The following is a 57,671-nucleotide window of genomic DNA, read 5'->3' as shown; positions in this document are numbered from 1 at the left end:
CTGCGGGATTGATGATGGCGGCAACGTCCGCCTCGGCTCAGGTTCTGGAAATCGGCATGGACCAGAGCCCGACGGGCCTCGACCCGCACCTCATCACCGCCTTCCCGAGCTTCATGGTCGTGAACGGCAACATCTATGAAGGCCTCACCGCCGTCGACAAGGACCTGAAGGTCAACCCCAGCCTCGCGGAATCCTGGACGATTTCGCCGGACGGTAAGACCTATACCTTCAAGCTGCGGCCGAACGTGAAATTCCACGACGGTTCGAGCATGGAAGCCAAGGACGTGGTTTCCACGATCCGCCGCCTGCAGAGCAAGGATATCGCCTCGCCGCTGGCAAGCCGCGTTTCCGCCATCGAGACGGCGACCGCCATCGATCCGCTGACCGTCGAGTTCAAGCTGAAGGAGCCGTCGGCTCCGCTGCTCACCTCGCTCGCGACGCTTGCCATCGTTCCGGCCTCCGTCGAGACGGACAAGGACATTCTCCAGAAGGCCCCGGACGGCACCGGTCCGTTCAAATTCAAGGAATGGCAGCCGAACGGCTTCATCCTTCTCACCAAGCATGAGGGCTACTGGCAGGCAGGCCTGCCGAAGCTTTCCGGCCTCAAGTTCAACCTCGTTCCCGAATCGGCGACCCGCCAGGTCGGCCTCGTGAACGGACAATATTCGCTTCTGCCGAACATCGACGCGGCGACGGCACTGCAGGTCAAGGGCAAGCCGGCCGTCAAGCTCGGTGAGACGCTCGATCTCGCTTACACCCTCATCGGCATCAACGTGTCCAAGCCGCCCTTCGACAATCCGAAGGTGCGCGAGGCGGTGAACTACGCCATCAACCGTCAGGAGATCGTCGACGCCGCGCTCTTCGGCGCGGGCGTGCCCGGCGGTCCGCTCTCGCCGGCTCTGAAGTCCTGGGCTGTCGATGTGAAGGACTACGCTTGCTACAAGCCCGATCCGGCGAAGGCCCAGGCGCTTCTGAAGGAAGCGGGCGTGACGACGCCGCTCGCGGTGACCATGAACGTTCTGCCGCGTCAGGACATCAAGGACATCGCGCAGGTGGTGCAGGAGCAGCTCAACAAGGCTGGCTTCAAGGTCGAGCTGAAGAACCAGGAGCAGGGCCAGTTCATTCAGGATTGGCGCAACAGCAACTTCGAGATGTTCGCCTCGATCAACTCGGGCAGCCCCGATCCGGATGACTATTTCTACCGCACCTTCCGCACCGGCGGTTCGACCAACGTGTTCAAGTATTCGGACGCGAGCGTCGATCAGCTTCTCGACAGCGCGCGCACGACGCAGGATCAGGCCGCTCGCAAGAAGGCCTATGACGAGGTTCAGAAGAAACTCGCCTGCTCGGGCCCGGTTGCGCACCTGACCTACGGCACGCTGTTCTCCGCCATGCGCGACAAGCTGCAGGGCTATGACGTGATGCCGAACCGGTCGCTCTCCACGCTGCGCGGCGCGTCGCTGCAGCCCTGATGACGAAATGCGGCGCCGCCTTTTTGGCGGCGCCGCCTCCTTCAAGAAGCTTTCTCCATGAGCCGCGTTCTCGCCTCGCGTATTCTCGATCTGATCCTTGTTCTCATCGGGGTCTCGATCATCGTCTTCCTCATGATCCGCCTCATCCCTGGCGATGCGGTGGCGATCATGCTCGGGGCGAATACCGAGATCACGCCCGAGCGCATGGCCGAGTTGAAAAGCCGCGTCGGGCTCGACCGCCCGATGATCGAGCAATATCTCGTGTGGGCCTCTGCCGCCTTGCGCGGTGATTTCGGAACCTCGCTCTGGACCGGACGGCCCGTGGCGCAAGAGATCATGGTTCATCTGTGGCCGACGCTCGAACTCACAGTTCTGGCGCTCATCGTCGGCGCGGGGCTGGCGGTGCCTGTCGGCTGCCTGATGGCGCGCACGCGCGGCGGCGCGGCGGATGTCGCCATGCGCGTCGGCGCGATTGCCGGCCTCACCATCCCCTCCTTCTGGCTCGGCATCGTTCTCATTCTGTTTCTCGCGCAATTCGCGCCGAGCTTCGCATCGCTAGGCTACGTGCCGTTCTCGGAAGATCCGCTCGGTAATCTGGAGCGGCTCATCCTGCCCGCCTTCGCGCTGGCCTTGCCGATCCTCGCCAATCTCTCCCGGCTCGTGCGCTCGGCGATGCTCGATGCGCTGGGGCAGGACTATATCCGCACCGCGCGCGCCAAGGGCGTGAGCGAGCGCTCTGTCGTCTACAAGCACGCGCTGCGCAATGCGCTGATCCCGTTCATCACCAGCGTCGGCATCATGACGGGGTACCTTCTCGGCGGCGCCATCGTCGTGGAGCAGGTCTTCGCCATTCCGGGGCTCGGCCGTCTCATCCTCGGGGCCATTGCCGAGCGCAATTATCCGCTCATTCAAGCGACCATTCTCGTCGTCACGACGGGCTTCGTTCTGGTGAACTTCGTTGTCGATTTCCTCTACATCGTCATCGATCCGCGCGTGAGGGCTTAAAATCATGTCGCGGTTTTGGAAGAACAAGCTTCTCGCCTTCGCCACTATCTTCGTGGTGGTGCAAGTTTTTCTCGCGCTCTTCGCGCCGGTCATTGCGCCTTACGATCCGATGGCGCAGAGCGTCGTCGCGCGCCTTAAAGGCCCGAGCATGGCCCATTGGCTCGGCACCGACCAACTGGGGCGCGATGTCTTCACGCGCATTCTCTTTGGCTATCGCACGTCGCTGATGGCCTGCCTCGTCGCGGTGGGCATCGCGCTCGTCATCGGCGGCGCGCTCGGCCTCATGGCGGCTTACTATCGGGGCTGGCTCGACCGCATCATCATGCGCGTGATGGATATTCTCTTCGCCTTCCCGGTCATGCTGCTCGCCATCGGTGTCATCGCCGTTCTCGGGCCACAGACCTATAGCGCGGCCATCGCCATCGCGGTCGTCTATACCCCGATCTTCGCGCGGCTCCTGCGCGGACCGGCGCTGGTGCTCTGCGAGAGCGAATATGTGGCGGGAGCAAAGGCCATCGGCGCATCGGACGCGCGCATCATCTTCCTGCACATCCTGCCAAACCTCGCCTCGGTCATTCTGGTGCAGACAAGCCTTCTGCTCTCGGCGGCCATTCTCGTGGAAGCTTCGCTCTCCTTCCTCGGCCTCGGCACGCAGCCGCCGACGCCCTCGCTCGGCTTGATGCTCTCGGAAGGGCGAAACTTTCTCCTGCTCTCGCCGTGGAACGCGGTCTTTGCAGGCTTTGCGATCCTCTTCCTGTCTTTCGGCTTCAACCTGTTGGGCGATGCCTTGCGCGACACGCTCGATCCGCGCTTGCGGGGGCAATCGTGAGGCTGCGCCCGGCGACTCGCGACGATATCGCCGCGCTAGCTACGATTGCGGAGCGTTCCTATCGCGCGGCTTTCGCGACGATTCTGGAGGAAGAGGCGCTCGCCTCTCGCAATGCGGCCTTCTTCGCCGCCCGGTTCGAGGATAGCTGGCCGCGCCTGATGGTCGCCGAGGACGACAAGCTGCTCGGCTTCCTCCTCATGACCGACGGCCACATCGACATGCTGTTCATGGATCCCGACGCCGCGGGCAAGGGCGCTGGCACCTTGCTGCTGCGGGATGCGGAGAGGGCGGGCGCGAAGAGCCTCGAGTGCTTTCGCGACAATCATGCGGCACGCGGGTTCTATGAGCGTCACGGCTGGACCGTGTCGCGCTCTTACGAGCGCGATTTTGCCGGGAAAACCCGCAGTTTCGTGCTCTACGAGAAGCCTGCGATTTAAAGCGACCCTTCGCCGTTAATCCAGGTGCCGAGAACCTTCAGATCGTCGTCAAGCAGCACGAGATCAGCACGGTAGCCGATGGCGATGCGGCCGAGTTCGTGATCGAGCTTCAGGAATGCCGCCGGGTTGAGCGAAGCCATGCGCAGGGCCTCCGGCAGCGAGAGCCCGAGACGCTGCACGATGTTGCGCACGCCGCTCGCCATGTCGAGATCAGAACCCGCAAGGGTGCCGTCGGCGGTCGTCAGCTTGCCGTTCTCGCGATAGACCGTCTTGCCCAGGAGTTCGAATGTCGTGAGATTGGACCCCACGGAGGACATGGCATCGGTCACCAGCATCATATTGTCGATGCCCTTGGCCGCGATGGCCGCGCGCATTGAGGCGTCGCTGACGTGGAAGCCGTCGACGATGAGGCCGCACCAGGTGCTATCTGAATCGAGCGCCGCGCCAACGGGACCGGGGTCGCGTCCTGCGAGCGGCGGCATCGCATTGAAGAGATGCGTGAACCCGCGCAGGCCGTGGCGGATCGCCTCCGTGATCGTAGCGTAGTCGCCCGCCGTGTGGCCTGCGCTCACCAGAATGCCCGCGCGCGCAAGACGCGCGATGGCGGGCATGTCGTTCTTTTCCGGCGCGACGGTCACCATGTTGCGTCCCGCCTTGAGCGACGTGAGGATCGCGATGTCTTCATCCTCGAGCGGGCGCATATAGGCGGGGTTGTGCACGCCCTTGCGTTCCGGGTTGATGAAAGGACCTTCCACATGGAAGCCGAGCATGCCGGGAACGCGCTTGTCGAGTGCTTCGCCCGCAGCCTTCACAGCCTCAGCCATGCGCTCGCGCGTATCGGTGATGAAGGTCGGCAAAAGCCCGGTGGTGCCATAGCGGCGATGCGCCTCGCAGATGGCGCGGATGCCATCCACGTTGCGCTCGTCGTTGAAGAGAACGCCGCCGCCGCCATTGACCTGCGTATCGATGAAGCCCGGCGCGAGAAGACCCTCGATGCGCTGCGCTTTGACACCCGCGCCGAGATCCTTTTCGTGGGGCAGTCCCGCGATCCGCCCATTTTCGATCACCACGGCCCGGCCTTCGAGCATGTGGTTCCCGTCGAAGATGCGGGCTCCGATAAGTGCCGTTGCCATCAGACCGTCTCCGTCACTTTGCGCAGACGCGGCGGCGCATCGGGGTTACGGCCGCGCGCCAGCGCCACGGCGTTGACCAGTGGATAGAAGCTCTGGATCAGCGCGATGGGAGCGATGAAGGGGTGAACGCCATCCACGAAAGGCAGCATGGCTCGCGCCGGTCCATCCGCCGCGCCCGCGACGATCACGGGAACGTTCTGCTCGTTGAGGCGTGCGACGAGATCATTGACGCCGCCGAGCGTTTCATCACGCTGGCTCATGACGAGGATCGGGAAGTTCTCGCCCGCCAGCGTCCAGGGGCCGTGCATCAATTCCGCGGCGCTCATGGCCTCTGCATGAATGCCGGAGGTCTCCTTCAGCTTCAGCGCAGCCTCCTGCGCCACCGCGAAGCCGAGGCCGCGACCGACGACGAAGAGGTCGTCGGCCTTGGCGATTAGCGGAGCCGCAGATGACCAGTCTTTCTGCGCGGCCTGATGCAGAATCTCCGGAAGCTTGTCGAGCGCGGCAAGGAGGGCTTCGTCCGCCGACCAGTGGGCGACAAGCTGCAAGCCGGCGGCGAGCGCCGCAATGAAGGACTTCGTCGCCGCGACGCTTTTCTCCGGCCCCGCGTGAAGCGGCAGAACCACCTCGCAAGTTGAGGCGAGCGGTGACGTGGTGTCGTTGACGAGTGCCACGGTCAACGCGCCGTCGTCACGGCCCGCTTTCGCGAGATCGAGAATGTCGGGGCTGCGGCCCGATTGCGAGACGGCGAGAAACAGTGCGCCGCGCATGCGCGGGCGAGCGGCGTAGACGGAGGTGACGGACGGGCCGACGGAAGCCGTGACGAGACCGGAATGGATCTCCAGGAGATACTTGGCGAAGGTTGCCGCATTGTCGGAGCTGCCACGCGCGCAGGTCACCGCAAAGGGCGGCGGTGAGGCGCGCAGGCGCGCGCCGAGATCGCGGCAGAGAGAGGCGTTGGCGGACAAGAGACGCGCGACGACCTCCGGCGCTTCCTGCGCTTCCCGCAGCATGGCGGTTGAGGCGGAGATCTGCGGGTCATTCGTCATCGTTCAAGTTCCGTTCGGGTTGGTGGAGGGTCAGTTCGGCGACGAAGTCATAGGCGTCCCCGCGATAATAGGACGAGGTGAATTCGACGACTTCGCCGGCATTGGTGAATGAGCGGCGCTCGATATAGAGCGCAGGACTTTGCGGCGTCACTTTGAGCAAAGCGGCCTGCTCGGCGGAAAGCAGAACCGCGTGCAGGCGTTGCAGCGCACGCACGGGGATGCAACCTTGCTCATGCAGCACCGCGTAAAGCGATTGCTTCACGGCGGAAGGGTCGGGCAGGAAACGGCTCGGGACAACCGCGTGCTCGATGGCGAGCGGAATGCCATCCGCAAGGCGCAGACGATTGACGCGGCTCACGAGATCGCCGGGCGAAAGCCCGAGCGCCATCAGCTCATCCGGCGAAGCTGGACCAATGGAGCGGCTGAGCAGGACGGCGGAGGACGAGAGGCCGCGCGCCGACATGTCGTCGGTAAAGCTCGAAAGACGCGAGAGCGGCTGCTCCAGCCGCATCTGATGCGCGACGAAGGTGCCGGAGCCCCAGCGCTGCACCAGAACGCCCCGCTTCACGAGGCCGGTGATGGCCTTGCGCACGGTGACCCGCGAGATGCCGAGCTGTTTGGCGAGATCGCGCTCTCCCGGCAGTGCGTCATCGGGCTTGAGGTTGCCTTTGCGCACTGCTTCTTCGATGGTCTGCTGAAGCTGCAGATAGAGCGGCGTCGGGTTCGTGTCGTCCAGCGCGCTCAAGGGGAGCTGGGCTGCGGTTTGATCTTGCATCTCTCACATCCGCTCGGCTTTGGGTTCCACCTGGGGTTCCGCCTGCCGCGCCAGAAGAATGGCGCCGTCCAGGGCATCCGACAGGGGCGGCACGATGGTGTCCTGAACGGAAGGCGGCAGCCAGTGCCTGAGCGGCTCCCCAAGGCCGCCGAACAGGCAAAGGGAAGGCGCGCCGAGATCGAGCAAGCGGTCCGCGATGCGGGCGATGCCGCCGGCGGCATGCTCCACGAGCGCGGTTGCGAGCGAATCGCGCTCCGCCGCATGTTTCAGGACGATCGGCGCATAGCGCGCGTAGTCGCTCGGGCGGGACTGTCCGACCCAATCGACCATGACCTGCGGGCTGTTGCCGAAATCGGCAAGGATTTCCGTGGCGAGCGAGCTTGCGGGGGAGAGGCCATCGTGGACCCAAAGGGCGCGCCTCAAGGCCTCGCGCCCCATCACCGCGCCGCTGCCTTCGTCCGAAATCTCGAACCCCCAGCCGCCGATCTGAAAGCGTTTGCCTCGCGCAACGCCGTAGCCGCACGAGCCGGTGCCGACGATGATGATTGCGCCATCCTTGCCGCCGAACGCGCCGAGCCAGGCGGTGTGGGCATCCGTGTCGATGGCGACCGCCGCGAAGGGATGTGGCCGCGACAAAAGCCGGTCGACAGCACTCTTCTGGCCGGCCCCTGCCATGCCGAATCCAACGCGGGTCCGCGTGAAAGCGTCCTCACCAAGACCCGCCGCCGAGAGGGCCGCCCGGCAGGCGGTGAGAATGGAGCTCCAAACAAGATCCGGATCGAGTCGGATGTTGGCGGAGCCGCCGCTTCCCTCACCCAGGAGGTTTCCTTGCCCATCACGCAATCGCGCACGGCAAGACGTGCCGCCGCCGTCGATGCCGATGAACAGGAATTCACTCATGTGCAGGGTCTACAGGTGCTCAATCTGGGATTGCGGCGCAAATGATGCCGCTACCATGCCACTTAATATCCAGTTCGTGAAGGGGCCGCGCATGGGAAAACAGCCTCTCCGGCTCTATCAGGCTGCTGGATAAAGGCGAGAGCGGTCTTGCTTGCCGCAAAGATGCGCCAGTTCGGTTGCTGCGGAGCGTTGCCGATACCAGTATAAGGTCACTTGAGAGCCGCCTCTCTAGACAGCCACCTTCAGGCCGCGAACCAGGAACGGAGCGACCTCGCTTGCGGGCATGGGGTGCGCGTAGAGATTGCCTTGCGCATAGAGGCAGCCGTGCTCACGCAGGAATTCCGCCTGCCCCTCTGTCTCGACGCCCTCCGCGATCACGTCCATTTCGAGGCTCTTGCCGAGTTCGAGCACGGCGTTGACGATGGCGGCGCTCTCCGTGTCGTGCTCCACATCCCTGATGAAACTCTGGTCGATCTTGATGTCGTCGACGGGAAACTGCTTGAGGTGAATGAGCGAGGCGTAGCCGGTGCCGAAATCGTCCAGGGCGATCCTGACGCCGCTGTCGTGGAACTGCTTGAGAACGGTCGCTACATGCAGCGAGCTGCGGCCGAGGAAAACAGTCTCGGTGATTTCGATTTCCATTTGCTTGGGATCGACGCCCGCCCGCTGGACGATTTCGAGGAAGCGCCTTGCAAGGCCAACCCAGTTGAACTGTGCGGTTGAGAGATTGACGGCGATGCGCCCGCACATGATCCCCTGCTCGCGCCATGCGCGAATGTCTTCCGCCACACGGCGGATCATGTGCTCGCCGACGGCAATCGAAAGCTCCGGATCCTCGAAAGCCGCCGCGAAGGAAATCGGAGCCAGAAGCCCCTGTGTGGGATGGTCCCACCGGGCGAGGGCCTCGAAGCCGATGATGTCTCCCGTGAAGAGGTTCACTTTGGGCTGGTAGTAGGGGACGATGAGATTCTGCGTGACGGCGTCCTGAATCTCCCGCACGAGCGTCACCTTCCGCTCGATCGTGTCACGCATTTCGGGGGAATAGATTGCGGCGCGGTTTCGGCCCTTGGCTTTGGCGCTGTAGAGCGCGAGATCAGCGTCCTTCAAGAGCTCCGATGGCCTCGTGTCGTGCTCAGGGTAAATCGCGATGCCGACGCTCGCGCGGCCTGAAATGTTTTCGCTCTTGAAGAGGAACGGTCGGCGCAATTCCTCCAGCATCGTCTTGACGAAAGAGAGCGTGCCCTCAGGCGTTGCATCGGAATGAAGGATCACGACGAACTCGTCGCCGCCAAGGCGCGCGACGGTGTCGTCCTTTGAGACCAGCTTGCGCAGGCGTCGCGCCATTTCCTGCAGGAAGGCATCACCCGCATCGTGCCCCAGAGCATCGTTGATCGACTTGAAGTCGTCGAGGTCGATCAGAAGCAGGGCGAGGCTGTGGCTATTGTGCTGCGCCTCCGCGAGCGCCTGTTCGAAGCGCCCCTGAAAGAGAGCGCGGTTCGGAAGATCGGTGAGCGGATCGTGACTGGCCGCACGCCAGACGCGCTCCTCCGCGGCCTTTCTGTCCGTGATGTCGACGAGCGCCGAGATGATATAGGTCTCGCCGCCGGTTTTGAATTTCGTGCCGGCAATGAGAACATTGCGAAGCGACCCGTCAGCCGTGCGGACTGTCGTTTCGAAATCGACGGTGCGGCCTTCCTTGTGCAGGATGGACAGGAAGTTGTCTCTGTCCTCGGGATTTGCATAGAACTCGCGAACGGACTGGATGCCGAGCATCTGGCTGGTTGCGCCGAAAAAGGCGACCGCCGCGTCATTGAAATTGATGAAGCTGCCATCTTCCCTCACCACGACGAGAGGCAGGGGCACGGTCCGGAACAGGGACTCGAACATCGCCCGGCTTTCGGCCAGCTCGTTCTTGGCTCGGCGCTCCGCCTGCAAGGCGAGCCATTCGAGCCTCCCCAGGCGGTTCGAGCGCGAGACGACGAGGATGAGGGCGAGGTTGAGCATGACCATCGCCAGAATGAGGCCGACCAGATCCGACTTGTCTCCTTCAGGCCAGACATACCCGAAGAGCATGATGGCGCTGCAGCCGATGCCCGAAGCCACTGACCATCGGAACGATGTCGGCACGGCGAGATAGTAGATCGACGGCAGCATCAACACGACGAGAAGCGCAAGATCGCTGTGCGAGCTGACCAGGAAGCCGACGGCGATGGCGTTGATCCACTCCCATGCCAGCATCACCCGTTCGGCCTGGCAAAAGCCGGTGGCCCGCCTTGCGGCGAAGTAGCAGGCCAACGCGATGGCGATGACGGTGAGCCTTGCGGAGAACGCAACCTGGAAATGTGGCTCGCCGTAAAAGCGCCAATCGCTGATGAGGAAGAGGGTATTAAGGAGAGCGGAGAGAATGAAGAGAAGGCGGATATGCCGGAATTTCTCGGGAAGCCGCTCGGCCTGGAAAACGGCCTCGCATCCGGGGTCTTTGAATTCCCCGCCGATGGGTGAAAGGGACTGGGTTACGGTATCGGACATGATCTTGTGAAATAAATTAAATCGCCCCCGGACAAGGTGGCCGGGAGGTGCGTTATGGAAATGCCGGTTCGTAAAGTTTCGCTAAACGATGTTACGGACAAGCTTAAAACAGGCCCCGAGACCTCGGGAGGTGCGCTTTTCCACGCATTTAGCGGCCAAAGGCTTGTTCGGCGAAAAAATTGAGACCTTGCCTGGTTACCGGAGCTTCAACAGCACCTCGTCATGAAGCGCCGGGGTTGCAGCCGCAGCCACGCGCCCGTCGCTGTTGAGGCTCAAACTGTTGCCCGACCAGTCGGTGATGACCCCTCCCGCTCCTTCGATCACCGGCACCAGGGACAGGTAGTCGTAGGGCTGCAACTGCGCCTCGATCACCACATCAATATGGCCGCTTGCCAGAAGCGCATAGGCATAACAATCGCCCCCGAAGCGCCGGAGAGCCGCCGCCCGGCTCGCCGCTTCGAACTTGTCGTTGTCTTCTCCGACGAAGATATCGGGGGTGGTGGCGAAAAGAATGGAATCCGGCAGGCTCTTGCGCCCGCTCGTGCGGCACGGCTGGCCATTGTGGAGCGTCTGCGCGCCCGCTCTGCCGACCCAGCGCTCGCTCAATGCGGGGTGATCGACGACGCCGACCAAAGGCGTACCGCCTTCCAAATAGGCAATGAGCGTGCCGAAGGTCGGCATGCCGGAGATGAAGCTCTTGGTGCCGTCGATAGGGTCGATGACCCAGATCTTGTCCGCCCCGGCATCTTCGAAACCGTGCTCTTCGCCGAAGAGTCCGTGCTCGGGAAAGCGCTCGCGAATCCGATCGCGGATCGCCAGTTCGATTTCGCGATCCGCGATGGTGACGGGCGATGAATCCGCCTTAGTTTCAACGGCGAGCCTTTGTCGGAAGTACTTCAGCGCGATCGGCGTCGCCAGCTCGGCGAGGCTCTCCGCGAAGGCGGAAATGGCGGTGAGATCAGTCCGTTCGGCGGGTCGCATGAAATGATCCTGAAGGGTTATGGACAAGCTGTCATTCATTTGTAATGCTGACACGTAATTACATAAGCATATCAAGTGCAGAGGGAAGTCACTATGAGATTCTGGAATGCTTTCGCATTGAGCTTACTGCTCACGGGAACGGCACATGCTGGCACCGTAACTGCCTATACGGCACTCGAGGAAGATGAGATTGCCGAATACACGGCGGCGGCCAAGAAGGCGCTGCCTGATGTGGAGTTGAAGGTTCTGCGCCTCTCCACCGGTGATCTCGGCGCGCGCATCCTGGCGGAAGCGTCCAATCCGCAGCATGACGTGATCTGGGGTTGGGCCGTCACCAACATGATGGACCCGCGCATCCTCAACCTGCTCGAGCCCTATAAGGCCAAGGGCGTCGACAAGCTGGCGCAACCCTATCATGCGGCGGATGACAAGTGGTTTGCGGCCACCGGCTACATGGCCGCGTTCTGCGTCAACAATGAGCGCGTGAAGGCGAAGGGATTGCCGGTGCCCAAGGATTGGGCGGATCTGCTCGATCCGAAGTTCAAGGGCGAGGTGGTGATGCCGAACCCGGTTTCGTCGGGCACGGGCTATCTTCAGGTCGTTGGCATCCTGCAGCAGATGGGCGAGGAAAAGGGCTGGAAGTTCCTGAAGGATCTCGATGCCAACGTCGCGCAATACATCAAGTCCGGCTCCCGCCCATGCAAGGCGGCCCGCGCGGGCGAGTTCGCCGTCGGCACATCGCTCGCTTTCGCGGGCATCCAGTCGGTAGCGGAAGGCTTCCCCGTCACGATGGTGATCCCAGCGAGCGGCGCGGGCTACGAGCTTGAGGCTTCCGCGCTGATGAAGACGTCGAAGAACCCGGCCGATGCGAAGAAGTTCCTTGACTGGACGCTCTCCAATGACGCCGCCGGCATCTATGGCAAGTACAAGGAGATCGTGACGACCGCCGGCTACAAGCCGGGCGAAGTTTCGATCAAGGCCGGACTGCCGGAGGACGTGACCAAGGTTCTCCTGCCGATCGACTTCGCGAAGTCGGCGAAGGAGCGGGACGCCATTCTGGAACGGTGGCAGAAGGAGATTGGCCGCTGACGGGAAAGCTGCCATGCAGCTTGAGCTTCAAAACATCACGAAGATGTTCGGAAACGTCGTCGCCCTCGACGGCGTTTCCTTCACCGCCGCGGCGCCGGAATTCGTTTGCCTCCTCGGGCCCTCCGGCTGCGGCAAGACAACCCTCTTACGTCTCATCGCCGGTCTCTCGCAGCCGGATAGCGGGCGTCTCCTTCTCGGGGGCGAGGATCTGACGCGTATTCCCGCCCGCAATCGCGGTTTCGGAATCGTCTTTCAGGCCTATTCGCTGTTTCCGAACATGACGGTCGCCGCCAATATCGGCTACGGCCTGAAGATCCGCGGCGCAGCACCGGCAAATATCAAGAAGCGCGTCGGAGAATTGCTGGACCTCATTCGCCTGTCGCATCTGGCGGACCGTTATCCATATCAATTGTCCGGCGGGCAGCAGCAGCGCGTGGCGCTGGCGCGGGCCGTCGCGGTCGATCCGAAATTGCTTTTGCTCGACGAGCCGTTATCGGCGCTCGATGCCAAGGTGCGCACCGAATTACGTGGAGAGATCCGCGAGTTGCAGAAGCGTCTCGGCATTCTCACCATCATGGTCACGCATGATCAGGAGGAGGCGTTGATGCTCGCCGACCGGATCGTGTGCATGCAGCATGGGCGCATCGCTCAGGTCGGCACGCCGGACGAACTCTATACGCGTCCGCAGAACCGCTTCGTGGCCGATTTCATGGGCGTCAGCAATCTGCTCGATCAGGCCCTCGTGCGGGAATGGGCGGCGCACCTGCTCGGCGGAGTGACCCCGCCTGACGATCATGTGGCGTGCATTCGGCCCGAGGATATCGTCATCCGGCCTGACTTGCGCGGAGCTCGGGTGAGGGAGGTGCAGTTCCTCGGCAATCTCTCCCGTCTTCAGATCGAATGGGGTGGCGGCATGCTCGTCGTTCAGGAAACTGGCCGCACGACGCTCACGCCGGGAGCCGAAGTCGGCATCCACATTTCAGCCGAAAACTGCACCTGGGTTTCGCCGCAATGAGCAGCACCGCCGCTCCGGCTCGCCGGGAATTCGACATCGACCGGATCTTTCTCGGGCTCTGCCTCGTGGTGCCGCTGGCGGCGCTTGCGATCTTCTTCGCGTATCCGCTGGCGACGGTCTTCCTTCGCAGCATCACGCAGCAGGATGGCAACATCGGGGTTGCGAATTACATCCAGATCCTCAACGCGCCGAGCTTCTGGCGTGCGACGATCAACAGTCTCGTCATGAGCCTTGCAACCACAATAGCGGCGCTGGCCTGTGGCCTTGTGGTTGCCTACGCCGTCCATCGCTGCCGCGTGCCGGGACGCGCGCTTCTCATCGGCGCTGTGTCGTTGCCGCTTCTCGCGCCTTCGCTCGTGCAGGGCCTGGGCCTGATTTTCCTTCTTGGCCGCAACGGCATTCTCACGAAGGCGACGGGGCTCGAGATCAACATCTACGGCTTCTGGGGATTGTTGATCGCCAATGGGCTTTATGCGCTACCGCAGGCGGTTCTCATCATCGGTGCCGCGCTACGCGCCGCCGATGCGCGTATTTACGAGGCCGCCGAGATTCTCGGGACGTCCGGGTTCCGGCAGTTCATCGATATCACCCTGCCCAACATCAAATTCGGCCTGCTGAGCGCCGGCTTCATCATCTTCACGGTCACCATCACGGATTTCGGCAACGCGGCGACCATCGGCGGGGATTATGCGATCCTTGCGACCGAGATCTACAATCAGGTTGTCGGGCAGATGAATTTCAACCTGGGCGCTGTTGTCGGCATCCTGCTCCTGTTTCCGACCGTCATCGCCTTTTATCTCGAGCGGGTCGCATCCCAGCGGCAATTCGGTTCTGTCAGCGATTCCGCCGTGCCGCTTGTGCCCGTCTTCACGCCCCGGCGTGATGTGGTGATGACTGTCGCCGCGTGGCTTGTCGCGCTCCTGCCCATCGTGACCGTCGTCATCGTCGTGTATGGCAGCTTCGTCTGGCTCTGGCCGTACAGGTTCGATCTGACTTTGCGCCATTATGCGGTGAAGGTGGCGGGCGGGTACGATCCGCTTTGGACCACGGTGCAGATCTCGGTGATCGCCGGTGTCATCGGAACGGCCTTGCTGTTCACACTCGGCATCGCCATGCAGCATCTGCCGCGCGCGGCGGCAAAGCCGATCTATTTCATCTGCCTGTTGCCTGCCGCCGTGCCGGGGCTCGTGCTCGGCCTCGCCTACATCTTCGCCTTCAACAACCCGATCTTGCCAGTTTACGTGCTTTACGGAACGGCGACGTTACTCGCGATCTGCAACGTCACGCATTACTGGACACAAGGCTTCCTGACCACGATGACCGGGTTGCGGCAGGTGCCGCCAACGCTTGAGGAAACGGCGTCCTGCCTCGGCGCAAGCCAGCCCCGCCTGTTGCGGGATGTGATCGTTCCTTACATGGCGCCGACGCTCGTCTCCGTGTTCTTCTTCATGTTCATGCGCTCGATGGTGACGCTTTCTGCCGTGATCTTCCTCGTCACGGCGTCGGTCAGCGTGGTTTCGGTGTCGATCATGCGCCTTGATGAGGCGGGCTTCACCTCGCAGGCGGCGGCTTATGCCACCTGTACGATGGCCATCGTCGTTGCGGCTTCGCTCCTCATGCGTGCGAGCCTTTGGCTTTTGAAGCGCAAAGGCTGAGGAAGCATCAGCCGGAAAAAGCGGCGATGCGCGGATCGGGATGATTGTGCAGCACCTCCTTCGGTGTGCCGGAGGCGATCACCTCGCCGTTGGCGACGAAGGCCATCTGGTCAGCGACATCGACGATTTCTTCCGGCGTGTGAATGGTCATCACCACCGTGACATGCCGTTTGCGGCGTAGCGAATCGACAAGTTCGATCATGTCGCGCCGCAAACCTGGATCGAGATTGCTGAACGGCTCGTCGAGCAGAATGAGCGGGCGGCCCGAAACGAGAGCGCGCGCCAGCGCGACACGCTGGCGCTGGCCGCCGGACATTTCGCCGGGGCGGCGTTTCTTGAAACCCTTCAGACCGACGGCGTCGAGAGCCTCGGCGACCGCAAGCCATTCATCTGCGGAGAGTTTGAGCGAGGGCTTCAGGCCCAGCGCGACATTTTCATCGGCCCGCAGGTGCGGGAAGAGATTGTGGTCCTGAAAAACCAGTGCGACCGGCCGCTCGCTCGGCGCAAGGGGCAGAAGATCGTGGCTATCGAGGGACAGGGTTCCACTCTCCGGCTTCTCGAATCCAGCAATCATGTGCAGCAGGGTGGTCTTGCCCCCGCCTGAGGGGCCGACGACGGCGCAGAGCGCCCCCGTCTCGACGCGAAGCGAATAGTTGGCCTTGAAGTCGGGCCAGGTGAGGCGGCAATGGTCAATCAGCAGCATTGGACAAGCGACCGGACAGGTAAGCGAGGGCAAAGGAGACGATGACGATGAGAAGCCCGATGGCGGCGGCTTCATCGAGCCGGTAAACCCCGAGGCGTTCATAGAGAAGATAGGGCAGGGTGCGCAGCTCAGGCCCGCCGAACAGGGCGATGATGCCGAAGTCACCGAAGGAGAGCGCCATCGCGATGGCGAAGCCCGCACCAAGCGGACGCCGCAGGATCGGCCAGTCCATGATCCTCAGCTTCCAGAAACCGCGCAATCCGAGTGATGCCGAGAGGCGTCCGTAACGCTCGCCCGCCGTCATGAGCTTGGGGCCGAAGAAGCGATAGATGAAAGGCACCGCCGCTAACCCGTTCATGAGCGGAAGCAGGATGAGGCCGGCGGAGGATGGTTCAATGAAGGGGCGCACGATCAGGAAGAGTCCCGCCGTGAGCGCGAAGGGTGGAATGGCGAGTAGAACGTTCGGCAAGAGATCGTAGATCTCCGCCGCTCTCGGCAGTCGCATTTCCAGACGCAAACGACGCGCGGCAGAGGCGAGGGCGAGGGAGAGAATGCAGGCGATGCAGGCCGCAAGACCTGCGATCACGACGCTCGTGACAAGCGCCTTTGCGAAATCCGCATCGAGAACCGAAGCAACGTGGCTCAGGCCTGCGAGCAAACTCAAGAACGGCGGCGCGATGAGGAGAAGACTCGCGCTCAGAATGCCGATGTCGAGAATGTACAGCCTTCGATCGGCCGCGTCGGGCCGCAGGATCGTGGAACGCAAGGTGTGGCTTACGGGAGGGCGCGTCCAGAGGCGGTTCACCGTCAGCGTCAACGCAAGACAGATCGCCACCTGAATCAGCGCCAGCCACGCGGCGCGCCCGAAATCGAGATCGACGTGCAAGGCCTCGTAGATCGCAACCTCGAGCGTCGCCCGCGACGGCCCGCCGCCGAGGGCGAGCACAATGGCGAAGCTCTTGAAGTGAACGAGGAACAGGAGAACGGCCGCACCGGGAAGTTCAGCATGCAGAACAGGCCAGTCGAGATGGCGGAAGATCTGGCGCGGCGAAAAGCCGAGAGACTGCGCGAGCCGCCATTGCTCGGCAGGCACCGTGTCCAAAGCATCGAGCGTGAGCCGCGCGATGAAAGGCGCATTGAGGAAAACATGCGCGATGAGAATACCGGGATAGCCGAAGATCGAAAAATCGCCTGAGAAGCCGAGGGCTTTCAGCAGGCTCGCAAGCCATCCGCTGCGTCCATAAACGGCGAGAACCGCGAAGACTGTCACGATCGTTGGCGTCACCATCACCGCGCCGAGCGCGGACAGGACGAACTCCCGGCCGATGAATCGCCGCCGCGCGAGAGCGAACGCCAAAGGAACGCCGAGCAGGATCGACAGAAGCGTGGAAAGCGCGGCTTGCGTCGTCGAGAAAATTAACACGCGGGTGAGGTAAGGGCCGATGGCGAGAAGGGAGGGCTTCTCGCCATCGATCATGAGAAGGGCGCTGAAGCCGCCGATGACGAGAGCCGCGATGGCGAGCGCCACGAGGCTCCCGGGATGAGGCAGCGTCAGTCGCATCAGGGATCAGCGCGAGGTTGCGTTGAGCCAGCCGTCGATGAAGGCGCGGCGGTTCTGCAGCACTTCCTCCGGCGTAAAGAGAAGCGACTTCGTGGGCTGAATCACGTCCTTGAACACTGCGGGCGGACCCGAAGGCGGGTTCTTCGCAGGCATCATCCAGTTGGTTTCCGGAATGGCCGACTGGAAGGGTTCTGTCAGCACGAAAGCCATGAATTTCTTGGCGAGTTCAGCCTGCTTCGTGGTGTTCGTCATGCCGACAAGCTCGACATGAAGATAATGGCCCTCGCTGAAGCTCGCGGCCTTGTAGTTCGTCTTCTTCTCGACAGTCTCATGATAGGCGGGGGACGTGGTGTAAGACATCACCATGTCCGCCTCACCCTTGAGGAAGAGGCCGTACGCTTCCGACCAGCCCTTGGTGAAGGTGACGATGCGCGGCTTCAACTGCGCCCAGGCGTCATCCGCCTTGTCGCCGTAAACCTTGCGCATCCACAACAGAAGGCCAAGGCCCGGCGCGCTGGTGCGCGGGTCCTGCAGCATCACCTTTGGGCCGTTGGGATTCTCCACCAGTTCCTTCAGGCTCTTCGGCGGGTTGGGTAGCTTGTCGGCATTGTAGACGAAGGCGTAGTAGCCCCAATCATACGGAACGAACGTGTCGTCCTGCCATTGGATCGGCAGGGAAAGGCCGCTCACCTGCGTGTCGTGCGGCGCAAAGAGCTTCAGGCTTTTGGCTTCCGCCGCCTGATTCATGTCGAGACCGAGGACGACGTCCGCCTTCGTGCTCTGGCCTTCGAGGCGAAGCTTGCCGACGAGACTGCCGGCATCCTCTGCCGTGACCCAGTTGACTTCGCAATTACAGATGGCCTCGAACCGCTCCTTGATGGTCTTGGCCGGGCCATATTTCCCGGCAAAAGAGCTGTAGGTGTAGATGGTGAGAACCGGCTTTGTCTGGGCATGGGCAAAGCCCGTGGCCAGAACAAGCGCGGCAAGAGTTGTCAGAAACCGTTTGAACATCAGTGACGCTCCCATGCGTGAGAAGACCGGGACGGCGGCACAAATCGCGTGGGGCGCAGTTTTTCTGCGATATCGCATGCTCATTCCCTCCGCCGGCATAACCCGGATCAGGTTCGACGGGTCGGTGGCGGCGCCACCTCTCAGCCCGGAATGGGCCCCCCGTGAGACGAGGCTCTTCTAGGATAGATTAGGGCCGGAAACAAGAAGGCCTATGCCGAGAGCGGGGAAAAGCACAGGGCGGCTACGCTTGGGCAGCGGCGAAGACGCCGGGGCCTACAGCCCCGACGCTGAAATTGTGTCCTGAGTCTTGCTCGCGCGCTCAGTTCTTGCGCTTGCCGTCCGCCGCCATGCCGGCGCGGCGCAGCGCATCGGCCAAGGCTCCGCCGCCGGGTGCGGGCTTTGCATCGCGGGGGGCGCTCTTCGAGAAATCCCGGTTGCGCGGCGCGGACGCGCCGTCGCGCGCGGGCTTTGCCGCCTGGCGCTCGGGAGAATCGTCCATGCGCATGGTGAGCGCGATGCGCTTGCGTGGCTTGTCGACTTCCAGCACCTTCACGCGCACGATATCGCCCGGCTTCACCACATCACGGGGGTCCTTCACGAAGGTGTTGGCGAGCGCCGAGATGTGGACGAGGCCGTCCTGATGCACACCGATATCCACGAATGCGCCGAAGGCGGCGACGTTCGTCACCACGCCTTCCAGCTGCATGCCGGGGCGCAGATCGTTGATCGTTTCAACACCTTCCATGAAGGTCGCCGTCTTGAATTCGGGGCGCGGGTCGCGGCCGGGTTTTTCCAGCTCGCCGAGGATGTCCTTCACCGTCGGAACGCCGAAGGTTTCGTCGGTGAATTCCTCAGGCCGCAGCTTTTTCAAAACGCCGCCGTTACCGATGAGAACCTTGATGTCGCTCTTGGTCTTTTCAAGAATGCGCCGCACGACAGGATAAGATTCCGGGTGCACGCCGGAAGCATCGAGCGGATCGTCGCCATTCTGGATGCGCAGGAAGCCCGCCGCCTGTTCGAACGTCTTCGGGCCAAGGCCCATGACGCCTTGAAGGTCCTTGCGGGTGCGGAACGAGCCGTTTGCATCCCGATGCGTGACGATGTTCTGCGCGACCCATTCACCGAGACCTGACACGCGCGAGAGCAGCGGCGCGGAGGCGGTGTTCACGTCAACGCCGACAGCGTTCACGCAATCCTCCACCACCGCATCGAGCGAGCGGGAGAGCTTGAACTCGGCAAGGTCGTGCTGGTATTGCCCGACGCCGATGGATTTCGGGTCGATCTTCACGAGTTCCGCCAACGGGTCCTGCAAGCGCCGCGCGATGGAGACGGCTCCGCGCAAGGACACATCCAGTCCCGGCAATTCCTTGCTCGCATAAGCGGATGCTGAATAAACGGATGCGCCGGCTTCCGACACCATAATCTTGGTGAGCTTCAGATCGGGATACTTCGAGACGAGTTCACCCGCGAGCTTGTCCGTCTCGCGGGAGGCGGTGCCGTTGCCGATGGCGATGAGTTCGACATTGTGGACGCGGCACAAACGCCCGAGCACGGCAATCGATTCATCCCACTGCCGCTTCGGCTCGTGCGGGTAGATGGTATCGGTCGCGACGACCTTTCCGGTGGAATCGACCACCGCGACTTTCACGCCGGTGCGGTAACCGGGATCGAGGCCGAGCGTCGCGCGTGTTCCGGCAGGAGCGGCGAGAAGAAGATCACGCAGGTTCGCGGCGAAAACCTTCACCGCCTCTTCTTCCGCCTGCTGCCACAGGCGCATCTTCATGTCGAGTTCGATGGAGAAGCGCAGCTTCGTGCGCCACGCCCAACGCACGGTGTCGAGCAGCCAGCGGTCGCCGGGGCGGCTCTTGTCCGCGATGCCGAAGGTGACGGCGGTGCGACCCTCATAGGGGCTGACATAATGCGCTTCGGCGCTGTCCTTGTCCTCTTCCATCTTGAGATCGAGGATCTCTTCCTTCTCGCCGCGAAACAGCGCGAGGATGCGGTGGGAGGGGAGCTTTGTCAGCGGCTCCGCGAAATCGAAATAGTCGGCGAACTTGGCGCCATCGGTCTGCTTGCCGTCGCGCACGCTGGAACGGAGCGTGCCGCGCTGCCAGTAGATGTCGCGCAAAGCCCCCACGAGTTCGGCGTTCTCCGCAAAGCGTTCCACGAGGATCGCGCGCGCGCCCTCAAGGGCGGCTTCCGCCGTCGCGACCTCCTTCTCGGTGTTGATGTAGGCGACCGCGGCGTCCTTCGGTTCACGGACGGGTTCGCTCAGGAGAAGGTCCGCCAGCGGCTCAAGGCCCGCCTCCTTGGCGATCTGGGCCTTGGTGCGGCGCTTGGGCTTGTAGGGGAGATAGAGATCTTCGAGGCGCGCCTTGGTCTCGGCGGCGTTGATCTGGGCCGCGAGTTCATCGGTCAGCTTGTCTTGCTCGCGGATGCTGTCGAGAATCGCCTTCCGGCGATCGTCGAGCTCGCGCAGATAGCGCAGGCGCTCATCGAGCGTGCGCAATTGCGCATCGTCCAGCGTGCCCGTGACTTCCTTGCGGTAGCGCGCGATGAAGGGCACCGTCGCGCCGCCGTCGAGAAGGTCCACCGCCGCCTTGACCTGCCATTCCTGGACATTCAGTTCGCCCGCGATGCGCTGACCGATGGATAGCATGAAGGAACCTCCCAAACCCGTCGAAGGGGCGGCTTCTACGGTGGCACCGGAGGCGGGTCAACGGGTCGGGACGCGGCTATCCCGGCCAAAGATTTATTTCCCCTTGGATCGAAGAGGCTCAAAAGGGCTTGGCGGGAAGCGTGAAGGCGGGTAGTGGAAGCGCCCCCTTTTTCCCTGTCCGCCCGAGATTGCCATGTCGATTGCCGCCGCCAACGAGATTTCCATCGGAGTCGATTTCGGCACCAGCAACACGGTGGTCGCCATCGCGAACGGGGAGGGCAAGGTCGAGGCCATCACCTTCGATCATCAGGGCTCGGTGCTGAACGTCTATGTCACCGCCCTGTGCTTCTGGGACGAGCGCCACGGCAACGGGGTGCGCACGGAAGTCGAGGGCGGTCCCTGGGCCATCGAGCAGTTTCTCGACGGATTGACGGCGCACCGTTTCATCCAATCCTTCAAGACCTTCGCCGCGAGCGCGACCTTTCAGGAAACGCGGATCTTTCGCGAGCGCTACCGCTTCGAGGATCTGTTGAGCGCCTTCCTGCGCACCCTGCAGCGACATGCGGGCGCTGCCTTCGACCTGAAAACGCGCAACGTGGTGATAGGGCGTCCGGTACAGTTCGCGGGCTCGCGGCCGGACGATGAGCTCGCCATGACGCGCTATCGCTCCGCGTTCGGCAAGCTCGGCGCGGAGCATGCGCGCTACGTCTATGAACCGGTCGGAGCCGCTTTCTTCTATGCGCGCCAGCTCGATCACGATGCCACTGTGCTTGTGGCCGATTTTGGCGGCGGCACCAGCGACTTCTCGGTGATGCGCTTTGCGCGCGGGGGTGGCGCGCTGCGGGCGGAGCCCTTGAGCCATACAGGCATTGGTATCGCGGGCGATGCTTTCGATTACCGCATCGTCGATCATGTGGTGTCGCCCCGCCTCGGTAAGGGCGGCAACTATCGCTCCCTGGGCAAGGTGCTCGCCATTCCCAACCACTACTATGCGAACTTCGCACGCTGGAACCAGCTTGCGATGATGAAGGGCAGTGGGGACCTGAAGGAGCTGCGCGAGCTTGCCAAGGTCGCTGTCGATCCGGGTCCGCTCGAACAGTTCATCGACATTATCGAGTACGATCTCGGCTTTGCCCTTTACCGCGCCGTCTCCAACGCGAAGGTGGCTCTTTCGAAAGAGAGCGAGACGCTGTTCAGCTTCAAGAACGGCGGCGTCGATATCGAAGCGCAGATCACCCGCAACGATTTCGAGAGCTGGATCGCCCCGGATGTCGCGCGCATCGCCGAGACGGTGGACCGCGCCCTTGCCGAGGCCGGGGTGAGCGCGAACGAGGTCGAGCGGGTCTTCCTCACCGGGGGAACCTCCTTCGTTCCGGCCATCCGCCGCCTGTTCCTCGATCGCTTCGGGGAGAAGAAGCTGACCTCCGCTGACCAGTTCGAATCCATCGCCTATGGCCTTGCCCTGATCGGCCAGACGGACGATCCGGGGCGGTGGGCGATACAGTAGGGATGCTGCGCTGCAACATCGGGCTTGCGGAGACGGCGCACAGGAGCTTTATTCGTCCGCCGACATTGTTCTTGAAAGCAAGGCCCGAGCCCCGTGTCCGTGATCCAGACCTCCGAGATCCCCGCCAAGGACCTGCCGCTGCGCGACGATATTCGCCTTTTGGGCCGCATTCTCGGCGATACGATCCGCAACCAGGAAGGCGAGGCCGTCTTCGACATCGTCGAGCGCATCCGGCAGACGTCGATCCGCTTCCATCGCAATGAGGATCAGACTGCCCGGCAGGAGCTGGAGAACACGCTGGACAGCCTCTCGCGGGATCGCAGCAACCAGATCATCCGGGCCTACAGCTATTTCTCCCACCTCGCCAATATCGCGGAGGATCTGCACCATGTGCGCCGCTCGCGCGCCCATGCGATGGCGGCCTCCGCGCCGCGCGAGGGAACGCTGGCACGAGCCCTTGAGCTAGTGCGCGCAGCCAAGGTGCCTCAGGAGGCATTGCAGAAGTTCTTCGAGACCGCGCTCGTGAGCCCGGTTCTCACCGCCCATCCGACGGAGGTGCGCCGCAAAAGCACCATCGACCGCGAAATGGAGGTGGCGCAAATTCTCACCAAGCGCGACCGGCAGCATCTGATTCCGGAAGAGGAGGCCGCGAGCGAAGAGGCGTTGCGGCGCGCGATCCTCACCCTCTGGCAGACGAGCATCCTGCGCCGCACGCGCTTGAAGGTGATCGACGAGGTCATGAACGGCCTCGCTTATTACGACTACACGTTTCTCCATCAGCTTCCGCGCCTTTATGCCTCTCTCGAGGATCGCCTGGCGGGCATGGATTCCGCCTGGGAGCAGGTGGAGCTTCCCTCCTTCCTGCGCATGGGAAGTTGGATCGGCGGCGACAGGGACGGGAACCCCTTCGTGACCGCTGAGACTTTGCGACAGGCCTTGCTGCTGCAGGGCCAGCGCGCCATCGGCTTCTATCTCGAAGAGCTGCATCTCCTTGGCGGCGAACTTTCCCTTGATGGGCGCTATGTCGCCGTCTCCGAGCAAGTGCAGGATCTCGCCAAGGTTTCGCCGGACACCTCGCCGCATCGGCAGGATGAGCCATACCGCCGCGCTATCACCGGCATCTACGCGCGCCTTGCGACGACAGCCGCCGCGCTTGGCTATGACGGCATGGTGCACCATCCGGTCGGTGACGCGCCGGCTTATGTGAACGCGCAGGAATTCGCCGACGATCTCGCTATCATTCACCGTTCGCTTATCGCCAATGGCTCGGCGGCTCTCGCGCGCGGACGTCTGCGCAAATTGCGTCGCGCCCTCGATGTGTTCGGCTTCCATCTCGCCAGCATCGACCTGCGCCAGAATTCCGACGTGCATGAGCGCGTCGTCGCCGAAATGTTCGAGAAGACAAACCCCGGTACGGATTACAAGGCGCTTGGCGAGGATGAACGCGTCGCGTTGCTGCTGGAAGAGCTGCGCACGCCGCGTCTTCTCACATCGCCCTATCTCGAATATTCGGCGGAGACAGCGTCTGAACTCGCCATCGCGCGCGAAGCCGCTGAGGCGCATCGGCGTTATGGCAAGATGGCGGTGCCGAATTACGTGATCTCCAAGGCGAGCGATCCTTCTGATGTTCTGGAAGTGGCGTTGCTCTTGAAGGAAGCGGGTCTCCTGCGCCCGCGCGAGGGCGAGATGGATGTCGACATCATCCCGCTCTTTGAGACGATCTCCGATTTGCAGGACTGCAGCGGCGTCATGGATGCCCTGTTCGGCCTTCCCGACTACATGCGGCTTTTGCAGAGCCGTGGGCAGGTGCAGGAAGTGATGCTCGGCTATTCCGACAGCAACAAGGATGGCGGCTTTCTCACCTCCGGTTGGGAACTCTACAAGGCCGAGATCGAACTCATCGAAACATTCAAGCGTCACGGCGTGGCGCTGCGCTTGTTTCATGGACGCGGCGGCTCCGTGGGCCGCGGCGGCGGGCCGAGCTATCAGGCCATTCTCGCGCAACCGGGTGGGGCCGTGCAGGGCGCGATCCGCATTACCGAACAGGGCGAGGTGATCGCGGGCAAGTATTCGAACCCGGATCTCGGCCGCCGCAACCTCGAAATTCTCGCGGCAGCGACGATGGAGGCGTCCCTCCTTCACACGGGGCAGCCCGCGCCGCGCGCGGAATATCTCGCAGCGATGGAGGAGCTTTCCGCCAGCGCCTACAAGGCCTATCGCGATCTCGTCTACGAAACGGAGGGCTTCGAGCGCTATTTCTGGGAATCGACGGTGATCGGCGAAATCGCCAATCTCAACATCGGTAGCCGCCCGGCCTCGCGCACCAACTCACGCCGCATCGAGGACTTGCGCGCTATCCCGTGGGTGTTCGGCTGGGCGCAGTGCCGCCTGATGCTGCCGGGCTGGCTCGGCTTCGGCTCAGCGGTGAAGGCCTATCTCGCCGCGCATCCCGAAAACGGCATGGCTCTGTTGCAGGAAATGAATCGCGAATGGCCGTTCTTCCAGGCACTCCTGTCCAACATGGACATGGTGCTCGCCAAGAGCAACATCGCCATCGCCTCTCGCTATGCGATGCTCGTCGAGGATGCTGCGCTGCGCGAGGCAATCTTCCCGCGCATCCGCAAAGAGTGGGAAGAAACGATCGGGCATTTGCTCGCCATCACGGAGCAGACTGCCTTGCTCGACCGAAACCCGCTTCTGGCCCGCTCCATCCGCAATCGCTTTCCCTATCTCGACCCGTTGAATCATCTGCAGATCGAGCTTCTGAAGCGCCATCGCGGCGGCGATGCGGATGAGCGTGTGGTGCAGGGTATTCACCTGACGATCAACGGCGTCGCTGCGGGCTTGCGCAACAGCGGCTGACGGGAACCGACCTGTCCCGCGGCGGTTGGGCCATCAATCTTCTCAACAGCGGGAGACAGCACATGCCGCGCGGTGACAAGTCGAGTTATACGGACAAGCAGAAGCGTCAGGCCGAGCATATCGAGGAATCCTACGAAAGCCGTGGTGTTTCGGAGCGGGAAGCCGAGCGCCGGGCCTGGGCGACCGTGAACAAGGAAAGCGGCGGGGGTAAGAAAGGCGGCTCGGGGCGGGCCAAGTAACACCGCGCTTTTTGATTTCTTTCCTGTTCCAGAGGCCGGCGAACGGCTATACCAATGCCGTATTCATAAGAGCGACAACAGGCGCCGGGCTGCCGATCGGGACGGAAACAAAGCGAATGGATCACCTTTCTTCACAAAGGCGGCGCGCCGCCGTTCTGCCGGTGGATGGAACGCAGGGCGCCCTGGCCGGGCGTGTATGGCGTCCGGGAACAGGCCCTTCCGTGGTGGCGATCCGCGCCGAAGGTGTCTTCGACATCTCGGCAACGGTCGCCACGATGAGCGCGCTCGCGGCCCGCGACGACCGGGTGGAACTGATCAAAACCGCTGAAGGAGAACTGCTCGGATCCTTCGAGGATGTACTCGCGAACGCCGATCCCGACCGCCGCAATCCCTCGAAGCCGTGGCTCATTGCGCCGGTGGATCTTCAGGTCATCAAGGCGGCGGGCGTCACCTTCGCGGTTTCCATGCTGGAGCGCGTGATCGAGGAGCGTGCGCGGGGCGACGCCACCGCCGCCGCCGCCATCCGCGCCGAGGTGACGAAGCTCGTCGGCGACGATCTGAGCCGCCTGAAGCCCGGCTCGGCGGAAGCCATGCGCCTCAAGGACGTGCTGATGGCGCAGGGCGCGTGGAGCCAGTACCTCGAAGTCGGCATCGGACCCGATGCGGAGGTCTTTACCAAGGCCCCTACATTATCCGCCGTCGGCGCGTTCATGGATGCGGGGTTCCACCCCAAATCCACTTGGAATAATCCGGAACCGGAAGTCGTGGTGGTGGTTACCGGCTCTGGCGAGATCGTCGGCGCGGCGCTCGGAAACGATGTGAACCTGCGCGATTTCGAAGGGCGCTCCGCGCTGTTGTTGTCGAAGGCCAAGGACAACAACGCATCCTGCGCCATCGGTCCCTTCATTCGCTTCTTCGATGAAACGTTTTCGCTCGACGATGTGCGCCGGATGAACGTGACGCTGACCGTCGAAGGCGAGGATGGCTTTGTCCTCGAAGGATCGTCGTCGATCACCAGGATCAGCCGCGATCCGGAGGATCTTGTCGCGCAGACCGTCAACGCCAACCATCAATATCCGGACGGCCTCGTGCTCTTCCTCGGCACCATGTTCGCACCGACGCAGGATCGCGACGAGCCCGGCATGGGCTTCACGCACAAGGTCGGAGACATCGTCACCATCGCCGCCCCGAAGCTCGGGGCACTGGTGAACAGGATGCGGACGAGCGCCGATTGCGAACGCTGGACCTTCGGGCTCGGGGCGTTCATGGCCAACCTCGCCGAGCGGGGTCTTCTCAAGACGATTGTAAAGGGTGTGAAATGAACAGGAATTACATCGCGGGCGAATGGGTCGCGAGTGCTGCGGGCGCGGCGAACATCAATCCTTCGAACACCAACGACGTGGTGGGCGATTTCGCGCGGGCGAGCGTGGGTGAGGCGGAGGCCGCCATCGCCGCAGCCTATGATGCGTTCCCGGCCTGGTCGCGCTCCGGCATTCAGCAGCGCCACGACATCCTGAAGAAGATCGGCGACGAAATCATCGCCCGCAAGGACGAGCTCGGCCACCTCCTCTCGCGTGAGGAAGGCAAGACTCTGCCGGAGGGTATCGGCGAGGTGACCCGCGCCGGGCAGATCTTCCAGTTCTTCGCCGGCGAAACCTTGCGCCTTGCCGGAGACAAGCTGGCCTCGGTTCGCCCGAACGTGGATGTGGAGATCACCCGCGAGCCCATCGGTGTGGTGGGTTTGATCACGCCCTGGAACTTTCCCATCGCGATTCCGGCGTGGAAGATCGCGCCCGCCTTGGCCTATGGCAATTGCGTGGTGTTCAAACCGGCGGAACTGGTGCCGGGTTCGGCCCACGCGCTGGCCGAGATCATCGCCCGCGCGGGCGTGCCTGCGGGCGTGTTCAACCTCGTCATGGGCAAGGGTTCTGTAGTCGGTGAGGCTTTGCTGAAGAGCCCGAAGATTGCCGCGATCTCGTTCACTGGTTCGGTCGCGACCGGGCGCAAGGTGGCGCAGGCCTGCATCGAATCCAACCCGATGAAGAAGATGCAGCTCGAAATGGGCGGCAAGAACCCGATGGTCGTGCTCGACGATGCCGACATGAAAGTGGCCGTGGAATGCGCCGTCAACGGCGCGTTCTTCTCCACCGGCCAGCGCTGCACGGCATCCTCGCGCCTCATCGTGACGGATGGCATCCATGACCGTTTTGTCGATGCGGTGACCGAGCGCCTGAAGGGGCTTGTGGTCGATGACGCGCTCAAGGCCGGCACCCATATCGGCCCGGTGGTGGATCAGAGCCAGCTCGATCAGGATCTTTCTTATGTACGCCTCGGCCGCGAGGAAGGTGCGAAGCTCGCCTTCGGCGGCGAGCTTTTGAACCGCGCCACCCCGGGCTTCTACCTGTCGCCGGCGCTGTTCACGGACGTGGACAATGGCATGCGCATCGCGCGGGAGGAGATTTTCGGGCCCGTCGCCACGGTCACGCGGGTCAAGTCTTATGATGAGGCGCTCAGCGCCGCTAACGACACGCCGTTCGGCCTCTCGGCGGGCATCTGCACGACGAGCCTGAAATACGCCTCGCATTTCAAACGCAATTCCGAGGCGGGCATGGTGATGGTGAACCTGCCGACGGCGGGCGTCGATTACCACGTGCCGTTCGGCGGCCGCAAAGGCTCGTCCTACGGCCCCCGCGAGCAGGGGCGCTACGCGGAGGAGTTCTACACAACCGTCAAGACGGCCTATTCCTTCGACGGAGCCTAAAGCCGGATCGCGATCCCGGGGAAAAGGGTCCCGGCCATGTTCCAAAGGGAGATGGCCGGGCTCTAGAGTGTCCTCAGGAGGCATCATGGCAAGGCGCATCGCGATCTTTGGGGCAACATCGGGCATCGCGGCGGCTACCGCGCGGCTTTGGGCAAAGCGGGGGGAACGCCTCGTCCTGCTGGCCCGGGACGCCGAAGCCTTGGACCGCCTCGCCCGGGAGCTTGCCGCCAAGGGAGCGCAGGTCGAGACGACCCGGGCCGATTTCGCGGATCTCTCCTCGCTCGAAAGCGCCGTTTCCCAGGCCTGGAACGCCTTTGGCGGGCTCGATACCGCCTTTGTTGCCTATGGCTTTCTCCCCCGGCAGGAAGAAACCGAGAAGGAGCCCGCCGCCCTCGAGGAGGCGATCCTTCTCAATTTCACCAGCCCTGCCGTGCTTGCGAATATGCTTGCCTCCCGCTTCGAGGCTCAAAAGGCCGGGATGATCGCGGTCATCACCTCGGTTGCGGGGGACAGGGGGCGGCGCAGCAATTATGCCTATGGGGCGGCTAAAGGCGGGCTGCAGCGCTTCCTCGAAGGGCTGCGGCACCGGCTTCACCGCTCGAGAGTCCGGGTGCTCGATATCCGGCCCGGCTTCGTTTCCACCCGCATGACGGCCCATTTGCCGCAGGCAGGTGCCCTATGGGCAACTCCCGAGCAGGTGGCCCCTTCCATCGTCTCGGCCATCGATAGAAACCGGGAAACCCTTTACACGCCTAGGTTCTGGCGGGCCATCCTGCTGGTCGCGAGAGCCCTCCCCAACGCCATTTTCCACAGGACTCCGTGGTGAGTTGGCCGCGCTCGGCCTGTATACCATTGCAAGGCGACCGGTTATTAAGGAAAGGTTAATCCTCTGGAAACGAGGGTTCCAAAGAAACGATCGGGAGCAAGCATGAACGTATTGGTCTTCGCTTCGCGCAAGGGTGGCTCGGGCAAGAGTACGCTCACGGCGCATCTCGCGGCTCATGCTGCCAAGTCTAATTCTCCGACGCTCCTGATCGATGCCGATCCGCAAGGGTCCCTGACCCTCTGGCACCAGATCCGCGGCGAAGAGAACCCTTCCATCAAGAAGGGTGTCCGGGGCATCGCCGAGGCGGTCAAGGCCGCCAAGCGCGAGGGCTATGAGTGGGTCTTCATCGACACGCCGCCCACCAAGTCGTCCGCCATCGTCGAAGCTATCGGCAGCGCGACCATGGTCGTCATCCCCAGCCGCCCGAGCGTTTTCGATCTCGCCGCCGTGCAGGACACGATCGCCATCTCCCGCGAGCAGCGCAAACCCTATGCGGTGATCCTCAACGCGGCTCCGGCCAAGCGCAATGACGCGGAATCGGCTGTCGTCGCCGATGCGCGCGGGGCCTTGAGCCAGCTGCGCGTGCCGGTCTGGTCCGGCCAGATCACCAACCGGGCCGAGCTTTCCCTGGCGCTCGCTTATGGCGAGGCTTCGAACGAGTTCGACGCCGAGTCGGCCGCAGCCGAGGAAATCTCCAACCTCTGGAAGGCCATCGAGCGTTCCGTGAAGGCGATCAACGGCGCCTACAAGAATTCCCGTGGAGGCCGCGCGGCAGCTTAAAAGCCGCCCGTCCCGATCACTCTGCCAACGCCTCGGTCCAATAGCGCACGTTGCGCGGATTGACCGGGGCGTTCGCGTTTTCATGGCGCTTCGCGATGAAGGCGTAAAAATCGTTCGCCACCTCTGGCCCGACAAGGAGCTTGAGGCTGCGCAAAATGCGCGTGATGCGAAGGTGGTTGTGATCGTTGAATGTCAGCCACCCGTCAGTGCGCTCATAAAATTCCCGCATGCGTTGGCTTGCCCTTTGCAGGTTGGCGAGCGCCCGTTCGTCAGTCCTGATCTGGGCGATGTCCTGCGGGGTCAGGATCGGCGCACCGGGCTGCGCCATGCTTCGGGTCGGCAGTGGGAAGAGCCACTGAATATAGTCGTGGACGTATTCGAGCGCGTCGTCCGAAAACGCCAGAGCATCATCGAGCGTCCGACTGCTGTCGTCGGTTCCCAACCCGGCGAGATAGGCATGAAGCGGGCTTGGTTTCGTGTCCTGCATGGCGAACCTCCCATCCCGCATTTAGGCGAAGGCCTTTTCTTCAAAAGGGCCTGCTCGTCCTTTGGTAAAACGCAATCGTGACTTTTCTGATCTCCGGGATGGCCTAGAACCTTTACGGGACGGAGAATCGCGTGAATCAAAGCTATCGAGGCCAGTCTGACAACATCGAGCGGAGTTCTGCTATCGCTGTGGCCCGCCTCACATGAGCACATTCCGTCCTGAAACCGCCCGCGAAGCGGAGAGTGCCGTTCGTGCCCGCGAGGCGCGGCTGGCGAGCGGCCTCGTCCTCGGCTTCTTCCTCCTGACGCATTTCTCCAACCATGCGCTCGGCCTGATTTCCGTTGAGGCGATGGAGGGCGGGCGACAGTGGTTCAGCCTTTTGTGGCGCAACCCCATCGGCACCGTGCTGCTTTATGGGGCGCTGACATTACATTTTGCGCTTGCGCTTCAGGCCCTTTACCGGCGGCGCACCCTGAGGATGCCCTTCAAGGAGGCGGCACAGCTTGTGCTCGGCCTCTCGCTTCCATTCCTCCTTGTTGCGCATGTGGTCGGCACGCGCGTTGAGTTTTCGCTCACCGGACGCGAACTCGGCTATCCCGATGTGGTTCGCAACCTGTGGCTCCTCGCGCCGGAGAATGGCGTCAAGCAGGCTGTCGCGCTGGTCGTCGCGTGGGTGCATGGATGTTTTGGAATCTATTTCTGGCTTCGCGCGAGAAGCTGGTTTCCTCAAGCCGCCCCATATCTCTTCACCGTGGCGCTTCTCGTCCCGATGCTTGGGCTTCTGGGCTTTGCGGAGGCCGGTAAGGCGATCGCGGATGATCCGGAGCGGTACAGCTACACGGCGGGAGCGCTATCCAGCGAGGGTCTTCTGTCGGATATCCGGACAATTCTCTACGCCACCTTCGCCGGGTTGATTGGAGCCGTTTTCGCCGCGCGGGGCGTTCGCGCTTATGTCAATCTCTCCAACCGCGTACGCATCACCTATCCGGGCGGACATGTGGTCATGGTGCCGCGCGGGTTCAGCGTTCTGGAGGCGAGCCGCCTCGCGGGCATTCCGCATCTGTCGGCCTGCGGCGGGCGCGGGCGATGTTCGACCTGCCGTGTCCGCGTGATCGAAGGACTCGCGGACCAGCCTGAGCCGACCCAGCAGGAGCGCGCGACGCTTGCAAGGATCAAGGCCGGGGGGGACGTGCGCCTCGCGTGCCAATTGCGGCCCGTTCAGGATCTTTCCGTTGTGCCGGTTCTGTCCGCCAGCCGCATCGGCCTTGTTGCGCCTGCGGGCGGCAACCGCATGGCGGGGCGCGGACGGGAGCGTGAGCTTGCGGTTCTGTTCTGCGACCTGCGCGGGTTCACGCGTTTGTCCGAGCGGCGGCTTCCTTTCGACACGGTGTTCATTCTCAATCGCTATTTCGATGTGGTCGGCCACGCGATCGAGGATGCCGGCGGCTATCTCGACAAGTTCATCGGCGATGGGGCGCTCGCCCTCTTCGGCCTCGAGACCACTTCTGAGGAGGCCGCGCGGCAGGCCTTCACAGCAGCGTTACGGATCATCGATGGCGTCAAAAGCCTGAGCGAAGCCTATGCGAGCGAGCTGGAGCAGCCGCTGCAGGTCGTGGTCAGCCTTCATGCCGGCCCCGCCGTCGTCGGCGAAATGGGATACGGCCACGCCATGGGGCTGACCGCTGTGGGCGACACCATCAACGCGGCGAGCCGGCTCGAGGGCTTGGCCAAGGAGCGCAATGCGCCGCTGGTCATTTCGTCCGTGCTAGCAAAACGGGCCGGTCTCGATCTTTCCGGCTACGAGCAGCAGACCGTGACCGTCAGGGGGCGCGCCGCGCCCATCGATGCCTGGATCGTAGCGGACGGAGAGAGCCTCAAACGTGACAATCCGGTCGTTCCGTCCGGCGATGAGCGCCCTACATCCTGAGGCCGGGAGATCCGCTTCGACATTACGACGGATGAAAGGCGATCTCCATCAGGAGGAGCGCCGTGGGTCCATCTGCAAAACTCATATCCATCGCCACCGCCGTGCCGGAGCATGTGCTGTTGCAGCGCGACGTGGCCGCGGCCGCGAATGAGATCTTTTCTGGCCGCTACGGCGACTTCAATCGGCTCTCGCCTGTGTTCGACACCGCAGGCATCCACAAGCGTCATGCGGTGCGCCCACTCGAATGGTTCTTCGAGGCACATGGCTGGCCCGAGCGAACGGCGGCCTATCTCGAAGGCGCTTTGAAGCTGTTTGTCGATGCCGCGCGAAGTGCCTTGCAGGACGCAGGCCTCGATGCCCACGACATCGATACGATCGTCACCGTTTCCTCGACGGGCATCGCAACGCCGAGCCTTGAGGCGCGTGCTTTCGGCATCATGGGATTTCGCGACGATGTGCATCGCGTGCCGGTTTTCGGGCTCGGCTGCGCCGGCGGCGTCACCGGTCTCGCGATCGCCGCGAGGCTCGCGCAGGCAAGGCCCGGCACGAATGTTCTTTTCGTCGCGGTCGAACTCTGCACGCTGTCCTTCCGGCTCGATGAACTGACGAAGGCAAACATCGTCGCGACGGCATTGTTCGGCGATGGCGCAGCCGCCTGCATCCTGCGAACGAGCGAGGAGGGGATCGCCGAGATCGAAGCGTCGGGCGAACATACATGGCCGGATACGCTCGATATCATGGGATGGAATGTCGACCCGCAAGGGTTCGGCGTCATCTTCGCCCGCGCGATTCCGCCTTTCGCCGAGATGCATATGGGTCCTGCCATCGCAGGCATTCTGGCGCGCGCGGGCCTGACGCCGTCGGACGTGGATCGTTACATCTGTCACCCGGGCGGAAAGAAAGTGATCGTGGCCCTCGAGAGGGCTCTGTCGCTCGATCAGGGCTCGCTCGATCATGAGCGGCAGGTTCTTTCCGAATACGGCAACATGTCCGCGCCGACTGTGCTGTTCGTGCTGGCGCGCGCTATCGCGACGGGATTACCGCGCCGCTCCTTGCTCAGCGCGCTGGGGCCGGGCTTCACGGCGAGCTGTGTCTCCTTGAAGAAAGCGGCGTGATGCTCTCCGTCGCGATTCTCGGTTTTGTCACGTTCGAACGTCTTGGCGAATTGTTGCTTGCGCGCCGCAACACGCAGCGTCTTCTGGCAAACGGTGCGGTCGAGGCCGCGCCGGAGCATTATCCGCTGATCGTTGCTCTCCACGCGGCCTGGCTTGGCGGATTGTGGCTTCTCGCCTGGAACCGGCCCGTGAACCTTGCGTGGCTGATGGTCTTTGCGCTCCTGCAGGCTCTGCGGGCTTGGGTTCTCCTGACCCTGCGCGGGCGCTGGACAACACGGATCATCGTCGTGCCCCATGAGGAGCTGGCGCAAAAGGGGCCTTACCGCTGGATCGCGCACCCGAACTACGTCGTTGTCATTGGTGAGATAGCGGTGCTGCCGCTCGCATTCGGGCTGCCGTGGTTCGCTCTTGTCTTCTCCCTTCTTAATTTCGGTATTCTCACAATCCGCATAAGGGCGGAGAACGAGGCGCTTGCCAGACGAACCATTGAGGGACCAATATCCCCGCCCGAACGCTAACGCCGGTTCGATGGCAAAGGCACCGCAAGACATGCCGGCATCGAACAGGGCTCTGGAGGAATGAAGATGGCCGATGCCCGCCTGCCTTTTCTGGCCGCTCTTGAACGCAAGATTCTCTGGCTGTCGAGCTGGACGATCCATAATGCGAACCATCTGCGCGCCCATGAGGACGGGTTGAAAATCGGCGGGCACCAGGCCTCGTCCGCCTCTCTCTCGACCATCATGACGGCGCTCTACCTTGCCGTTCTGAAGCCGGAGGATCGCGTGGCGGTGAAGCCGCATGCGAGCCCCGTTTTCCACGCGATCCAGTATCTTCTGGGCAACCAGACACGAGAGAAGTTGGAGAACTTCCGCGGTTATAAGGGCGCGCAATCCTATCCCTCCCGCACCAAGGACGTGGACGACGTCGATTTCTCGACGGGCTCCGTGGGCCTCGGTGTGGCGCAGACACTCTTCTCCAGCCTCGTGCAGGACTACGTGAAGGCGCATGACTGGGCGAAAGGCCGACGCGAAGGGCGCATGATCGCGCTCGTCGGCGATGCGGAGATGGACGAGGGCAACATCTTCGAAGCGTTGCTGGAGGGCTGGAAGCAGGGCCTTCGCAACACCTGGTGGATCATCGACTACAACCGCCAGAGCCTCGACGCCGTGGTGCGCGAGGGGCTCTATTCTCGCTTTGAGGCGCTGTTCCGTTCCTTCGGCTGGGACGTGGTGGTGCTCAAGCATGGTTCGCTGATGGAAGAAGCGTTCCGCGAACCCGGCGGCGACAAGCTCCGCGCGTGGATCGACAGTTGTCCGAACCAGCTCTATTCCGCGCTGACGTTCCAGGGCGGCGCGGCCTGGCGCAAGCGCCTGCTCGACGATCTCGGCGATCAGGGCGCGGTGACGCAGCTCATCGAAAAGCGTTCCGATGAAGAGCTGGCGCGGCTCATGGGAAACCTCGGCGGCCATGATCTGCCGACGTTGCTCAAGGCGTTCGAATCCATCGATCATGACAGGCCGACGGTTTTCATCGCCTACACCATCAAAGGTTCTGGTTTGCCGCTCGCGGGCCACAAGGACAATCACGCAGGCCTTTTGACCCCTGCGCAGATGGAAGGGTTCCGCAAGACCTGCAAGGTTCGTGCGGGGCATGAGTGGGACAAGTTCGAAGGTCTCGATGTGCCGGCGCAGGATCTCGAACGCTTCCTCGCCTCGGTGCCGTTCAACGCCAAGGGCGCGCGGCGGCACAGCGCCCCGCGCGTTCCCGTTCCCGAAACGCTGACGACGCCGGCGCAGCCGTCCATGTCCACGCAGCAGGGATTCGGGCTCATTCTCCATGAGCTTGCCCGGTCGGATACGCCGCTTGCGGACCGCATCGTCACGACGGCCCCCGATGTGACGGTCTCCACCAATCTCGGAGCGTGGGTGAACCGGCGCGGCCTGTTCGCGCGCAATGAGATGAAGGACCTCTTCAAGTCGGAGCGCATTCCCTCCACCTTCACCTGGGATTTCGGGCCGAAGGGGCAGCATATCGAACTCGGCATTGCGGAGATGAACCTGTTCATCCTGCTCTCCGCTCTCGGCCTCTCGCATTCTCTGTTCGGGGAGCGAATTTTGCCGATCGGCACGCTCTATGATCCCTTCATCGCGCGCGGCCTCGATGCGTTGAACTATGCCTGCTATCAGGACGCCCGCTTCATCGTCGCGGCAACGCCCTCAGGCGTCACGCTCTCGCCGGAGGGCGGCGCGCACCAATCCATCGGCACGCCTTTGATCGGTCTTGCGCAGGACGGATTGGCGAGTTTCGAGCCTGCCTTCGTCGATGAATTGTCGGTGATCCTGCGCTGGGCGTTCGATTATCTGCAGCGGGATGGCGAAGGGCAGCCGAACGAGCGTTCCTGGCTACGCGATGAGACCGGCGGCTCGGTTTACCTGCGTTTGTCAACGCTTGCGCTGGAGCAGCCGCAACGGACCATGACGCCGGACCTCGCGGAAGAAATCGTGGACGGTGCATATTGGATGCGAAAGCCCGGCCCGAACGCGCAAGTCGTCATCGCCTATACAGGCGTTGTCGCGCCGGAGGCGATCAAGGCCGTTGGCCTGATGGCGGAGGATCGCCGCGATGTCGGGCTTCTCGCCATCACCTCCGCCGACCGGCTCAATGCGGGCTGGACAGCGGCCCAGCGCGCCCGTGAACGCGGGCTCGTGCATGCGCGTTCCCACATCGAACGACTTCTCGCCGACGTGCCGCAACATTGCGGTCTCGTGACCGTGATCGACGGGCACCCGGCAACCCTCGCCTGGCTCGGCTCCGTCATGGGGCATCGTACACGCTCTTTGGGCGTCGAGCATTTCGGCCAGACGGGCACGGTGCAGGATCTCTACCGCCATTTCGGCATCGACGCGCAAGGCATCATCGCCGCCGCCGAGATGATCGCACCGGGACGGCCGATCCGGCATTTGCGGGCGCTTGGCTAGAAGGAAAGATTTGCGGCGCGGGGCCCCTCCCTCTCTAGAGCTTGATGATCTGGCGCGGTAATGTCGCGGGTAGGGAAGGGCGGGCAGCACGATGCACTTCGAAGGAAGCACCTGGGCGCTTTTGTATCTTGTATCGGAATGGATCATCCGGCTGGTGATGCTGGTGGTCGTTCCGGTGCGACGCTCGCCGGATGCTGCAAAGGGATGGCTCCTTCTGGCTTTCTTCCTGCCCTGGCCTGCGCTTGTCCTCTATGTCCTGATCGGGCGACCTTCCTATCCGAGCTGGCGCAATGAACGCGTTCTCAAGTTGCCGGGGCTCTTGCAGGATGCTGTCGCCCGCGCCGCTCCTTTCGCGGAGCCTGCTGGTAACAAGACATCGGTGGGAGCAGAGACGCGAAGCCTTGTCGAGAAACTCGGTCGCTTTCCGCCACTCTCCGGCAACGACATAATGCTCTTGCCGGATTACGACGGATCGATAGACGCGCTCATCGCTGACATCGAGAGAGCGGAAAAGAACGTCCACCTTCTCTATTTCATCTTCGCTGACGACAGGACCGGACAGAAGGTCATGGCGGCGCTTGCTCGCGCGGTGGAACGCGGCGTGACGTGCCGCGTCCTGATCGATGCTGTCGGCTCACGTCCGTGGGCCAAAAAGGTGATCGCGCAGTTGGCGGCGTCCGGCGTTGCCGCGCATGTGGCCTTGCCGATCACGTTGCGATGGCATCCGGCCCGCGCCGATTTGCGCAATCATCGCAAGATCGCGGTTATCGATGGACGCATCGGCTACACGGGTTCGCAGAACATTGCCGATGCCGATTTCAAGCCCGGCGTCGTCAATCAGGAACTCGTGGTCCGCACTTGGGGGCCGATCGTCACGCAGCTACAGGCCGTCTTTGCAGCAGACTGGTTTCTTGAAACGCAGGAGAGGCTTTCCATCGAGGAGATCATGCCCGAGCCCGCGGCGGTGGGAACCGTTCAAGCTCAGGTCTTGCCGAGCGGTCCTGATGTTCCGGGCTCAGGGATCGAGGGTCTCATCGTCACGCTGGTCTATGGCGCGCGAAAGCGCGTCGTCATGACGACGCCGTATTTCATCCCTGACGCTTCACTGCTGAAGGCGCTTGAAACGGCGGCCTTACGCGGCGTCGATGTTCATATCGTCGTCTCGCAGATACCCGACCACCGCCTCGTCAATCTGGCACAGCGCTCCTACTACGATGAGCTTCTCTCCGCGGGCGTTAAGCTTCACCTGTTCCGTGACAAGCTTCTGCACGCCAAGCATTTCACCTTCGACGACGGGATCGGCCTCGTTGGCTCCAGCAATATCGACATCCGCTCGTTCATCCTGAATTCCGAGGTGAGCCTGATCGCCTATGATGAGGATGTGACCGCGCGGCTCTATGCCGAGCAGCAGCGTTGCTTCGCGGCGAGCGATCTTCTGGATCTCGCGCAATGGCGCGCGCGCCCGGCGGTGGTGAAGTTGTGTGAAAATCTCGCCCGCCTGATCAGCCCGCTGCTTTAAAGCGTGTATTGAGGCGCAGCCGCTGATGAAGGAAGTACCCTTGCGGAGAACGGGAGCCTTCCACAGGGCTATCGCTCGAAAGAAGAGCCTGCGATACAAGGCTCGCAGCTTCGATGAACAGAGTTGAGCAAGATGACGAAATTGGCCCGCGACTTCGGTTTGCGCTTTGGCGAAATACCCACCGGAGCGCATAACGCCATCACCGATGTTCCAGGCATTCGCGTCGGTCATGCGACGATTGCCGAGGGCGAGTTGCAAACGGGCGTGACTGCCATTCTGCCGCATGCTGGCAACCTCTATCGCGAAAAGGTGCGCGCCGCTGTCGAGGTCATCAACGGATTCGGCAAGAGCGCTGGCCTGATCCAGGTGGAGGAACTCGGCTCGCTCGAAACGCCGATCCTGCTCACCAACACGTTTGGCGTCGGGGCCTGCACAAGCGCCCTGATCCGCCGCGCCATTGCGCAAAATGCTGACATCGGGCGAACGACCGCGACGGTCAATCCGGTGGTGTGCGAATGCAACGACGGGTGGCTCAACGACATTCAGGCGATGGCAGTGACCGAGGGAACTGCATTTGCCGCGCTGGACGCTGCGGTTGAAGGCGCGGTGGCTCAGGGTGCTGTCGGAGCGGGCCGAGGGATGAGCTGCTTTGGTTTCAAGGGCGGTATCGGCACGTCCTCGCGTCGCTTGTCCCTCGATGGTGTGGATCATCATCTCGGTGTTCTTGTTCTGGCGAATTTCGGCCGGGCGGGAGACCTCATTCTGCCCGACGGCCGTCGCCCGCTGCCAGAGGCGCAAGCGCAGGCGGAGAGAGGGTCGATCATCGCCATTCTCGCAACCGACATTCCCCTCGAATGCCGGCAGCTGCGGCGCGTGTCCCGGCGTTGCGGGGCGGGCTTCGCACGGCTGGGGGCGTTCTGGGGGCATGGCAGCGGCGACATCGCGCTCGGCTTCTCCACCGCTTCGCGCATCCATCACGATGAGCGCCGCGACTTAATCGACATGCGCGCCTTGAACGAGGATCGCATCGACGATCTGTTTCGCGCGGCGACGGATGCGACGCAGGAAGCGGTTCTCAACGCCATGTGCTGTGCGCCGGGCCTGTTGGGATATCAGGCCCATTGCCGCCCCTCGCTAGGGGACTGGCTGGCACGCGGTTGATTGCCACTGGCGGGGCAGCGTTGCAATAAACGCAACGCTGCCATCGATATAGGTGCGCTGCCGACCGCCTCGAAGATGCTATGCCGCTAGTTGAAAATAGCCAATAAGACCGCCCTTCCGACTATGGGGTTTCAGACCCCAAGCGCGGGGGCCTTGTCCATGCAAGGGCAGGCTCGTTCGCGAGAGGAAATTTGACAATGCAGAAAGCCGTTGACGTACCGACAAACCGGTTGAAGTCGATCCTTGGCGGATCCGCCGGCAACATGGTCGAGTGGTACGATTGGTATGTGTACTCCGCCTTCACGCTCTACTTCGCGCCGGTCTTCTTTCCGAAGGGCGATCAGACCGCGCAGTTGCTGAACGCCGCCGCCGTTTTCGCTGTCGGGTTCATCATGCGCCCGATCGGTGCCTGGATCATGGGCGTGTACTCCGATCGCAAGGGCCGCAAGGCGGGACTGACGCTCTCCGTTACGCTGATGTGCCTCGGCTCCATGATGATCGCCGTCACGCCTGGATACGACAAGATCGGCGTTTTTGCGCCTATCGCTCTCGTTTTCGCACGCCTTTTGCAAGGCATCAGCGTCGGCGGCGAATATGGTGCGAGCGCGACTTACCTGAGCGAAATGGCAGGCAAGAACCGTCGCGGCTTCTTCTCCAGTTTCCAGTACGTGACGCTGATCTCCGGCCAGCTTCTCGCACTCGGCGTGCTGCTCATTCTGCAAGCGACCATGTCTGTCACGGAGCTCGAAGTGTGGGGCTGGCGAATTCCTTTCGCTATCGGCGGCGTGCTCGCGATTGTCGTGTTCTATATCCGCCGCGGCCTTGTGGAGACGCAGTCCTTCAAGAACGCGCAAGTTTCGAAGGAGCCGCGCTCGAGCGGCATCACGCTCTTCGTCAAGTATCCGCGCGAGGCCTTTACCGTTCTTGCGCTGACCGCAGGCGGCACGCTGGCCTTCTACGCCTATACCACCTACCTGCAGAAGTTCCTCGTCAACACGTCAGGCTTCAGCCGTGAGGTGTCGAGCCAGATCATGACGCTCGCGCTCTTCATCTTCATGGTCATCCAGCCACTGGCCGGCGGGCTGTCCGACAAGATCGGCCGCAAGCCACTGATGGTTGGTTTCGGAATCAGCGGGCTGCTGTTGACCTATCCGATCTTCACGACGCTGGCCGCCGCCAACAATCCGTACATCGCTTTCGCGCTGGTGATGGCGGCGCTTTTGATCGTGACCGGCTATACCTCGATCAACGCCGTCGTGAAGGCGGAGCTTTTCCCCGCGCATATCCGCGCGCTCGGCGTCGCTCTGCCCTATGCCCTCGCCAACACCATCTTTGGCGGCACGGCGGAATATGTCGCGCTCTGGTTCAAACAGGCGGGCATGGAGAGCGGGTTCTTCTGGTACGTGACGATCATGATCGGCCTGTCGCTGATCGTTTATGTCCGCATGCGCGACACCAGAAAGCACAGCCTGATCCACGAGGATTGATCCAGTGGCGTGTTACCGTTGACAAGAAGAAGATCGGGGCCGGCCATATGCTGGCCCCGATCTTTTTTGAGTGATGTCTGTCGTGAAGTCGGACGACTGCGCCAGGCATGAATTTCTGTCGCGCTTAGGCGGTCACTTTCTTTTCAATTCTGCTTGCCCGACTGGCCTTGCGCACCTCCACGATGAGCCGATCCAGCTCATCGGCAAGATGGTGCGCCTGGTCTCGCGACAACAAGAATTTCGTCGTCTTTCCAGCGAAGTTTTCGAGGCAAAGCTCAAACTCGCTTTGGATGGCCTCCACTTTGAAATCGGAGAGGCGTTTCATGCGAATGATTGCAGCCAAGCGAGATCTCCCTGAGTGAGAGCGAGGCAACTGAAAGAGATAAAGCGGGCAGAGATCTAGCAATTCGCCAGCTTTCCTGCCCCGTTTGTTCAGCGAGGAAACCTTGCCGCGCAAGCTTTCCTTGCCGCGCCGAAATGTGCAGGCAGGTAAGCATGCCCCCGTTCGTTCCAAGAGGTCGGGCGTAATCAAGGCGGACTGCTTCAGTGTCGGCGATACCGTCATCTCGAGGCGGGCGACGGTCTCCGCTTCCTCAACTTTTGGGTGAGCTGTTTGGTTTCAGTTCACCTCTTGCGGAGAAGGTTCACAAGCATCTTGGTGACGACGTCGGGGTCGTAGGGTTTTGCGATGAAAGGGACGGATTGCAGTTGGGGTGGCAGGTCGTAGCGGTTTGAGCCCGAGATAAAGAGAACCGGCGTTCCTGAGCTTTGCAATTGCTCCGCCAGTTCAAAAGTCTTGCCGTCCAGAACATCGATATCGAGGAGTGCCAGGGCGACTGGGCTTGCTGCTTCCTGCCTCGCCTGGGCGATGGTGCACGCCGTCACGACCTCGACCTGCCCCTGCAGCCGGGCGAGATCCTGCAAATCGAGTGCAATGAAGATATCGTCTTCGACAATCAGAATGCGGGTGGGTGCAGATGCGGCTCCTTCCAACCCTCGGGCTGTGTTTCGGTGGTGCATGAGATCCGAAATTTCCTCGTGTCGCCACAACAAAGGGTGGGCTGGAATGGGCATCTCCGGCTTTCACTTGACGCTACGCAAGATGAAGTCGCGCAACTTGCTTTAAAAATCCGATACTGACCCTATTCGAATGTATGGGGATGTGCCGATATTTCATGTATTTTCGGCGTTTTGAAGTTTCCCCTTGCCCTCGCTCTGCGGAGCGGCTGCCCTCAGGTCCGTAGCCAGAGCAAAGGCTCGGGAGAGGGACAGGATCCTAGGCGTTTGGATGGCTCTTCCTCTTTCAGAGATGAGTATATCTCTCGGCCTCCCTTCCGGCGGCAATACCGAGAGATATAAATGGCAGTCGTTTCGTTTATCGATCCCATTCCATTTTCAATCGATAACGTTCTTGATCGAGCGGCCTTCGATGTCTTGATCACGTCGAATATCCGATTTGGAGTGGCGAATACCGGGACAGGGCCGCAAGCCGGGCTCAAGTTCTTCTTGAACGGAGCGAATTTCACCTATGACGGTGACGTGCCAGTCGGCGGCGCGATCAGCTCCGTCGATATTTTTGATGCGGACGGACAGCCGGTCGCGCATATATCCGACCTGACGATGTCCCTTGCCAGCTTTTACCAGACCTTTGTCCAGCAGGGCGGGGTGCAGGCGCTCGATCAACTTCTTGCGGGCCGCGACAGCATTGGCGGAACGAGCGGCGACGATTTTCTGACGACCTACGGCTATGCCGGCGACCAGATGAACGGCGGGGACGGAAACGACCAATTTCTCATTCGGTTCCAGGATGGAACGGTTGCTATCGGTGAAGAGGGCAATGACCTTTTCTATGTCGATACTGGAGCAACCAATGTCCACATCTTTGGCAGCAACGTTCTGGGTGAAGGTGGTTCGGACGAAACCGACATCGTGGAAATTCGGGGTGTCGTGTCCTTCGGATCGGTGCTCGACATTGATGTCCTGCGCTTTGCCGAGAACGCCAACGCCAAGATCATGACGGCTGATCCCCACAGCTTCTCCGTGACGACCATTCAAGGCTCGAGCGTGGGGCAGAATGCGCTGCACTTCACGACCTCGTCTCATTATGTGAACCTCGATCTTTCCGCTTTCAACTTCACGAATTGGGGGCGCGCGGACCAGACAATCTCGGTTGTTCTTGGTGCGACGCCTGACGCAAACTTCGATGATCGTGTCTTCGGCGGCGCTTATGCCGAGAGCATCTCCGGCGGTTATGGCCGCGACGTTCTCTACGGAAACGCAGGAGACGATACGCTCGTTGGCGGCGCCGGAAGCGACATTCTCGATGGCGGTGACGGCAATGACGTTCTCATCGGCGGTGACGGGCCCAACATCCTCATTGGCGGTGCGGGCGACGACTCTTATTTTGCGAACGCTTCCGACACGATTATCGATACCGGCGGCAAAGACCGGCTCATGGTGGAGAAGTCCTACGTGCTGCCGACAAAGTCGATCTTCGAGGGGCTCGAAGCGGCATACGCGGATAGCACCAAGGCGCTGAATCTGACCGGCAACAAATCTGCAAACGTGCTGATTGGAAATGCGGGCAAGAACGTACTCAATGGCGGAGCCGGAAACGACAAGCTGGAAGGCCGTGGAGGCAATGACGTTCTGACCGGGGGCGCTGGATCGGATATCTTTGTGTTCTCCGCGCCGCTCCACAAGTCGCGAAACGTGGATCGGATCACGGATTTCAGAACCGAGGACACAATCCAGCTCGATCAGGACGTGTTCAGTGCAATTACGAAACTCGGCAGCCTGAAGGCATCGACCTTCTATGTCGGAGCCAAGGCGCACGATCGGGATGACCGCATCATCTACAACAAGAATACCGGCGTGATTTCCTACGATGCCGATGGCAGCGGTAAGGGGGCTGCGATTGCCTTCGCTCAGGTCGTCAAGGGCACGGCATTGTCCGCAAAGGACTTCTACGTCATCTAGCGATCAGCGGGCCGCTCGGCCCCCTTCGTATTGCTCATAGCGGGGTCGGCGGCCCAAAGGTGTTGCGCTGCATAAGCGCGCCAGGGCCGCCACCCTTCAGCACGCTGCAGGAGCGCCGCAGGCGTTGGGCGCTCACCGGCTTCAAGAGCTGCTCCCCGCAGCAGGCCGATGTCGCTGGCCGGGAAGGCATCCGTTTCGCGAACGGCGCGCAAGGCAATGTATTGCGCCGTCCATTCGCCGATGCCGCGAATGGCCCGAAGGCGTGCGATGGTGTCTTCAATCGTTCCTGACGGACGGAAAAGGTGCGGGTCCGCAATCGCGGCTTCTGCAAGGGCGTGAAGCGTCCGCCGCCTCGCTCCGGGCATCCCGAGTGCGCCAAGATCGCAGGCTGCAACTCGCTGCGGCGTAGGAAAGACGTGTGTTAATGGCTGCGCCGAAAAATCGGTGCCAGGCATTCTTTCACCGCACAGGCTGACCAGTTGCCCCGCGAGCCTGCGCGCGGCGGCAATCGTCACCTGTTGGCCCAGAACGGCACGCATGGCGAGTTCGAACCCTTCCCATCCGCCCGGCGTGCGCAAGCCCGGTCGCTCCGCGATGAGATTTGCGAGGAACGGATCGTGTGACAAATGAGTGCCGATGGTTTCGACATCGGCGCCGACATCGAAGACGCGGCGTATGCGTGCGAGAATGGCGGGCAGAGCGCGCACATTGGGAAAGTGAATGCTGACACGCAGGCTCGCCCGCTCAGGATCGTGACAAACCTCGACCGTGCCGAAGGCGCCATCCTGCGTTACGGTTCGCCGATAGACGTCACCCGAAATTTCTTCCACGCCTGCGATGGCGCGCGCCTCGAGGAAAGAGCGCATCGCGTCCCAATCATAGGGCGGCTTGTAGCGTATGCGCAGGGTCAGTCCTGCATCCTTTGCTGAAGCGCTGAATGCCTCGGCAGAAGTCTTGCGTCGCAGCGCGCCCGGTGGACGTTGATACAGGTTCTGGAATGTTTCGTTGAAGCGCCGGATGCTGCCGAATCCCGATGCGAGCGCGACATCCGCCAAAGGCATCTGCGTTTCCTGAATCAGCTGCTTGGCGAAGAGAATGCGCCTCGTCTGCGCAACGGCGATGGGCGAGGCTCCAAGGTGCTGCTTGAAAAGGCGGCGCAACTGCCGCTCCCCGATCCCAAGCCGATCGGCGAGTTGGCCGACACCCGTCTCCTCGTCATCCAGCGTCCCTTCCGCGATGAGCGAGAGGGCGCGAGAGATCGTGTTCGACGTGCCGCGCCATGTTGCGAGGTCGGGGGCTGTCTCGGGGCGGCAACGCAGGCATGGCCGCAAGCCCGCTTCCTGCGCAGCTGCGGCGGAAGAAAAGAAGCGGCAGTTTTCTCGTTTCGGCGTCCGCGCCGGGCAAACGGGGCGACAGTAGATCCCTGTCGAGAGAACGCCGACGAAGAGGCGTCCGTCGAAACGTGGGTCGCGGGTTTGCAGGGCCCGATAGCAGGCGTCGTGATCGAGCTGTGTCATGCGCCGACTTTCGCACATCCCGGCTTCGCACGCTCGCGGTTTTCGGACGCGTCTGTCGATAGGATCAGGGCGCTATTGTGTAGTATATTATTTCCGGAATTTACTGAACTGTAGAAAATTTAAAACGTCATGATCGGTTCACGAGGTAAAATATCACAAACTTAAAGTGAGAGACGTTTCCGTTGTTGCTTTGTATTTCGTGAGACGAATACATCGACTAAAATCGATTAATATCATGCTGATCGGGATAGATGATGCGCATTAGGTCGCTGCGATATGGGAAGATCATCGCCGTTGCTGCCTTCTGGGTGCTTGTTGGCGGAATCGTCGCCAGCCGTATCGTTTACTTTGACGGGATCGTCGCCGCCGTTTCCGCAAGGGCCAACGCTCCGGCGAAATGAACGAACGCAAGACCGAACGCGATGGAGCGCAGAGGCCTTTTGTCGGCTCTCTCAGCGCGTGGTGTGCACGAGCTTGCGGTGCGGCGTTGCCGAGCGTCGCTTCTCACTCGTTGCCGGAGTTGCAGTCCCCTTAAGCGCTTCCCCGAACATGATGAGGAGAGGCCCGTCTTCCGGCAACGGAAGGCCGCCGGCGATCGCGCCGATGGTCGTTTGGACGGTCCGCTGCGAAGGGCGCGACACATCGGCGATGGCGATCAAGGGCGTATCGGGAGACAGTCCCCGCTCGCGAAGCCGGATTGTCAGGTTCCGCACTGTCCTGCGCCCCATATAGACGACCGTTGACGTGGCTTTGTCGGAGAGCGCGGCCAAGTTCAGGTTGTCCGGAAGCTGCCCATGACGATCGTGGCCCGTGACGAACTGGACGTTCTGGGCATGATGGCGATGCGTGAGGGAGAGGTTGAGCGCCGCTGCTGCCGCGCTTGCCGTGGTGATGCCGGGGACGATCCGGACGGTTACGCCTGCTTCATGGCAGGCTTCGACTTCCTCACCGGTTCGCGCGAAGATCGCAGGGTCGCCGCCTTTCAGGCGCACCACGCGCTTTCCTTCAAGCGCGAGATCGACGACCAGCGCGTTGATATCCTCCTGACGGCAGGAAGCCCCGTGGCCTTCCTTGCCCACATGGATGCGCCGTGCTTCGCGGCGCGCCAATTCGAGGATCGCGGGTGTGACAAGGCGGTCATAGACGATCACATCCGCGGCCTGGAGCTCGCGCATGGCCTTCAGGGTCAGGAGTTCAGGATCGCCAGGCCCCGCGCCGACGATGGCGACTTCCCCAATGCCCGGGCGATCCATGGAATCATTCGCGATATCGTGGGCAAGGCGCTCGAGGGCATCGGTGCTTGGCCTCGCATTTGCCGGGCTGAATGCAGCGTCGACAAATCCTTCCCAGAAGCGCCGCCGATCAGCTCTTGATGGCAGAAGATCTTTCAGCCTTTCGCGGAATGCCCCTGCGGCGAGCGCCCAGCTTCCGACCTGCCGTGGCAGAATGGCTTCGATGCGTCGGCGTATCGCCTGGCCTAAAATAGGCGCTGCGCCATCCGTCGAGACAGCGACGACAACAGGGCTGCGATTGACGATGGTGCCGAACTGGAAATCGCAAAAGGCGGGACGGTCGATCACATTGACGGGGATACCCCTCTCACGCGCCGCTTTTGCAAAGCGCGCCGCTTCCTCCGCGTTCTCTGCATCGGCGATTGCGAGGGTGGCGTTATCGAGATCGCGCTCATGCCATGCGCGGGCTATGAGAGCGATGCGCCCATCGCTTCTTGCTGCGAGGTCTTGCAGCTCCGGATCCGGCCTCTCGGCATAGACCGTGATCGATGCGCCTGCCGCGGCAACGAGTTCGGCCTTCCAGACGACGGGGTCTCCACCACCGGCGATGACGACACGCTTGCCATTGAGATCGAGAAAGATTGGCAGCCGTGAAAGTGCTGCGAGGCGCTCCGGATATTCCTCAAGCGGAGTACGCGGCGCGCTCATGAGGCCGCCTTTTCGGCGGCCTTTGCAGGCTTCAACGGGCCGGTATTGGCGTGGAAGTCACGTCCGTTCTCTGTCCTGGCGATCCACTGCGCGCGGATGAGAAAGTCACCGAAGCGTTCGTTCGCGCGGCGCTCCTTCGCATAGGCACGGAAAACCGGATCGAGGGTCGCAACGATGCTGTCATGCTCCAGGTCCTCGGCATAGAGCTTCGACAGGCGCGACCCATCGAATGCGCCGCCGAGATAAAGATTGTAGCGACCGGGTCCTTTTCCGACGAGGCCGATTTCCGCGATATAAGGCCGGGCGCACCCGTTGGGGCAGCCGGTCATGCGGATCGTGATCTCGTCTTCTGCAAGACCATGCACGGCGAGGCGCTCCTCGAGCGCGGTCACGAGTGAGGGAAGATAGCGTTCGCTTTCGGCAAGCGCGAGGCCGCAGGTCGGAAGCGCCACGCAGGCCATCGCGTTGCGGCGCAGGGCTGTCGCCTCGCTTGTCAATCCATGCTCCGCCACTAGAGCCTCGATGGCGTTACGGCGATCGGGCGTCACGTCGGCGACGATGACGTTCTGGTTGGCCGTCAGCCTGAACTCGCCATCATGGATTTCGGCGATGCGGCGCAGGCCCGTCATGAGCGAGGGGCCACCGGGAATATCGCGCACACGTCCGTTCTCGATGAAAAGCGTCAGGTGCGCGCGGCCGTTTTCGGCTTCAACCCAGCCATAGCGGTCGCCGTTCGAGTCGAATGAGAAAGGCTGCGGCTCCCTCAGGGGATAGCCGATACGTCGCTCGACCTCCGCGCGGAAGGCGGCAAGGCCGCGATCCTCAATTGTATATTTGAGGCGCGCATGCTTGCGATTGGTGCGGTCTCCCCAATCGCGCTGAACCGTCACGATGGCTTCGGCGACGGCGATCGCATCCTGCGGCTTGCAGAAGCCCAGGACATCGGCTGTGCGCGGATATGTGTCCGGCTCGCCATGCGTCATTCCCATGCCGCCACCGACGGTGACGTTCCAGCCCTTGAGAGCACCTTTCCTGTCGAGGATGGCGATGAACCCGAGATCCTGCGCGAAGATATCGACATCGTTGTCCGGCGGCACCGCAACCACGGTCTTGAACTTGCGCGGCAGATAGGTGCGGCCATAAACCGGTTCCGTCACTTCCTCTTCGCCGCCCGCGATCCTCTCGCCATCGAGCCAGATCTCACGATAGGCGGGCGTTCGCGGCAACAGGCGGTCGGAGATGGCTTTCGCCAGTTCGTGAGCGGCGTGATGCGCGCGTGAACGGTGAGGATTGGAGGAGGCGAGGACGTTTCGGTTCACGTCGCCACAGGCGGCGAGCGTGTCGAGCAAGGCCGCATCGATGGCCTTCATCGTCGTCTTGAGGTTGTTCTTGATGACGCCGTGAAACTGGAATGTCTGGCGGGTCGTCAGCCGCAGCGTTTCGTTGGCGTAATCACGCGCGATCCTGTCCATTTGCAGCCATTGCGCCGGGGAGCAGATGCCGCCCGGAATCCGCAGCCGGATCATGAAGGAGAACGCCTTCTCCAGCTTCTTTTTCGTCCGCTCCGCGCGCAGGTCCCGGTCGTCCTGCAGATACATGCCGTGAAACTTCACAAGCTGCTGGTCGTCTTCGCTGATCGCGCCGGTCGCGACATCGGTCAAACCTTCGGCCAAGGTGCCACGAAGATAGGCGCTGGCTTCCTTGATGCGCTCGTTACGAGCAAGATCCTTGGTCATCTCAGTAAACATCCTGCAAATAGCGGCGATCTCGCTCCAGGGCTGAAACAGCTTCTTCCGCGGCCTCCGGAGAGAGGGATTTCACATCGGCCACGAGGTGCACGAGCGTCTTCCGCACGTCCTTCGCCATGGCCGAGGCGTCTCCGCAGACATAGAGCCGCGCGCCATTGTCCAGCCAGTCGACGACATCGCGCCGCTTTGCCCAAAGCTTGTCCTGGACATAAATTTTCTGTGGCGTATCCCGCGAGAAGGCGACATCGAGGCGTGTCAATGCACCCTCGGCCAGGGCGTCCTGCCATTCAAGCTGGTAGAGAAAGTCGTGTGTGTAACGCCTTTCGCCGAAGAAGAGCCACGAGCGGCCTGTAGCGCTGACAGCGCGTCGTTCCTGTATGAAGGAGCGGAATGGAGCAACGCCCGTTCCCGGCCCGATCATGATGATGTCGGTGGAAGGGTCGGGGAGGCGGAAATGCTTGTTCGGCTTGATGCGCGCCTGCAAGGTTTCGCCAGCCTTGATACGGTCTGCCAGAAAGCCGGATGCGACGCCTGTCCGGTTCCGGCCATGCGTTTCATACCGCACAGGAGAAACCAGAATGTGGACTTCATCACCAACCTCGCGGCGCGAGGAGGAGATGGAGTAGGCGCGAGGTGGAAGAGGGCGGGTTAGAGACAACAACTGATCTGCCGTCAGCGGAGCATGAAACTCTTCGAGTAGGTCGATCAGCTGTCGGCTTTTGATCCAGCTTTTGATCTCTCCATCCTCGGCGAGGCGTCTTGCGCCGTCATGACCCGAGGCGCTTGCGTATTTCTCGACGGTAATCACTGACAGAGTCGTGATGTCACGCTCGGCCGTGAGCGAGTTGCGAAGAGTATTATCTGACGCGAGCCCTGCGGCGGCGAGGATGGCATCGACAAGCGCCGGGTCATTCTGCGGAAATATCTCGATTGAATCCCCGGGATCGTAGGCACGCGTTGTGCCGGAAAAGGAGAACGCGATGTGAAAAGTCTCCTTGTCCGAGCGGGACGAATTCAGGTTGATGTGTTCCGAAACCTCGAGGGTGAAGGGTTCGTTGCTGTCCCCCTCGCTCTCTCGCGCGGAGAAGTCGACGGCGACCACATTGCTCGCCTGTTCTGTCGCCGGTGCAAGAGTTTTAATGGTGTTTGCAAGCCACGCCGATGCCGGGGCCTTGAAATCAAGATCGCAATCGACGCGCGCGACGGCGCGCTTCGCGCCGAGTTCTTCAAGGCGGGTGTCAATCGCTTTTCCAATGGCGCAGAATTCGGCGTAAGCCGTATCGCCCAATGCCAGAACGCCATAGGTCACGCCGTCAAGGCGCGGGGCGGAAGGAGCAAGCAGCGCGGCGTATGATCTTGCCGCGCGCGAGGGCGGCTCTCCCTCGCCCCATGTTGCGGCAATCACGATCAGGCGTTGCTCTTTGGCGAGCGCCGCAACGTCCAGATCCGCAAAATCGATGATCTTCGGCTTGAAGCCGCTCTTGCGCGCAAGTTTCGCAGCATCCTGCGCCAGTTGTTCCGCATTACCGGATTCACTGGCGAAAACGATTGTCAGAGGCTCCGCGGGTTTGGGTGTCGCAAGCGGTTGCGGCGAAACCTCGCCTCCTGTCGCTCCGCCTTGCGTGTCGAGTCCTGCGAGAAAGCCCGCGAGCCACGCGCGCTGGAGCGCCGTCGTGTCGCGCAATGCGTTGTTGAGATGCGTGATCGCGTCATCTGCGAAGGGGGCGGTCTTAGGGATCAAAGCGTTGCTGGCCATGTCTTTGCGCGGGTTCTCATCGACCTGAAGGGTCTGGCTCCCGGCGCGTGAAGTCAAGAAAATTGTTCTTTTTTAAGAACGGTCCTTTAAGGCATAAAAATCTCTTTTTCGTGCTGCTCAGAGGTCATTTTTCTTGATGCTGAGGCCGATGCGCTGAGAGCTCCCGAGGGGCGCAATATTTCCGGGTTGAGAGCGTTCTAACTTCAAGCTGAATATTGGAAAAATATTCATCTCTCTTGAACTTCGTGGCATCGAAATAGGAACGAGAAAGCCTTTTTCTGAACAAAGCGGCGAGCACTTCTTCATCGCCGCATGCGAGCCGCGGGAAGGAACTTGACACTGTTCTGTAAAACGAACAGTCTTGTGCTGCAATGAACTCAGGATGGTCCATGCCCTCGTCCGTAACCCTCGCCGAGGATCTCTCCTCCGCGCTGCAATCGGCTCCGTTGCCGAGGCGGCTCTCAGAGGCGCGGGCGCGGCTGGACGGTCCTGTCGTCTTCACGACGAGCTTCGGGCTCGAGGATCAGGCGATCACGCACGCCATTTTCGCGAACGATCTCGATATACACGTCGTCACGCTCGATACGGGGCGTCTCTTCCCAGAGACCTATGATGTTTGGGCCGCGACTGAGGAGTTTTTCGGTCGCCGCATCGCTGCGCTTTCGCCGAACCGCGATGTCCTCGAGGCGTTGATCGCGGATCAAGGCATCAACGGCTTTTATCGCTCCATCGAGGCGCGCAAGGCGTGCTGCCAGGTGCGGAAGGTCGAATTGCTGGCGCGTGCGCTCACGGGCGCCGCCGGATGGATTACGGGATTGCGCGCCGGTCAATCGACCAACCGGCGTGAGACGCCGCTTGCCGAGGCAGACCCGGCCTATGCCCTCATCAAGGTCAATCCGCTTGCCGATTGGAACGCGAGCGACGCCGCACAGTACGTGAGCGATAACCGCGTTCCCTACAACGTTCTTCATGACCGCGGCTTTCCCTCAATCGGTTGCGCGCCGTGCACACGGGCTGTGCGTGTCGGAGAGCCCGAGCGCGCGGGGCGCTGGTGGTGGGAAAACGATGCGAAGAAGGAATGCGGACTGCATCTCCACCCGTCGCCGCAAGAAGCCGCTCGCTTGCAGGAGGTGCTGTAATGGGTCGCTCAAATACTCTTCTCAATGCCGCCGTCACGCAGGGCGATACTGTCGCGGAGCGCCTGACGCATCTCGACAGGCTGGAAGCGGAAAGCATCCACATTCTGCGAGAGGTCGTGGCAGAAAGCGAAAACCCGGTCCTGCTCTATTCCATCGGTAAGGATTCGTCGGTTCTTCTGCATCTTGCCTTGAAGGCCTTCTATCCGGCGAAGCCGCCATTCCCGCTTCTGCATGTCGACACGACATGGAAGTTCAAGGAGATGATCCGCTTCCGCAACGAGCGGGTGCGCGATCTGGATTTGCAGCTGATCGTGCATGTCAACGAGGAAGGGATCGCGCGTGGAATAGGCCCTGTCTCGCATGGGTCGGAAATCCACACGGATGTCATGAAAACCCAGGCCCTTCGTCAGGCGCTCGATCATCACCGCTTCGACGCCGCCATCGGCGGGGCGCGCCGCGACGAGGAGAAATCCCGCGCCAAGGAGCGGGTTTTTTCTTTGCGAAGCGAACAGCATCGCTGGGACCCGAAGCGGCAACGTCCGGAGCCCTGGCGGTTGTTCAATGTGCGCAAACGCAAAGGGGAGAGCTTTCGCGTCTTCCCGCTTTCCAATTGGACGGAGCTGGATATCTGGCTCTACATCCATCGGGAAAACATCCCGATCGTTCCCCTCTATTTCGCCGCCGAGCGTCCTGTCGTGGAGCGGGACGGGCTTTTGATCGCTGTCGATGATGAGAGGTTGCCGCTCCATCCGGGAGAGGTTCCTCAAGTTCGCTCCGTGCGGTTCCGAACACTTGGATGCTACCCGTTGACCGGGGCCATCGAGAGCGATGCGGGGACCCTTGTCGACATTATCGGCGAAACGCTACGGGCGCAGACCTCCGAGCGTCAGGGGCGTCTGATCGACCAGGATGGCGCCGCCTCGATGGAACGCAAGAAGCAGGAGGGCTATTTCTGATGACCGTCCATGTTCTCAAGCCGTCCGTTGATCTTGAAACGATCCTCAAGGCTCAGCGCCGTAAGGATGTGCTGCGCTTCATCACCTGCGGTTCCGTCGATGACGGCAAGTCGACTCTGATCGGGCGGCTCCTGCACGACGCAAAGCAGCTCTTCGACGACCAGATCGCAAGTCTGCAGCGGGATTCCCGCCGCCATGGAACGCAGGGCGACAAGATCGATTTTGCTCTTCTCGTGGATGGGCTTTCGGCCGAGCGCGAGCAGGGCATCACCATCGATATCGCCTATCGTTTCTTCTCCAGCGAAACCCGCAGTTTCATCGTAGCGGATACCCCGGGTCACGAGCAGTATACGCGCAACATGGCGACGGGAGCCTCGACCGCCGATCTTGCGATCCTTCTCGTCGACGCACGGAAAGGACTCTCCCTGCAGACACGGCGGCACAGTCTTATTCTGTCGATGCTCGGCATTCGCCATGTGGCGCTCGCCATCAACAAGATGGATCTCGTCGGCTGGTCGCAGGATGTCTTCGAGCGCATCATGGCGGAGTACCGGGCCTTTGCCGCCGATCTCGGGTTTGCCGAGGTAACAGGCATTCCCTTGTCCGCGCTGAATGGCGACAACGTCGTTCAGCCGGCGGTGGCTGCTCCCTGGTATCGCGGTTCGACGCTCCTGCAGCACCTCGACAGCGTGCAGATCGAGGGCAATGATCGCAGCGTCCCGTTCCGGTTCCCCGTGCAATGGGTGAACCGCAAGGTGGCGGATTTTCGCGGATATACGGGTTCCATCGCGGGCGGCTCCATCCGGGTCGGGGACCGCGTGCGGGTCCTGCCGTCAGGCCGCGAAACCAGCGTCGCGCGGATCGTGACGTTTGACGGAGATCTTCAGGAAGCTGTCGCAGGGCAGTCGGTCACGCTCACGTTGACCGATGAGATCGACATTTCCCGTGGGGACGTTCTGGCTGATACCGTTTCCTCGGCGGACATTTCCTCGCGCCTGAACGCACGTCTGTTCTGGGCCGGGGAGCGGTCTCTCGGGGCTGGGGATGCGTTTTTGCTCAAGATCGGAGCGGCGACGGTCCGCGCGACGGTGGAAAGCGTCAGTCACCGTATCGACCCCGATACGGCGCAGCCGGAGGCGCGGAATGCCCTCCAGCCCAACGATATCGGCGATGTCACCCTCACTCTCAATCGCCCTCTGGCGTTCGATCCCTACTTGCATAATCGCGAGACAGGAGGTTTCATCCTCATTGATCGCGAAAGTTTCGACACCCTCGGCATCGGGCTTGTCCTGAAGTCCCATGGCAACGCGAAGGAGGAATCCATGTTGCACCGAACTTCCGATCCAACTCCCGCAAGCAAGCGCGCAGGCTTGAGTGCCTGGCGAAAGCTTTTCCTGTCCTTCGCAGCCGCCGCGACGATCATGACCGGCGCGGATGCCGCCTATGCGCAGACGCAGCTCCTCAACGTGTCCTACGACCCGACCCGTGAGCTCTACCGCGAGATCAATCAGGCGTTCACCGAGGAATGGAAGAAGAAGACCGGTGAGGATATTACCGTCCGCGCGTCCCACGGCGGGTCCGGTGCTCAGGCGCGAACCGTTATCGACGGCGTTGATGCCGATGTGGTGACGCTGGGCATCCCCTCCGACATCGACGCCATCGCCAAGCTGACGAACAAGATTCCGGCGGATTGGCGTAGCAAGCTGCCGAACAATTCGCTGCCCTACACATCGACGGTCGTGTTCCTCGTCCGCAAAGGAAACCCGAAGGGCATCAAGGACTGGGGCGATCTCGCACGCTCCGACGTGCAGGTGATTACGCCCAATCCCAAGACATCGGCAGGCGGGCGCTGGAACTTCCTTGCGGCCTGGGGCTATGCACAAAACAAGGACGGCAGCGTCGAGAAGGCGCGGGAGTTCGTGACGCAGATCTACAAGAACGTGCCGGTGCTCGACACGGGCGCGCGCGGTTCGACAGTGACCTTCGCGCAGCGCGGCCTTGGCGATGTGCTGCCGGCCTGGGAGAACGAGGCGTTCCTGGTCCTCGATGAATTCGGCAAGGACAAGTTCGACATCGTCGTTCCCAGCGTCTCGATCCTCGCCGAGCCGCCGGTGGCGCTCGTTGTCGGCAATGTCGACAAGAAGGGAACTCGCAAGGCGGCTGAGGCCTATCTTGAGTTTCTTTACAGCGACAAGGCCCAGGCCATTTTCGCGAAGCACCGCTACAGGCCGAGCAAGCCCGAAGCCGCCGCGAAAGAAGATCTGGCCCAGTTGCCGAACCTCAAGCTCTTCACCATCGAGTCGCTGCAGGGAAACTGGGATGACATCCAGAAGAACAACTTCGACAATGGTGGCGTCTTCGATCAGATCAGCAAGCGCTAACTCATGACGTCGGTTCTTCCGGCCCATATCCGCTTCAGGCGGGCGAGCGTGATCCCGGGCTTCGGGATCACGTTCGGCTATACGCTTCTCTACCTCAGTCTTATCGTTCTTCTGCCGCTGGCTGCACTCGTCGTGAGAGCTTCGAGCGTCGGGATCGATGGAATTGTAGCGGCGACGCTCGAGCCCCGTGTTCTGGGGGCCTTGAAAATCAGTTTCGGCATTTCATTCATTGCTGCGATTGTCGCGTCCGTATTCGGGCTTCTCGTCGCCTGGGTTCTCACCCGCTATCACTTTCCGGGGCGCGCCGTCATCGACGCGATGGTCGATCTGCCGTTTGCATTGCCCACGGCGGTTGCCGGCATCGCGCTTGTGGCGCTCTATGCACCGAATGGCTGGATCGGCGCGTTGTTCGCGCCTTTCGGTATCAAGATTGCCTATACGCCTCTCGGCATTTTCGTGGCGCTGGTCTTCATCGGCCTGCCCTTCACGGTGCGGACGGTTCAACCTCTCATCGCCGATATCGAACGTGAGCTGGAAGAAGCCTCTGCAACGCTTGGCGCCTCACGGTTTCGAACCTTGTGGAGTGTTCTTCTCCCGCCGCTTCTGCCGGCGATTCTCACGGGTTTCGCATTGGCCTTTGCCAGGGCCGTCGGCGAGTATGGATCGGTGATCTTCATCGCCGGAAACATTCCTTATGTGTCCGAGATCGCGCCGCTGCTCATCGTCATCAAGCTCGCGGAGTTCGATTATACCGGCGCGACGGTGATCGCGACGATCATGCTGGCAATTTCGTTCTCGACGCTTCTCGTCATCAATCTCATTCAAGCCTGGGCGCGGCGGAGGTTCGGCAATGCTTGATGCCGTTGCGCGCAACACTCAGAAAGGCATTCGCTGGAGAAGCGTGGTGACGGAGAGCGCGCTTGTGCGGCGGCTCGCCATTGCGATTGCCATCGCCTTTCTGACTCTCTTTTTGGTGCTGCCCCTGGCTGTCGTGTTCGTGCAGGCCTTCAGCAAAGGCTTGGGCGCTTATCTCGCTGCCTTTCAGGAACCGGATGCGCAGGCGGCCATCAAGCTGACTCTTCTGGTCGCGGCAATCTCCGTTCCTCTGAACCTTGTGTTCGGGCTCGCCGCCGCGTGGTCGATTGCGAAATTCGACTTCAAGGGCAAGAGCCTTTTGATGACGCTGATCGATTTGCCGTTCTCGGTCTCGCCGGTGGTGTCGGGCCTGATCTACGTTCTCTTGTTCGGCGCACAGGGGCTCTTTGGGCCATGGCTCATGGAGCATGGCATAAAGATCGCCTTCGCCTTGCCCGGCATCGTCCTCGCCACGATCTTCGTCACCTTTCCCTTCGTGGCGCGGGAGCTGATCCCGCTCATGCAGGAGCAGGGCACTTCCGAAGAAGAGGCCGCGCTGACGCTCGGCGCTTCCGGCTGGCGCACTTTTCTCACGGTGACATTGCCCAACATCCGGTGGGGGTTGCTCTACGGCGTCCTTCTCTGCAATGCCCGCGCCATGGGTGAGTTCGGCGCTGTTTCCGTTATTTCCGGCCATATCCGCGGCCTGACCAACACCATGCCGCTCCATGTGGAGATTCTCTACAATGAGTACAACTTCGTCGCCGCTTTCGCCGTTGCCTCGCTCCTCGCCTGCCTTGCCCTCGTCACGCTTGCGGCAAAATCGTTCCTGGAATGGCGGGCGGGTGATACCCTCTCCGGACGTCCCGGCCATTGAGCGGAGCACTGGGTTGGAAATCAAGGTTGCGAACGTTGCCAAGGAGTTTGGCGAGACCGCCGCTCTGCGCGATGTCAGTCTGACCGTTCGGCCGGGTGAGCTTCTGGCTCTGCTCGGTCCTTCCGGTTCGGGGAAGACGACGCTTCTGCGCGTCATTGCCGGTCTCGAGGCGCCTGAGCGGGGGCTGGTTTTCTTCGGCGGGCAGGACGCGACCGGCCTTCCCGTGCAGAAGCGCCAGGTCGGCTTTGTCTTTCAGCATTACGCGCTGTTCAAGCATCTCAATGTCGCCGACAACATCGCCTATGGCCTGCGTGTTCGTGAGCGCGCGCGCCGTCCCTCCAAGGATGAAATCGCGCGGCGGGTTTCCGAGCTGTTGGAGCTTGTTCAGCTCTCGGGCTACGAGCGGCGTTTTCCGGCGCAGCTTTCCGGCGGGCAACGGCAACGGGTGGCGCTCGCTCGCGCCCTTGCGGTGGAGCCGCGTGTTCTCTTGCTCGATGAGCCTTTCGGCGCATTGGACGCCAAGGTCCGCAAGGATCTGCGCCATTGGCTGCGCGACATTCACGAACGCACGGGCCAGACCACGATCTTTGTGACACACGATCAGGACGAGGCGCTCGAACTGGCTGACCGGGTGGCGATTCTCAGCAACGGACGCCTGGAGCAGATAGGCACTCCGGATGAGGTGCAGGATCGCCCGCAATCACCGTTTGTCCTCAGCTTTCTCGGAGATGCCGCGCGGTTCGAGGCGCGTGTCGCCGGCGACAAGGTTCTGATCGGTGGGAAGCCCGTTCCTGTCGATGCGCATGGCCACGGGGATGGTGAGGTTGCGCTCTACAGTCGTCCCTGGCAGTTGCGGCTCGTCTCACCTGTCGGGGCGCATGCGAGAGGGGTCGTCGCAGGTATTCGCCGCGTCGGCGGTTCCCGGCGGATCGAGATACACGGAGCCGGCAAGGACAAGGTCGAGGTCGAAACCTCGCTGTCCATCGAGCCTGCGCTCGGCGAAGAGGTGGGGTTGGAAATCCTCGGTGGTTACATCTTCCCTGTGGGCTGACCGGCGTCGCTCAACAGGCG

44 protein-coding genes, 3 pseudogenes and 1 riboswitch (2 of these 48 cut by a window edge) are annotated in these 57,671 nt (G+C 62.0%); of the genes and pseudogenes, 29 read left to right on the top strand and 18 right to left on the bottom strand.

Annotated features, from left to right (window positions below):
- The 4 genes in view from DQW91_RS00470 to DQW91_RS00455 are tightly spaced (at most 57 nt apart) and all read left to right on the top strand, a layout consistent with a single transcriptional unit that may run on beyond the window.
- A protein-coding gene (locus tag DQW91_RS00470; RefSeq protein WP_112661634.1) for an ABC transporter substrate-binding protein crosses the window boundary here: on the top strand, positions 1-1,472 show its 3' portion. 31 nt of this gene lie to the left of the window's left edge; 1,472 of the gene's 1,503 nt are visible here — the last part of the coding sequence; the start codon falls outside the window, past its left edge; the stop codon is at positions 1,470-1,472.
- Positions 1,473-1,529: 57 nt separating this feature from the next.
- Positions 1,530-2,477, top strand: coding sequence for an ABC transporter permease (locus DQW91_RS00465; protein WP_112661633.1), 948 nt, complete (start codon positions 1,530-1,532; stop codon positions 2,475-2,477).
- 4 nt (positions 2,478-2,481) lie between these two features.
- Positions 2,482-3,306 (top strand): ABC transporter permease, encoded by an 825-nt coding sequence (locus tag DQW91_RS00460; protein ID WP_112661632.1) that lies wholly within the window; start codon positions 2,482-2,484, stop codon positions 3,304-3,306.
- Positions 3,303-3,743: a GNAT family N-acetyltransferase gene (locus DQW91_RS00455; RefSeq protein ID WP_157961286.1), complete on the top strand. Its 441-nt coding sequence runs from the start codon at positions 3,303-3,305 to the stop codon at positions 3,741-3,743. Before DQW91_RS00460 ends, DQW91_RS00455 begins: the two co-directional genes overlap by 4 nt.
- On the opposite strand, the gene nagA is transcribed toward DQW91_RS00455, so the two are convergent.
- The 6 genes from nagA to hisN all read right to left on the bottom strand — a co-directional run bounded on the left by nagA (position 3,740) and on the right by hisN (position 11,110).
- Positions 3,740-4,876 (bottom strand): N-acetylglucosamine-6-phosphate deacetylase, encoded by a 1,137-nt coding sequence (nagA, locus tag DQW91_RS00450; protein WP_112661630.1) that lies wholly within the window; start codon positions 4,874-4,876, stop codon positions 3,740-3,742. The genes DQW91_RS00455 and nagA overlap by 4 nt on opposite strands.
- Positions 4,876-5,925, bottom strand: coding sequence for an SIS domain-containing protein (locus DQW91_RS00445; protein WP_112661629.1), 1,050 nt, complete (start codon positions 5,923-5,925; stop codon positions 4,876-4,878). Before DQW91_RS00445 ends, nagA begins: the two co-directional genes overlap by 1 nt.
- Positions 5,915-6,700: a GntR family transcriptional regulator gene (locus tag DQW91_RS00440; protein ID WP_112661628.1), complete on the bottom strand. Its 786-nt coding sequence runs from the start codon at positions 6,698-6,700 to the stop codon at positions 5,915-5,917. The genes DQW91_RS00445 and DQW91_RS00440 overlap by 11 nt, the downstream gene beginning before the upstream one ends.
- Before the next feature lie 3 nt (positions 6,701-6,703).
- On the bottom strand, positions 6,704-7,600 hold the full coding sequence (locus DQW91_RS00435) for a glucosamine kinase nucleotide-binding domain-containing protein (RefSeq protein WP_112661627.1): 897 nt from the start codon (positions 7,598-7,600) through the stop codon (positions 6,704-6,706).
- Between the two features lie 228 nt (positions 7,601-7,828).
- Positions 7,829-10,129 carry a putative bifunctional diguanylate cyclase/phosphodiesterase gene (locus DQW91_RS00430; protein ID WP_112661626.1) on the bottom strand — a complete coding sequence of 767 codons (2,301 nt, stop codon included), beginning with the start codon at positions 10,127-10,129 and terminating at the stop codon, positions 7,829-7,831.
- A gap of 195 nt (positions 10,130-10,324) precedes the next feature.
- On the bottom strand, positions 10,325-11,110 hold the full coding sequence (gene hisN / locus DQW91_RS00425) for a histidinol-phosphatase (protein ID WP_245410850.1): 786 nt from the start codon (positions 11,108-11,110) through the stop codon (positions 10,325-10,327).
- A gap of 93 nt (positions 11,111-11,203) precedes the next feature.
- Between hisN and DQW91_RS00420 the strand changes: the two genes are divergently transcribed.
- Genes DQW91_RS00420 through DQW91_RS00410 form a run of 3 tightly spaced genes read left to right on the top strand, consistent with a single transcriptional unit; the run spans position 11,204 to position 14,869 of the window.
- Complete coding sequence (locus tag DQW91_RS00420; protein WP_112661624.1) at positions 11,204-12,199, top strand: ABC transporter substrate-binding protein; 996 nt, start codon at positions 11,204-11,206, stop codon at positions 12,197-12,199.
- Positions 12,200-12,212: 13 nt separating this feature from the next.
- Positions 12,213-13,214, top strand: coding sequence for an ABC transporter ATP-binding protein (locus DQW91_RS00415; RefSeq protein WP_112661623.1), 1,002 nt, complete (start codon positions 12,213-12,215; stop codon positions 13,212-13,214).
- Positions 13,211-14,869: an ABC transporter permease subunit gene (locus tag DQW91_RS00410; protein ID WP_112661622.1), complete on the top strand. Its 1,659-nt coding sequence runs from the start codon at positions 13,211-13,213 to the stop codon at positions 14,867-14,869. The genes DQW91_RS00415 and DQW91_RS00410 overlap by 4 nt, the downstream gene beginning before the upstream one ends.
- A 7-nt stretch (positions 14,870-14,876) precedes the next feature.
- On the opposite strand, the gene DQW91_RS00405 is transcribed toward DQW91_RS00410, so the two are convergent.
- From DQW91_RS00405 to DQW91_RS00390, 4 genes are all read right to left on the bottom strand, one after another.
- Positions 14,877-15,572, bottom strand: coding sequence for a thiamine ABC transporter ATP-binding protein (locus tag DQW91_RS00405; RefSeq protein ID WP_112661621.1), 696 nt, complete (start codon positions 15,570-15,572; stop codon positions 14,877-14,879).
- A complete protein-coding gene (locus tag DQW91_RS00400) occupies positions 15,559-17,133 on the bottom strand; it encodes an ABC transporter permease subunit (protein ID WP_112661620.1) in 1,575 nt (524 codons plus the stop codon). The genes DQW91_RS00405 and DQW91_RS00400 overlap by 14 nt, the downstream gene beginning before the upstream one ends.
- A gap of 6 nt (positions 17,134-17,139) precedes the next feature.
- Positions 17,140-18,144: a thiamine ABC transporter substrate binding subunit gene (thiB, locus tag DQW91_RS00395; protein ID WP_112661619.1), complete on the bottom strand. Its 1,005-nt coding sequence runs from the start codon at positions 18,142-18,144 to the stop codon at positions 17,140-17,142.
- Positions 18,145-18,210: 66 nt separating this feature from the next.
- A riboswitch (TPP riboswitch) is annotated at positions 18,211-18,316 on the bottom strand.
- A 147-nt stretch (positions 18,317-18,463) separates the two neighbouring features.
- Positions 18,464-20,803 carry a Tex family protein gene (locus DQW91_RS00390; protein WP_112661618.1) on the bottom strand — a complete coding sequence of 780 codons (2,340 nt, stop codon included), beginning with the start codon at positions 20,801-20,803 and terminating at the stop codon, positions 18,464-18,466.
- 193 nt (positions 20,804-20,996) lie between these two features.
- On the opposite strand from DQW91_RS00390, the gene DQW91_RS00385 reads away from it, so the two are divergent.
- The 7 genes and pseudogenes from DQW91_RS00385 (at position 20,997) to DQW91_RS00360 (ending at position 29,778) form a co-directional block, all read left to right on the top strand.
- The gene (locus DQW91_RS00385; RefSeq protein ID WP_112661617.1) at positions 20,997-22,310 is read left to right on the top strand and encodes an Hsp70 family protein; all 1,314 of its coding nucleotides are present in this window, start codon (positions 20,997-20,999) and stop codon (positions 22,308-22,310) included.
- A 93-nt stretch (positions 22,311-22,403) separates the two neighbouring features.
- A complete protein-coding gene (gene ppc, locus DQW91_RS00380; RefSeq protein ID WP_198411736.1) occupies positions 22,404-25,172 on the top strand; it encodes a phosphoenolpyruvate carboxylase in 2,769 nt (922 codons plus the stop codon).
- Positions 25,173-25,234: 62 nt separating this feature from the next.
- Positions 25,235-25,402 (top strand): annotated as a pseudogene (locus DQW91_RS16795) (plasmid stabilization protein); the annotation flags it as partial.
- A 125-nt stretch (positions 25,403-25,527) separates the two neighbouring features.
- The gene (locus DQW91_RS00375) at positions 25,528-26,733 is read left to right on the top strand and encodes a fumarylacetoacetate hydrolase family protein (RefSeq protein ID WP_112661616.1); all 1,206 of its coding nucleotides are present in this window, start codon (positions 25,528-25,530) and stop codon (positions 26,731-26,733) included.
- On the top strand, positions 26,730-28,172 hold the full coding sequence (locus DQW91_RS00370) for an aldehyde dehydrogenase family protein (protein WP_112661615.1): 1,443 nt from the start codon (positions 26,730-26,732) through the stop codon (positions 28,170-28,172). The genes DQW91_RS00375 and DQW91_RS00370 overlap by 4 nt, the downstream gene beginning before the upstream one ends.
- 85 nt (positions 28,173-28,257) lie before the next feature.
- Positions 28,258-28,998, top strand: a complete 741-nt coding sequence (locus tag DQW91_RS00365) for an SDR family NAD(P)-dependent oxidoreductase (protein ID WP_112661614.1) — start codon at positions 28,258-28,260, stop codon at positions 28,996-28,998.
- Between the two features lie 102 nt (positions 28,999-29,100).
- A complete protein-coding gene (locus DQW91_RS00360) occupies positions 29,101-29,778 on the top strand; it encodes an AAA family ATPase (protein ID WP_112661613.1) in 678 nt (225 codons plus the stop codon).
- A 16-nt stretch (positions 29,779-29,794) separates the two neighbouring features.
- On the opposite strand, the gene DQW91_RS00355 is transcribed toward DQW91_RS00360, so the two are convergent.
- Positions 29,795-30,265 (bottom strand): opioid growth factor receptor-related protein, encoded by a 471-nt coding sequence (locus DQW91_RS00355; RefSeq protein ID WP_112661612.1) that lies wholly within the window; start codon positions 30,263-30,265, stop codon positions 29,795-29,797.
- Between the two features lie 202 nt (positions 30,266-30,467).
- On the opposite strand from DQW91_RS00355, the gene DQW91_RS00350 reads away from it, so the two are divergent.
- From DQW91_RS00350 to DQW91_RS00320, 7 genes are all read left to right on the top strand, one after another.
- Positions 30,468-32,192 (top strand): adenylate/guanylate cyclase domain-containing protein, encoded by a 1,725-nt coding sequence (locus tag DQW91_RS00350; protein ID WP_112661611.1) that lies wholly within the window; start codon positions 30,468-30,470, stop codon positions 32,190-32,192.
- A gap of 62 nt (positions 32,193-32,254) precedes the next feature.
- Positions 32,255-33,307 (top strand): type III polyketide synthase, encoded by a 1,053-nt coding sequence (locus DQW91_RS00345; protein ID WP_112661610.1) that lies wholly within the window; start codon positions 32,255-32,257, stop codon positions 33,305-33,307.
- The gene (locus tag DQW91_RS00340) at positions 33,307-33,825 is read left to right on the top strand and encodes an isoprenylcysteine carboxyl methyltransferase family protein (RefSeq protein WP_112661609.1); all 519 of its coding nucleotides are present in this window, start codon (positions 33,307-33,309) and stop codon (positions 33,823-33,825) included. Before DQW91_RS00345 ends, DQW91_RS00340 begins: the two co-directional genes overlap by 1 nt.
- A 66-nt stretch (positions 33,826-33,891) precedes the next feature.
- The gene (locus tag DQW91_RS00335) at positions 33,892-36,285 is read left to right on the top strand and encodes a transketolase-like TK C-terminal-containing protein (RefSeq protein ID WP_112662370.1); all 2,394 of its coding nucleotides are present in this window, start codon (positions 33,892-33,894) and stop codon (positions 36,283-36,285) included.
- Between the two features lie 91 nt (positions 36,286-36,376).
- The gene (gene cls, locus DQW91_RS00330) at positions 36,377-37,804 is read left to right on the top strand and encodes a cardiolipin synthase (RefSeq protein WP_112661608.1); all 1,428 of its coding nucleotides are present in this window, start codon (positions 36,377-36,379) and stop codon (positions 37,802-37,804) included.
- A gap of 132 nt (positions 37,805-37,936) precedes the next feature.
- Positions 37,937-38,965: a DmpA family aminopeptidase gene (locus DQW91_RS00325; RefSeq protein ID WP_112661607.1), complete on the top strand. Its 1,029-nt coding sequence runs from the start codon at positions 37,937-37,939 to the stop codon at positions 38,963-38,965.
- Positions 38,966-39,162: 197 nt separating this feature from the next.
- Complete coding sequence (locus tag DQW91_RS00320) at positions 39,163-40,452, top strand: MFS transporter (RefSeq protein WP_112661606.1); 1,290 nt, start codon at positions 39,163-39,165, stop codon at positions 40,450-40,452.
- A 124-nt stretch (positions 40,453-40,576) separates the two neighbouring features.
- Here DQW91_RS00320 and DQW91_RS16460 read toward each other — a convergent pair whose 3' ends face one another.
- On the bottom strand, positions 40,577-40,795 hold the full coding sequence (locus tag DQW91_RS16460; RefSeq protein ID WP_157961285.1) for a hypothetical protein: 219 nt from the start codon (positions 40,793-40,795) through the stop codon (positions 40,577-40,579).
- A gap of 281 nt (positions 40,796-41,076) precedes the next feature.
- Entirely contained in the window at positions 41,077-41,472 is a 396-nt protein-coding gene (locus DQW91_RS00310) for a response regulator (RefSeq protein WP_157961284.1), read from the bottom strand.
- Between the two features lie 486 nt (positions 41,473-41,958).
- Here DQW91_RS00310 and DQW91_RS00305 point away from each other — a divergent pair, with 486 nt between their 5' ends.
- Complete coding sequence (locus DQW91_RS00305; protein ID WP_198411735.1) at positions 41,959-43,431, top strand: calcium-binding protein; 1,473 nt, start codon at positions 41,959-41,961, stop codon at positions 43,429-43,431.
- Here DQW91_RS00305 and DQW91_RS00300 read toward each other — a convergent pair.
- The 4 genes and pseudogenes from DQW91_RS00300 to DQW91_RS00285 form a co-directional block, all read right to left on the bottom strand.
- Positions 43,428-44,948 (bottom strand): DNA-3-methyladenine glycosylase 2 family protein, encoded by a 1,521-nt coding sequence (locus DQW91_RS00300; RefSeq protein WP_112661602.1) that lies wholly within the window; start codon positions 44,946-44,948, stop codon positions 43,428-43,430. The genes DQW91_RS00305 and DQW91_RS00300 overlap by 4 nt on opposite strands.
- 452 nt (positions 44,949-45,400) lie before the next feature.
- On the bottom strand, positions 45,401-46,888 hold the full coding sequence (cysG, locus tag DQW91_RS00295) for a siroheme synthase CysG (RefSeq protein ID WP_112661601.1): 1,488 nt from the start codon (positions 46,886-46,888) through the stop codon (positions 45,401-45,403).
- Positions 46,885-48,612: pseudogene (locus DQW91_RS00290) on the bottom strand (NADPH-dependent assimilatory sulfite reductase hemoprotein subunit); the annotation flags it as partial. The gene cysG and the pseudogene DQW91_RS00290, both read right to left, overlap by 4 nt.
- A 13-nt stretch (positions 48,613-48,625) precedes the next feature.
- Positions 48,626-50,392 carry a diflavin oxidoreductase gene (locus tag DQW91_RS00285; protein ID WP_112662369.1) on the bottom strand — a complete coding sequence of 589 codons (1,767 nt, stop codon included), beginning with the start codon at positions 50,390-50,392 and terminating at the stop codon, positions 48,626-48,628.
- Between the two features lie 389 nt (positions 50,393-50,781).
- Between DQW91_RS00285 and DQW91_RS00280 the strand changes: the two genes are divergently transcribed.
- The 7 genes and pseudogenes from DQW91_RS00280 to DQW91_RS00255 all read left to right on the top strand — a co-directional run bounded on the left by DQW91_RS00280 (position 50,782) and on the right by DQW91_RS00255 (position 57,651).
- A complete protein-coding gene (locus DQW91_RS00280; RefSeq protein WP_112661599.1) occupies positions 50,782-51,531 on the top strand; it encodes a phosphoadenylyl-sulfate reductase in 750 nt (249 codons plus the stop codon).
- Positions 51,531-52,487 carry a sulfate adenylyltransferase subunit CysD gene (gene cysD / locus DQW91_RS00275; RefSeq protein ID WP_112661598.1) on the top strand — a complete coding sequence of 319 codons (957 nt, stop codon included), beginning with the start codon at positions 51,531-51,533 and terminating at the stop codon, positions 52,485-52,487. The genes DQW91_RS00280 and cysD overlap by 1 nt, the downstream gene beginning before the upstream one ends.
- Positions 52,487-53,797, top strand: a pseudogene (gene cysN, locus DQW91_RS16900) (sulfate adenylyltransferase subunit CysN); the annotation flags it as partial. The gene cysD and the pseudogene cysN, both read left to right, overlap by 1 nt.
- A gap of 111 nt (positions 53,798-53,908) precedes the next feature.
- Positions 53,909-54,868, top strand: coding sequence for a sulfate ABC transporter substrate-binding protein (locus tag DQW91_RS16885; protein WP_281024006.1), 960 nt, complete (start codon positions 53,909-53,911; stop codon positions 54,866-54,868).
- Positions 54,869-54,871: 3 nt separating this feature from the next.
- Complete coding sequence (gene cysT / locus DQW91_RS00265; protein ID WP_112661596.1) at positions 54,872-55,726, top strand: sulfate ABC transporter permease subunit CysT; 855 nt, start codon at positions 54,872-54,874, stop codon at positions 55,724-55,726.
- Positions 55,719-56,600, top strand: a complete 882-nt coding sequence (gene cysW / locus DQW91_RS00260; RefSeq protein ID WP_112661595.1) for a sulfate ABC transporter permease subunit CysW — start codon at positions 55,719-55,721, stop codon at positions 56,598-56,600. The genes cysT and cysW overlap by 8 nt, the downstream gene beginning before the upstream one ends.
- A 13-nt stretch (positions 56,601-56,613) precedes the next feature.
- Positions 56,614-57,651 (top strand): sulfate/molybdate ABC transporter ATP-binding protein, encoded by a 1,038-nt coding sequence (locus DQW91_RS00255; protein ID WP_425373351.1) that lies wholly within the window; start codon positions 56,614-56,616, stop codon positions 57,649-57,651.
- Here the strand turns inward: DQW91_RS00255 and DQW91_RS00250 are convergent.
- Positions 57,630-57,671 carry the 3' portion of a sigma-54-dependent Fis family transcriptional regulator gene (locus DQW91_RS00250; protein ID WP_112661594.1) on the bottom strand. The gene runs 1,821 nt beyond the window's last position, so 42 of the gene's 1,863 nt are visible here — the last part of the coding sequence; the start codon falls outside the window, past its right edge; its stop codon occupies positions 57,630-57,632. The two genes, DQW91_RS00255 and DQW91_RS00250, sit on opposite strands and share 22 nt — an antisense overlap.

Origin of the sequence: Microvirga flavescens (assembly GCF_003290125.1) — a bacterium.
Lineage (GTDB): Bacteria > Pseudomonadota > Alphaproteobacteria > Rhizobiales > Beijerinckiaceae > Microvirga > Microvirga flavescens.
The sequence above is the reverse complement of the archived record's forward strand: the minus strand, read 5'-3'. Positions and strand labels throughout refer to the sequence as shown.

Excerpts from the sequence above, each read along its gene's own strand:
- DQW91_RS00465 (WP_112661633.1), top strand. The coding sequence starts at position 1,530 with ATGAGCCGCGTTCTCGCCTCGCGTATTCTCGATCTGATCCTTGTTCTC.
- DQW91_RS00460 (WP_112661632.1), top strand. The coding sequence starts at position 2,482 with ATGTCGCGGTTTTGGAAGAACAAGCTTCTCGCCTTCGCCACTATCTTC.
- nagA (WP_112661630.1), bottom strand. The coding sequence starts at position 4,876 with ATGGCAACGGCACTTATCGGAGCCCGCATCTTCGACGGGAACCACATG.
- DQW91_RS00445 (WP_112661629.1), bottom strand. The coding sequence starts at position 5,925 with ATGACGAATGACCCGCAGATCTCCGCCTCAACCGCCATGCTGCGGGAA.
- DQW91_RS00440 (WP_112661628.1), bottom strand. The coding sequence starts at position 6,700 with ATGCAAGATCAAACCGCAGCCCAGCTCCCCTTGAGCGCGCTGGACGAC.
- DQW91_RS00435 (WP_112661627.1), bottom strand. The coding sequence starts at position 7,600 with ATGAGTGAATTCCTGTTCATCGGCATCGACGGCGGCGGCACGTCTTGC.
- DQW91_RS00430 (WP_112661626.1), bottom strand. The coding sequence starts at position 10,129 with ATGTCCGATACCGTAACCCAGTCCCTTTCACCCATCGGCGGGGAATTC.
- hisN (WP_245410850.1), bottom strand. The coding sequence starts at position 11,110 with ATGCGACCCGCCGAACGGACTGATCTCACCGCCATTTCCGCCTTCGCG.
- DQW91_RS00420 (WP_112661624.1), top strand. The coding sequence starts at position 11,204 with ATGAGATTCTGGAATGCTTTCGCATTGAGCTTACTGCTCACGGGAACG.
- DQW91_RS00415 (WP_112661623.1), top strand. The coding sequence starts at position 12,213 with ATGCAGCTTGAGCTTCAAAACATCACGAAGATGTTCGGAAACGTCGTC.
- DQW91_RS00410 (WP_112661622.1), top strand. The coding sequence starts at position 13,211 with ATGAGCAGCACCGCCGCTCCGGCTCGCCGGGAATTCGACATCGACCGG.
- DQW91_RS00405 (WP_112661621.1), bottom strand. The coding sequence starts at position 15,572 with ATGCTGCTGATTGACCATTGCCGCCTCACCTGGCCCGACTTCAAGGCC.
- DQW91_RS00400 (WP_112661620.1), bottom strand. The coding sequence starts at position 17,133 with ATGCGACTGACGCTGCCTCATCCCGGGAGCCTCGTGGCGCTCGCCATC.
- thiB (WP_112661619.1), bottom strand. The coding sequence starts at position 18,144 with ATGTTCAAACGGTTTCTGACAACTCTTGCCGCGCTTGTTCTGGCCACG.
- DQW91_RS00390 (WP_112661618.1), bottom strand. The coding sequence starts at position 20,803 with ATGCTATCCATCGGTCAGCGCATCGCGGGCGAACTGAATGTCCAGGAA.
- DQW91_RS00385 (WP_112661617.1), top strand. The coding sequence starts at position 20,997 with ATGTCGATTGCCGCCGCCAACGAGATTTCCATCGGAGTCGATTTCGGC.
- DQW91_RS00375 (WP_112661616.1), top strand. The coding sequence starts at position 25,528 with ATGGATCACCTTTCTTCACAAAGGCGGCGCGCCGCCGTTCTGCCGGTG.
- DQW91_RS00370 (WP_112661615.1), top strand. The coding sequence starts at position 26,730 with ATGAACAGGAATTACATCGCGGGCGAATGGGTCGCGAGTGCTGCGGGC.
- DQW91_RS00365 (WP_112661614.1), top strand. The coding sequence starts at position 28,258 with ATGGCAAGGCGCATCGCGATCTTTGGGGCAACATCGGGCATCGCGGCG.
- DQW91_RS00360 (WP_112661613.1), top strand. The coding sequence starts at position 29,101 with ATGAACGTATTGGTCTTCGCTTCGCGCAAGGGTGGCTCGGGCAAGAGT.
- DQW91_RS00355 (WP_112661612.1), bottom strand. The coding sequence starts at position 30,265 with ATGCAGGACACGAAACCAAGCCCGCTTCATGCCTATCTCGCCGGGTTG.
- DQW91_RS00350 (WP_112661611.1), top strand. The coding sequence starts at position 30,468 with ATGAGCACATTCCGTCCTGAAACCGCCCGCGAAGCGGAGAGTGCCGTT.
- DQW91_RS00340 (WP_112661609.1), top strand. The coding sequence starts at position 33,307 with ATGCTCTCCGTCGCGATTCTCGGTTTTGTCACGTTCGAACGTCTTGGC.
- DQW91_RS00335 (WP_112662370.1), top strand. The coding sequence starts at position 33,892 with ATGGCCGATGCCCGCCTGCCTTTTCTGGCCGCTCTTGAACGCAAGATT.
- cls (WP_112661608.1), top strand. The coding sequence starts at position 36,377 with ATGCACTTCGAAGGAAGCACCTGGGCGCTTTTGTATCTTGTATCGGAA.
- DQW91_RS00325 (WP_112661607.1), top strand. The coding sequence starts at position 37,937 with ATGACGAAATTGGCCCGCGACTTCGGTTTGCGCTTTGGCGAAATACCC.
- DQW91_RS00320 (WP_112661606.1), top strand. The coding sequence starts at position 39,163 with ATGCAGAAAGCCGTTGACGTACCGACAAACCGGTTGAAGTCGATCCTT.
- DQW91_RS00310 (WP_157961284.1), bottom strand. The coding sequence starts at position 41,472 with ATGCACCACCGAAACACAGCCCGAGGGTTGGAAGGAGCCGCATCTGCA.
- DQW91_RS00300 (WP_112661602.1), bottom strand. The coding sequence starts at position 44,948 with ATGACACAGCTCGATCACGACGCCTGCTATCGGGCCCTGCAAACCCGC.
- cysG (WP_112661601.1), bottom strand. The coding sequence starts at position 46,888 with ATGAGCGCGCCGCGTACTCCGCTTGAGGAATATCCGGAGCGCCTCGCA.
- DQW91_RS00285 (WP_112662369.1), bottom strand. The coding sequence starts at position 50,392 with ATGGCCAGCAACGCTTTGATCCCTAAGACCGCCCCCTTCGCAGATGAC.
- DQW91_RS00280 (WP_112661599.1), top strand. The coding sequence starts at position 50,782 with ATGCCCTCGTCCGTAACCCTCGCCGAGGATCTCTCCTCCGCGCTGCAA.
- cysD (WP_112661598.1), top strand. The coding sequence starts at position 51,531 with ATGGGTCGCTCAAATACTCTTCTCAATGCCGCCGTCACGCAGGGCGAT.
- DQW91_RS16885 (WP_281024006.1), top strand. The coding sequence starts at position 53,909 with ATGACCGGCGCGGATGCCGCCTATGCGCAGACGCAGCTCCTCAACGTG.
- cysT (WP_112661596.1), top strand. The coding sequence starts at position 54,872 with ATGACGTCGGTTCTTCCGGCCCATATCCGCTTCAGGCGGGCGAGCGTG.
- cysW (WP_112661595.1), top strand. The coding sequence starts at position 55,719 with ATGCTTGATGCCGTTGCGCGCAACACTCAGAAAGGCATTCGCTGGAGA.